51 protein-coding genes, 4 tRNA genes, 1 other RNA gene and 1 riboswitch (1 of these 57 running past the window's edge) are annotated in these 57671 nt (G+C 40.6%); of the genes, 13 read left to right on the forward strand and 43 right to left on the reverse strand.

What is annotated here, in order from left to right; all coding sequences use genetic code 11:
• The first annotated feature begins 552 nt into the window (after nt 1-552).
• Nucleotides 553-810: a helix-turn-helix transcriptional regulator gene (locus Q4567_RS03815; RefSeq protein WP_216050134.1), complete on the forward strand. Its 258-nt coding sequence runs from the start codon at nt 553-555 to the stop codon at nt 808-810.
• Between the two features lie 12 nt (nt 811-822).
• On the opposite strand, the gene rimI is transcribed toward Q4567_RS03815, so the two are convergent.
• From rimI to Q4567_RS03850, 7 genes are all read right to left on the reverse strand, one after another.
• Nucleotides 823-1272, reverse strand: a complete 450-nt coding sequence (rimI, locus tag Q4567_RS03820; protein WP_303499429.1) for a ribosomal protein S18-alanine N-acetyltransferase — start codon at nt 1270-1272, stop codon at nt 823-825.
• Between the two features lie 6 nt (nt 1273-1278).
• On the reverse strand, nt 1279-1776 hold the full coding sequence (locus Q4567_RS03825; protein ID WP_216050132.1) for a hypothetical protein: 498 nt from the start codon (nt 1774-1776) through the stop codon (nt 1279-1281).
• 22 nt (nt 1777-1798) lie between these two features.
• Nucleotides 1799-1875 (reverse strand) — tRNA-Trp (locus Q4567_RS03830).
• Between the two features lie 88 nt (nt 1876-1963).
• Entirely contained in the window at nt 1964-2767 is an 804-nt protein-coding gene (locus Q4567_RS03835) for a phosphotransferase (RefSeq protein ID WP_303499430.1), read from the reverse strand.
• A gap of 56 nt (nt 2768-2823) precedes the next feature.
• Nucleotides 2824-3453, reverse strand: coding sequence for a nicotinamide riboside transporter PnuC (pnuC, locus tag Q4567_RS03840; protein WP_303499431.1), 630 nt, complete (start codon nt 3451-3453; stop codon nt 2824-2826).
• Nucleotides 3453-3710, reverse strand: coding sequence for a YkoF family thiamine/hydroxymethylpyrimidine-binding protein (locus Q4567_RS03845; protein ID WP_216050129.1), 258 nt, complete (start codon nt 3708-3710; stop codon nt 3453-3455). The genes pnuC and Q4567_RS03845 overlap by 1 nt, the downstream gene beginning before the upstream one ends.
• A gap of 18 nt (nt 3711-3728) precedes the next feature.
• Complete coding sequence (locus Q4567_RS03850; protein ID WP_216050128.1) at nt 3729-5792, reverse strand: TonB-dependent receptor; 2064 nt, start codon at nt 5790-5792, stop codon at nt 3729-3731.
• Nucleotides 5793-5852: 60 nt separating this feature from the next.
• Nucleotides 5853-5951, reverse strand: a riboswitch (TPP riboswitch).
• 314 nt (nt 5952-6265) lie between these two features.
• Here Q4567_RS03850 and Q4567_RS03855 point away from each other — a divergent pair.
• Nucleotides 6266-7414: an iron-containing alcohol dehydrogenase gene (locus tag Q4567_RS03855; RefSeq protein ID WP_303499435.1), complete on the forward strand. Its 1149-nt coding sequence runs from the start codon at nt 6266-6268 to the stop codon at nt 7412-7414.
• Nucleotides 7415-7494: 80 nt separating this feature from the next.
• On the opposite strand, the gene Q4567_RS03860 is transcribed toward Q4567_RS03855, so the two are convergent.
• Nucleotides 7495-7911: an acyl-CoA thioesterase gene (locus Q4567_RS03860; protein WP_216050126.1), complete on the reverse strand. Its 417-nt coding sequence runs from the start codon at nt 7909-7911 to the stop codon at nt 7495-7497.
• 69 nt (nt 7912-7980) lie between these two features.
• On the opposite strand from Q4567_RS03860, the gene Q4567_RS03865 reads away from it, so the two are divergent.
• Nucleotides 7981-10152 (forward strand): GNAT family N-acetyltransferase, encoded by a 2172-nt coding sequence (locus Q4567_RS03865; protein ID WP_303499437.1) that lies wholly within the window; start codon nt 7981-7983, stop codon nt 10150-10152.
• Nucleotides 10153-10471: 319 nt separating this feature from the next.
• Here Q4567_RS03865 and Q4567_RS03870 read toward each other — a convergent pair whose 3' ends face one another.
• The 7 genes from Q4567_RS03870 to Q4567_RS03900 form a co-directional block, all read right to left on the reverse strand.
• A complete protein-coding gene (locus Q4567_RS03870; RefSeq protein WP_216050124.1) occupies nt 10472-11731 on the reverse strand; it encodes a lipopolysaccharide assembly protein LapB in 1260 nt (419 codons plus the stop codon).
• A complete protein-coding gene (locus tag Q4567_RS03875; protein ID WP_216050427.1) occupies nt 11731-12345 on the reverse strand; it encodes an energy transducer TonB in 615 nt (204 codons plus the stop codon). The genes Q4567_RS03870 and Q4567_RS03875 overlap by 1 nt, the downstream gene beginning before the upstream one ends.
• Complete coding sequence (locus tag Q4567_RS03880) at nt 12345-12749, reverse strand: biopolymer transporter ExbD (RefSeq protein ID WP_216050123.1); 405 nt, start codon at nt 12747-12749, stop codon at nt 12345-12347. Before Q4567_RS03880 ends, Q4567_RS03875 begins: the two co-directional genes overlap by 1 nt.
• An 11-nt stretch (nt 12750-12760) precedes the next feature.
• On the reverse strand, nt 12761-13285 hold the full coding sequence (locus Q4567_RS03885) for a MotA/TolQ/ExbB proton channel family protein (protein WP_216050122.1): 525 nt from the start codon (nt 13283-13285) through the stop codon (nt 12761-12763).
• A 1-nt stretch (nt 13286) separates the two neighbouring features.
• Nucleotides 13287-14639, reverse strand: coding sequence for a MotA/TolQ/ExbB proton channel family protein (locus Q4567_RS03890; protein WP_216050121.1), 1353 nt, complete (start codon nt 14637-14639; stop codon nt 13287-13289).
• Between the two features lie 6 nt (nt 14640-14645).
• Nucleotides 14646-15407, reverse strand: coding sequence for a DUF3450 domain-containing protein (locus Q4567_RS03895; protein WP_216050120.1), 762 nt, complete (start codon nt 15405-15407; stop codon nt 14646-14648).
• Nucleotides 15408-15836: 429 nt separating this feature from the next.
• Nucleotides 15837-17663, reverse strand: coding sequence for a tetratricopeptide repeat protein (locus tag Q4567_RS03900; RefSeq protein WP_303499441.1), 1827 nt, complete (start codon nt 17661-17663; stop codon nt 15837-15839).
• 72 nt (nt 17664-17735) lie between these two features.
• Between Q4567_RS03900 and Q4567_RS03905 the strand changes: the two genes are divergently transcribed.
• Nucleotides 17736-19355, forward strand: a complete 1620-nt coding sequence (locus Q4567_RS03905; protein WP_303499442.1) for a tetratricopeptide repeat-containing sulfotransferase family protein — start codon at nt 17736-17738, stop codon at nt 19353-19355.
• Between the two features lie 50 nt (nt 19356-19405).
• On the opposite strand, the gene Q4567_RS03910 is transcribed toward Q4567_RS03905, so the two are convergent.
• From Q4567_RS03910 to Q4567_RS03925, 4 genes are all read right to left on the reverse strand, one after another.
• The gene (locus Q4567_RS03910; RefSeq protein WP_303499444.1) at nt 19406-20569 is read right to left on the reverse strand and encodes an aspartyl/asparaginyl beta-hydroxylase domain-containing protein; all 1164 of its coding nucleotides are present in this window, start codon (nt 20567-20569) and stop codon (nt 19406-19408) included.
• A 47-nt stretch (nt 20570-20616) separates the two neighbouring features.
• Nucleotides 20617-21636, reverse strand: coding sequence for a sulfotransferase (locus Q4567_RS03915; RefSeq protein WP_303499446.1), 1020 nt, complete (start codon nt 21634-21636; stop codon nt 20617-20619).
• Complete coding sequence (locus Q4567_RS03920; RefSeq protein WP_303499447.1) at nt 21617-22522, reverse strand: class I SAM-dependent methyltransferase; 906 nt, start codon at nt 22520-22522, stop codon at nt 21617-21619. Before Q4567_RS03920 ends, Q4567_RS03915 begins: the two co-directional genes overlap by 20 nt.
• Nucleotides 22523-22617: 95 nt before the next feature.
• Complete coding sequence (locus tag Q4567_RS03925; protein WP_303499448.1) at nt 22618-25230, reverse strand: TonB-dependent receptor; 2613 nt, start codon at nt 25228-25230, stop codon at nt 22618-22620.
• A 664-nt stretch (nt 25231-25894) separates the two neighbouring features.
• Between Q4567_RS03925 and Q4567_RS03930 the strand changes: the two genes are divergently transcribed.
• Nucleotides 25895-26167: a late competence development ComFB family protein gene (locus Q4567_RS03930; RefSeq protein ID WP_216050114.1), complete on the forward strand. Its 273-nt coding sequence runs from the start codon at nt 25895-25897 to the stop codon at nt 26165-26167.
• 40 nt (nt 26168-26207) lie between these two features.
• Here the strand turns inward: Q4567_RS03930 and ffs are convergent.
• Together ffs and Q4567_RS03940 are read right to left on the reverse strand one after the other, a co-directional pair.
• An RNA gene (gene ffs, locus Q4567_RS03935) (signal recognition particle sRNA small type) lies at nt 26208-26304 on the reverse strand.
• A gap of 176 nt (nt 26305-26480) precedes the next feature.
• Nucleotides 26481-27533, reverse strand: a complete 1053-nt coding sequence (locus tag Q4567_RS03940; RefSeq protein WP_216050113.1) for a Glu/Leu/Phe/Val dehydrogenase dimerization domain-containing protein — start codon at nt 27531-27533, stop codon at nt 26481-26483.
• A 222-nt stretch (nt 27534-27755) separates the two neighbouring features.
• On the opposite strand from Q4567_RS03940, the gene Q4567_RS03945 reads away from it, so the two are divergent.
• Nucleotides 27756-28223: an Lrp/AsnC family transcriptional regulator gene (locus Q4567_RS03945; RefSeq protein ID WP_216050112.1), complete on the forward strand. Its 468-nt coding sequence runs from the start codon at nt 27756-27758 to the stop codon at nt 28221-28223.
• Nucleotides 28224-28230: 7 nt separating this feature from the next.
• Here the strand turns inward: Q4567_RS03945 and maiA are convergent, their stop codons facing one another.
• From maiA to pspA, 11 genes are all read right to left on the reverse strand, one after another.
• Entirely contained in the window at nt 28231-28884 is a 654-nt protein-coding gene (maiA, locus tag Q4567_RS03950) for a maleylacetoacetate isomerase (protein WP_216050111.1), read from the reverse strand.
• Nucleotides 28885-28933: 49 nt separating this feature from the next.
• Nucleotides 28934-29953 (reverse strand): fumarylacetoacetate hydrolase family protein, encoded by a 1020-nt coding sequence (locus tag Q4567_RS03955; protein ID WP_303499449.1) that lies wholly within the window; start codon nt 29951-29953, stop codon nt 28934-28936.
• Nucleotides 29954-29972: 19 nt separating this feature from the next.
• Nucleotides 29973-31115: a homogentisate 1,2-dioxygenase gene (locus Q4567_RS03960; protein ID WP_303499451.1), complete on the reverse strand. Its 1143-nt coding sequence runs from the start codon at nt 31113-31115 to the stop codon at nt 29973-29975.
• Nucleotides 31108-32205, reverse strand: a complete 1098-nt coding sequence (gene hppD / locus Q4567_RS03965) for a 4-hydroxyphenylpyruvate dioxygenase (protein WP_216050108.1) — start codon at nt 32203-32205, stop codon at nt 31108-31110. The genes Q4567_RS03960 and hppD overlap by 8 nt, the downstream gene beginning before the upstream one ends.
• A 206-nt stretch (nt 32206-32411) precedes the next feature.
• Nucleotides 32412-33968, reverse strand: a complete 1557-nt coding sequence (tyrR, locus tag Q4567_RS03970; protein ID WP_216050107.1) for a transcriptional regulator TyrR — start codon at nt 33966-33968, stop codon at nt 32412-32414.
• A gap of 204 nt (nt 33969-34172) precedes the next feature.
• On the reverse strand, nt 34173-34973 hold the full coding sequence (phhA, locus tag Q4567_RS03975; protein WP_303499452.1) for a phenylalanine 4-monooxygenase: 801 nt from the start codon (nt 34971-34973) through the stop codon (nt 34173-34175).
• A 213-nt stretch (nt 34974-35186) separates the two neighbouring features.
• The gene (locus Q4567_RS03980; protein WP_303499453.1) at nt 35187-36239 is read right to left on the reverse strand and encodes a YcjF family protein; all 1053 of its coding nucleotides are present in this window, start codon (nt 36237-36239) and stop codon (nt 35187-35189) included.
• Nucleotides 36240-36243: 4 nt separating this feature from the next.
• On the reverse strand, nt 36244-37677 hold the full coding sequence (locus tag Q4567_RS03985; protein ID WP_303499454.1) for a YcjX family protein: 1434 nt from the start codon (nt 37675-37677) through the stop codon (nt 36244-36246).
• A 259-nt stretch (nt 37678-37936) separates the two neighbouring features.
• Entirely contained in the window at nt 37937-38389 is a 453-nt protein-coding gene (gene pspC, locus Q4567_RS03990; RefSeq protein WP_216050103.1) for an envelope stress response membrane protein PspC, read from the reverse strand.
• Nucleotides 38386-38625 carry an envelope stress response membrane protein PspB gene (gene pspB, locus Q4567_RS03995; RefSeq protein WP_216050102.1) on the reverse strand — a complete coding sequence of 80 codons (240 nt, stop codon included), beginning with the start codon at nt 38623-38625 and terminating at the stop codon, nt 38386-38388. The genes pspC and pspB overlap by 4 nt, the downstream gene beginning before the upstream one ends.
• A 27-nt stretch (nt 38626-38652) precedes the next feature.
• On the reverse strand, nt 38653-39330 hold the full coding sequence (gene pspA, locus Q4567_RS04000; RefSeq protein WP_303499456.1) for a phage shock protein PspA: 678 nt from the start codon (nt 39328-39330) through the stop codon (nt 38653-38655).
• A gap of 316 nt (nt 39331-39646) precedes the next feature.
• Here pspA and pspF point away from each other — a divergent pair, with 316 nt between their 5' ends.
• From pspF to Q4567_RS04030, 6 genes are read left to right on the forward strand one after another with little or no spacing between them, the layout of a single operon-like run.
• Complete coding sequence (gene pspF, locus Q4567_RS04005) at nt 39647-40750, forward strand: phage shock protein operon transcriptional activator (protein WP_216050100.1); 1104 nt, start codon at nt 39647-39649, stop codon at nt 40748-40750.
• A 4-nt stretch (nt 40751-40754) separates the two neighbouring features.
• A complete protein-coding gene (gene sapA, locus Q4567_RS04010) occupies nt 40755-42383 on the forward strand; it encodes an ABC transporter substrate-binding protein SapA (protein WP_303499633.1) in 1629 nt (542 codons plus the stop codon).
• Entirely contained in the window at nt 42383-43414 is a 1032-nt protein-coding gene (locus Q4567_RS04015) for an ABC transporter permease (protein WP_303499634.1), read from the forward strand. The genes sapA and Q4567_RS04015 overlap by 1 nt, the downstream gene beginning before the upstream one ends.
• On the forward strand, nt 43401-44294 hold the full coding sequence (locus tag Q4567_RS04020) for an ABC transporter permease subunit (protein WP_303499457.1): 894 nt from the start codon (nt 43401-43403) through the stop codon (nt 44292-44294). The genes Q4567_RS04015 and Q4567_RS04020 overlap by 14 nt, the downstream gene beginning before the upstream one ends.
• Nucleotides 44294-45289 (forward strand): oligopeptide/dipeptide ABC transporter ATP-binding protein, encoded by a 996-nt coding sequence (locus tag Q4567_RS04025; RefSeq protein WP_216050098.1) that lies wholly within the window; start codon nt 44294-44296, stop codon nt 45287-45289. Before Q4567_RS04020 ends, Q4567_RS04025 begins: the two co-directional genes overlap by 1 nt.
• Nucleotides 45286-46068 (forward strand): ATP-binding cassette domain-containing protein, encoded by a 783-nt coding sequence (locus Q4567_RS04030; protein ID WP_216050097.1) that lies wholly within the window; start codon nt 45286-45288, stop codon nt 46066-46068. Before Q4567_RS04025 ends, Q4567_RS04030 begins: the two co-directional genes overlap by 4 nt.
• 79 nt (nt 46069-46147) lie before the next feature.
• Here the strand turns inward: Q4567_RS04030 and Q4567_RS04035 are convergent, their stop codons facing one another.
• The 9 genes from Q4567_RS04035 to Q4567_RS04075 all read right to left on the reverse strand — a co-directional run bounded on the left by Q4567_RS04035 (nt 46148) and on the right by Q4567_RS04075 (nt 54212).
• The gene (locus Q4567_RS04035; protein ID WP_216050096.1) at nt 46148-47278 is read right to left on the reverse strand and encodes a sodium ion-translocating decarboxylase subunit beta; all 1131 of its coding nucleotides are present in this window, start codon (nt 47276-47278) and stop codon (nt 46148-46150) included.
• 4 nt (nt 47279-47282) lie between these two features.
• A complete protein-coding gene (gene oadA / locus Q4567_RS04040) occupies nt 47283-49067 on the reverse strand; it encodes a sodium-extruding oxaloacetate decarboxylase subunit alpha (protein WP_216050095.1) in 1785 nt (594 codons plus the stop codon).
• A gap of 30 nt (nt 49068-49097) precedes the next feature.
• Entirely contained in the window at nt 49098-49355 is a 258-nt protein-coding gene (locus tag Q4567_RS04045) for an OadG family protein (RefSeq protein WP_303499460.1), read from the reverse strand.
• A gap of 600 nt (nt 49356-49955) precedes the next feature.
• Nucleotides 49956-50032: transfer RNA gene (locus Q4567_RS04050), tRNA-Arg, on the reverse strand.
• A gap of 215 nt (nt 50033-50247) precedes the next feature.
• Nucleotides 50248-50324: transfer RNA gene (locus Q4567_RS04055), tRNA-Arg, on the reverse strand.
• 36 nt (nt 50325-50360) lie between these two features.
• Nucleotides 50361-50453: transfer RNA gene (locus tag Q4567_RS04060), tRNA-Ser, on the reverse strand.
• 226 nt (nt 50454-50679) lie between these two features.
• Nucleotides 50680-50895 carry a carbon storage regulator CsrA gene (gene csrA / locus Q4567_RS04065; protein WP_216050093.1) on the reverse strand — a complete coding sequence of 72 codons (216 nt, stop codon included), beginning with the start codon at nt 50893-50895 and terminating at the stop codon, nt 50680-50682.
• Nucleotides 50896-51028: 133 nt separating this feature from the next.
• The gene (gene alaS, locus Q4567_RS04070) at nt 51029-53626 is read right to left on the reverse strand and encodes an alanine--tRNA ligase (RefSeq protein ID WP_303499463.1); all 2598 of its coding nucleotides are present in this window, start codon (nt 53624-53626) and stop codon (nt 51029-51031) included.
• Between the two features lie 127 nt (nt 53627-53753).
• The gene (locus tag Q4567_RS04075; protein ID WP_216050091.1) at nt 53754-54212 is read right to left on the reverse strand and encodes a regulatory protein RecX; all 459 of its coding nucleotides are present in this window, start codon (nt 54210-54212) and stop codon (nt 53754-53756) included.
• A gap of 39 nt (nt 54213-54251) precedes the next feature.
• Between Q4567_RS04075 and Q4567_RS04080 the strand changes: the two genes are divergently transcribed.
• Nucleotides 54252-55394: a GNAT family N-acetyltransferase gene (locus Q4567_RS04080; protein ID WP_303499466.1), complete on the forward strand. Its 1143-nt coding sequence runs from the start codon at nt 54252-54254 to the stop codon at nt 55392-55394.
• 8 nt (nt 55395-55402) lie between these two features.
• Here the strand turns inward: Q4567_RS04080 and Q4567_RS04085 are convergent, their stop codons facing one another.
• Complete coding sequence (locus Q4567_RS04085; RefSeq protein ID WP_303499468.1) at nt 55403-55990, reverse strand: DUF938 domain-containing protein; 588 nt, start codon at nt 55988-55990, stop codon at nt 55403-55405.
• A 22-nt stretch (nt 55991-56012) separates the two neighbouring features.
• Nucleotides 56013-57671, reverse strand: partial view of a methionine synthase gene (metH, locus tag Q4567_RS04090; protein ID WP_303499470.1) — the 3' portion only. It continues 978 nt past the right edge of the window; 1659 of the gene's 2637 nt are visible here — the last part of the coding sequence; its start codon lies off the right edge, out of view; it ends in the stop codon at nt 56013-56015.

A 57671-nucleotide genomic window follows, 5' to 3' on the forward strand; every position in this document is an offset into this window, starting at 1 on the left:
ACCACCTCTGTTGCTGCCACTAGTGCACACGCTGGCTCTAAACAGAAGCCACCTATTGCTGAAACAACTCAAGCAAGTTCTTGGTACGACAGCATTTTGAGCTTATTAAAAGTCTAAAAATCAGTGATCTAGTTAGATATATGCAAACTTAAGAATACATGTTTAGAAATAGGTAAGTTTTTAAAGTAGTAACTTAGTTCCCATTATCGGTAGTGAATAGTAATGAATAATTTCGTGTTTGAATTATTCGAACAAAGTGAAATCCTGTTGCTTTGATGCTCAATTCGTTTCAGAAAGGTGCTTGTTTGTCATGACAAAAGTACCTTCTTCCCCGTTTCAACCTGCATTTCAGCTAAAATTTGTTTAACGGTAAATTATTTACCTTTAAAAAACAAACAGTTATATATTTAGGATGTTTTTTTACACCATGTGGAATTCAATCCACAAAACGTTGCTTACAATATGTTGAAAATTAAGGCAGACAATAATTATTAATACGCCAATTCAATTGTTGTTTGCTACATATATAATAATAAATGGAGTAGGAACCTTATGTATATAACAGGTAGTGATTTGCGGAAAATGCGTTTAGAAGCTGGTTTAACAACTGTTCAAATGGCTAAACTTGCAAATGTTAAAACTAGAAAAACTTATGAAAATTGGGAAAAGAATATTGGTAGCCCAAGCATGAATCAATTCATCGCAATGTGTAATGGGTGTCAATTCAACTCATCAGCAATTGTTCAAATGGCAATGGATCGTTCAGATGCCAGCCAACAAATGAATTTAGAAAGTGCTGCAGTAAGATAAATTAAGATAAATTTATTTTACTAAAGTCGTTTTCATGATCAGGCCGTTTTCACGGCCTGTTTTAGTTGGGTAATAGTCTTTTCGAATTTCGATAAAACTAAAATTATTTTTTGAATAGAGTTGCACAGCCGTTTGATTGGACTCTCGCACTTCCAGCCATATCTCGTCACAGTTGCGTAGCTTACACTGTAGAATAAAATGCGAAAGTAACTGCTGACCTAAACCTTTTCCGCGGTAATCGCCACTCACCCCCAGATCCATCAATGTAGCTTCACCAGCCACATTAAGACCAATGTAATACCCTATTACTTGCTCATCAACTACCAGCTGATAAGCAAAATAAGGTTTTGTTAGACTGTCTAAAAAGACCGACTCAGACCAAGGATTAAGATGACAGGATTGTTGGACGCGAAAAGCCGCAAAATGATTAGCTTTGTCTATTTGTTGAATTTGACTATTCATAACAAATTAAAATACTTGATGTAAAATTCGCCACAGTTGTCTTTTATCTTGGCTAGAATTTATTTTGTCCGGAGTTGGCGCCGTCAATACCAAGCCATTAAGAGATAGTTTATCACCTACTTGCCAAGCTAACTTAAAATCAACGTAATCGTTAGGATCAGCATTTTCTTCGAATATACAATGAGTGATAGATAAATCTGCATACAACAGCAAATCTGCTAACAGTTGGTTATTCGCGGTCTCAGGCATACACAACAACAGACCGTTATTAGCAGATTTACGCTTTGATTCAATTTGTTGTCTTAGTCTTTGCAAGCCTGCTTGCTTTTGCTCTTGGCTAGGTAATTGAAGTGCCGAACTTGAAACATTGCTTTGAGTCGTTACTTCACTGTCTAACTGAGCCACATCTTGACTATTAGTTTTTAGTTGCCACGGTACAATTCCCATGTGAGTGAGCATGGCTGCTTGATATTTGCTGAGTGGTTTTGGGGTAGGCTCGTTCATTCTTCAAGACTAACAGAAAAATTGGCAGGGGTGGAGAGATTCGAACTCCCAACCGTCGGTTTTGGAGACCGCTGTTCTACCAATTGGAACTACACCCCTGCAGAAGAAGCAGCATTATACTCATGGAAAAAAAAAGGTAAAGTAGTTTGAAGTGCTAATTAGCAGAAATTCTTCACTTTACTCGAACTTAGCTATTCCCATCGTCTAATAAAACCGTTTTTGCCGCTTCTTTCCAAAGGTCATAAGTTAATTGCACAATAGGAAATTGTTTTTGAAACTGCTCGAATACATAATCTTCACTAAGATCACAAAATTTTGCATAACTGTGTTGTAAAATTGACATTTCGTGAAGCTCCATATTGTTAATCAATGCACATGAAGCTAGATCAAAATACCGATTTCCTAAAGAAGCGTACTCCCAATCAAACACTAAAGAAGACTCTCCTATTGCAACATGTTCCATGGCTAAGTCATTGTGACATAAGACTTGGTCGCATTTATGGGTCTCAATCCAATCCGGTTTACATTGGTCAATCCGATTCTGCCAATAATCGAGATCTGAAACGCTCGCCGCATTTAAATACAATATCCAGTCTTTGGGCAAATCGATCGAAGTCGCGACTGTCGGTAAGTGGTGGATATCACTCAATACTTTAGCTAATAACTGAATTTTCTCGGATTTTGGTTTGTTGATATTGAATAGTGAAACGTGCTCTACCCAAGACTCAACCTGAAAATCATGGGCTTTAGACAGGTAAATAGGTGTTGAGGTTATGCCAAGTTCACTCAGTTGTTGTTGCTGCATAAACAAGGCTTGCCGATCGGTTGGTGTAATATGATTTAATTCAAAGGTTTTTAAAAAGTAAACTGCAGATGATGTAGTGAGGCGATAACTTAAGTTTACCACCCCACCCTTTATAGGCTCCAAAGACAAGTGTTGTCCAAACAGTTGACTGGCTATTAACTCATCGATGATTCGGGCCTTTTTCATCTTCTTTCCTTTAATCTGACATTCTGAGCATACTCTTGCTATGCTGCCGACTCAAGTTAGATTTTTTGGTAGGCTTCCTCTGGCAAAGATTCGACTTTATAGGCTTTTTTCCATTTAATATATCCATAAATTGCTAAGCCAAAATACCAAATAAACATTACGCCAGTCAGTAACAATCCGTTGATGAAATATAGATATGCTGCGAATGTATTGATGACAATCCAAAATAGCCAATTTTCAAGCACCTTGTTAGCCATTAAATAGGTGGCATAGACACTGAAAACTGTCACAAAAGCATCTAGATACAAATCACTTCCTTGCCATGAAAGTGTTACAAGATGAGGCAATGCCAACCCCATAACAACTAACAAAGAGACCATCCATAAATGCACGACCAGCGGAACCACGGACACTTTAAGCACATCATTCTGAGTTGTTTTTTGCCATCTCAACCAACCATAAATTGCCATCACTAAATAATACATATTAAGCAGGCTATTGAAGGGCAAACTGACTTCCCAAAAAATATAAACGTAAAGAGTGGTACTAATCAGAGCAGCCGGCCAACACAATATATTTTGGCGCGCCGCTAACCAAGGGTAGAGCAGTGAAAAAGTCACTGCTACTACTTCTAGTACCGATTGTTGTCTAACCTGTTCGACTAGCACAACATACAGGTCTTCCATTACTTAGACTCACCCATAGCATCGCCATTTAAGAATTTACAAACAAATATCGCTTGACCAACTTGTTCATAGGTTTTTTGCATTTCGGTATTCAAGATGCCCATTAACTCAGTCATATCTCCGCGCACTATGGTGCTGGTATCACTCGTTGATGTCGTCAACTGCGAATAACTATTGAGTCGGTCAATAAAGTCTTGGATTGGTGCTAAGTATTTTTGGTTAAGTGGATATAACGAGATTTCAACTACTGATTTCATAATTAGTGTCCAATTTGATTAATAACGTAAGCTTGCGGTAAGTCCGAATTGACGACCATCGCCAAGTTGCAGGTAAGGTTGAGGCGTCGCATATCCGTCTCGCGGATCATTACTAAAACCACCGAACCCTCTAACGTAATGTTCGCGGTCCAGTATGTTTTTGCCCCATAGAGAAAACGTCCAATCCTGCCAATCTAAACGTAATTGCGCATTTACTAAAACAGTGAAAGGTGATTCCACATCGTGCCCATCGGAAAAACGATAGTTGTCTTTGCCATCCGCTTCTAAGCGCACACTTACAGTTTGAGATAAATACCCGACAGCAGCTAAGTTAAATGAATTTTTTGGCGCTTGGGCTTGCCATTGTTTATCAATATAGGTGCCGTCGGCCTGGGTATAACTTCCAAAATAAGCGTCTAGATAACCATAATTAGCAGTCAGGTTTAACAACTCGGATACTTGCCAATCAAGTTCTACTTCTAAACCTTTGTTGGTTCCCACATCTGCGTTGCCGATGATATCAATAAAACTCGGAATACCTTCTTCGCTGATTTGCACGTCATAGTCACTAACTTGGGTGTCTTCTCTATCCATGTAGAAAAGTGCAACTCGCATAAAGAGTTGATCGTCAAAGGCTTGTCCTTTAATGCCAACTTCGTAGTTCCAGTTGTACTCAGGAGAAAATAAACGACTTGCTTCGCTTACCCGTTGGTCAGGGTTGAATCCACCTGCTTTATACCCTCGCGAAACACTCGTATACACAGATGCTTGATTTATTGAATATTTAAGAACAACTTTACCACCTAGCATGGTATCCGTTTGCTGCTCGATATAACCGTCATTGTTGATATAATCCATCTCAAAACGATCCGCTCTAAGACCAACGCTTAAATTTAGATTTGACGTAAGCTGGGTGTCGGTTTGACCATATACCCCCAAATTTTGAGGTTCATATTGACTGGTGAAGTCTTGCTCTGCATAGGTATAATTTCTGCGCGTATTTTCATCAATATCACGAGCAAAAAAACCAATTAGCCACTGCGTGCTATCATCAAAAATCAATCCGTTGTCATTTGAAACAACTCTCAAATCAACACTGGTTAAATCCCTCTCACGATAATAGTAATCAGTCGAGCTGTATTCCCAAGGGTGAAAGCCCACATAAGTCCAGTCTTCATCATAGCCGTACACTGAATCTGATGTAGTGTGGTTCAATGAACCAATAAGTGTAGATTTTGCAAATTCAATCTTCGCTTTTATGCCAAAAGCATGGGTTTCTTGAGTATCAACACCAGGCTCATCTGAGCGAGTAACCCCATCATTATCAAGTGAAAACGCATCATAGCCATTATCAATATCAAAATACTGATAATTAAAATCGATGGTTGTGTTATCGGTTGCTAGAAACTTGAGCTTCAAACGCGCAGTCAACTCATCTAAGTTATCGGTATCATCTCTATCTAAAAATTGATTGTAGATAAAACCGTCACTTTTAAACTGGTTGATGGCAACACGATAGAAAAGTTTATCAGTAATTTGATTACCGTAAGCTGCACCAATATTCCAAGTATTTTGCTGAGCAACAGTGGCAAGAAATTTTGTTTGTTGCTGCTCATTTGCCTCGGCGGTTTTGATTTTAATTGTTCCGGCCATACCCGCAGCGCCAAACTCAGTAGCCTGCGGTCCACGCAAAATTTCTACTTGTTCAACATCGAACAGGGTGCCGATGCCGGCAAATCCAGAAAAATCAAAATCATCTACTAACAATCCTACTGAGGGATTATTAGGTTCAGAATATTGACTACGTTCACCAATTCCACGTATTTGTATAAAACGTCCTCGGGAAGCGCCACTGCTAAAGTTAATATTGGCACCTACCCCTAAAATATCCTCAAGATGAAAGCCATTGCGTTGTTCAATCACCTCTTCAGATATCACACTGACACTGGCAGTGACGTTCTGAATATCGTTTTCTCTGAAGTCTGAGGTAACAGTAATCACTTCTAGATTTTCACTTGCTAACGCGTATGCAGGAATTGCACTTAATAAGGTTGTGTAAAGTAAAGGAAATTTTAATTTCATTTGGATCTCTTCTAATTAATGAAAAGATCCGGTATTTCGGCAGTAAATGGAGAGCTTTAAGAAGTTCTTGATGACCATTCCTACGCCGGTATTATCCGGATCAGGTATAAGGGTTTCCAATAAATTAGATCTCAGCAAAGAGCACCCCTTGGTGTAACAAGTTAGTGTTTAACTTGAACGGCGAGATGATAGCAAGGGCGTAATGGAATCGCCATGAATATATTGCTGTTTTTTGAAATTGGTATGGATTGCGCATGCAAAATTAATAAAGTCGAAAGCTTCGGACTCCCCAATTAAAAACGCAAGTTAACTTATTGAATATTTTGAATTTGTAAAACTACGCTGCCAATTAGGCAAATCATAGAACTGATGAATGACGGTTAATTCATACATTCAACTTGAATTTCTCACTTAGTGGTTCAATATAGTTAATCGACACTTTTCAGCTTCTTTACATAATTTCGGATTTGAAAATGCAAAATTTTATCTACTACAATCCCACTAAAGTTGTTTTTGGAAAAGACAGTATTAGTAAATTATCCACTTTACTACCCAGTGCCAAAATCATGTTGATATACGGCGGTGGAAGTATCAAAAACAACGGTATCTATCAACAAGTTATTGAACAACTTGAGGGGCACGATTGGTGTGAATTTTCCGGGGTGGAGCCTAACCCCGAATTTGAAACATTGATGAAAGCCGTATCAATGGTGAAATCAGAAGACGTAGAATTTATTCTCGCAGTTGGAGGTGGCTCAGTCATCGACGGAGCTAAATTTGTCGCCGCAGCCACAGATTTCGAAGGCGAACCTTGGGACATTTTAGCTAAGGGTGCAAAAGTTAAAAGTGCTAAAAGTCTTGGCTGCATATTAACACTCCCAGCGACAGGTACTGAAACCAATACCAGCTCAGTGGTAACTCGTCGAGAATATAATCTTAAATTACCCTTCATGTCGGAACATGTTAGACCTCAATTCGCGGTACTAGACCCAGAAGTCACCTACTCTTTACCGGAACGCCAACTGGCAAATGGTGTGGTAGATGCATTTGTACATGTTATTGAGCAATATCTAACCTACCCCGTAAATGCGAGTGTTCAAGACCGATTTGCGGAATCGATCTTAAGCAACTTAATTGATATCGGGCCGCAGGTGCTCACGTCTAAAGATTATGAATTGCGTGCGAATCTAATGTGGAATGCGACACAAGCGTTAAGTGGACTGATTGGCGCTGGAGTACCTCAAGATTGGTCTACCCATATGATAGGACATGAGTTAACAGCCCTTTATAATTTAGATCATGCCGTTACCCTTGCAATTATTTTACCCCGTGTAATGCAACATCAGCGTGAACACAAACGGGAAAAACTGCTTCAATATGCAGAGCGAGTTTGGGGATTAAGCCGCTATGATGAAGAAGGGGCAATCAATTTAGTTATTGAAAAAACTGAACAATTTTTCCGAGATATGGGAATCAAGACCACCCTATCTGAATATGACATTGATAGTGATGTAGCCGATAAGGTTGCTTCGAGACTCGAAAAAGCGGGCAAAACTAAAATAGGTGAAAGGCAAAACATTACGCCTGAAGATGTTAGAAAAATAGTTACCGCAAGTTTATAGAATAAAAAATGCCGCTAACTTCAAAACGTCAGCGGCATTTTTATCTCAAACAAATTGAGTTTGGATAACGTTACAAGAAACTAATCACTTAAATTCAATGATCTTAATTCTTGCTGGGTTTGTTGTTCCAAATCTTTAATCGTTTTGCCATGAGGCACAGGCTCTCTGGTAGTTGGATCTAAACTGACAAATACAATATCATCCGCCACGCATATGGTTTTTTTGGTCACCTTATTGCGAACCATGCAGGTTATAGTTATCGAAGTACGCCCAACTTTTTTAGTCGCCAGACCAAATTCTACTACATCTCCTTTTAACGCTGGAGATTCAAATGTAATTTCACCAATATGCTTTGTTACCAACACATTCGTTTCTAACTGACAAATAGCATAGATAGCAGCTTCTTCATCAATCCATTCCAATGCTCGACCACCAAATAACGCGTCAGCATAATTTAAATCTCCTGGCATCACTAACCTTCGAGATAGAAAGCGCATTCGTATTCCTTAAATTTATTCAATACACTAGGGAGTTGAACTATATCAAGAATTCAACTAAAAAAGCATATGACATTAGAAGTATTAACTTGGCTTGAGAAACGCAGACGCAATATCGGTCACCGACAGTTGTTGGTTATATCCGGATCGCAGGAGTGGGTTAAAGAATCGATAACAAATATACTTACTGCACATGCTCCAACATCGAGTATTTGTGTCGGTGATATTGATTCTGTAAAAAATATTGAATCAAAGCAATATAGGAGCGTTTTAGGTCAAGAATTCGAATGGGTGGTATATGATGGCTTTGCTGATATTAGAGGCAATGCCCTACTCGCTTTGAGCGGCTGTGTGAGTAAAGGCGGCTTGATGATATTACTTTGCCCAGAACTAGATACTTGGTCACAAAATGGCAATACGCAAAGTACAGTTCAAGGATTAGTGCCTAATACAAGCCGTCCTCACTCGCCATTTATAGAATGGTTAGTGGAGCATATTAAAACCTTCCCTGGCGTTTCAATCTGGCAACAACAACAATTGCAACTAACTCAAGCAGAAACAACCGAATTGAGAAAAAGCCATTTTCAAGATGAAGTATGTATGACTGCTGATCAGTTTCAGTTGGTGGAATATATCAAGTTTGCATATTCTAAAGATAACAATCAGATAGTCGTTCTTGCAGACAGAGGCAGAGGAAAATCATCTGCTTTAGGAATTGCAGCTGGACAATTAATCATGTCAACGAATACCACATTTTTAGTGACGTCAGCCCATCGTCCCATGACTCAAAAAATATTTGAACAAGCTTCGAAAATTTTAAAAACAAATGACCCTAGCCGAGATATTAAACAAATTTTAGCGAATCACTTGGCGTATGTTCCTTTCGATAAAATTATTCAAACCCAACCAAAAGCCGATTGGTTATTCGTCGATGAAGCCGCCTCATTGCCCTCAGAAGTGTTAGAAAAATTAGTTCAGCTTTATCCAAACGTAGTTCTCAGTACAACAGTTCATGGTTATGAAGGCAGCGGCAGAGGCTTTGAGTTACGCTTTAAACCTTTTTTAAGAACCTATTTTGCACACTTTCGTGAATTCATGTTGCACACACCTATTCGCTGGTTCGAAAATGATCCTCTTGAAGCCTTTTGGCATAAGGTCATGGCGCTAAAAACCACAACCCAGAGTTCGGTATCCAAGCGGTTGACTGAATACCAGAGTATTTCCAACTCTTCCAATGAATTGGTTTACGAGGTTTATAATGGAGCACAATTAATCAAGCAGCCATCGCTGTTACAAGGGGTATTTGAATTGTTAGTTGATGCCCATTATCAAACTTCACCAGACGATTTGGTTAGAATGTTGGATGGAGATCAACACATTCACGTGTTTAGTAATCAATATGCAGAGCCAATAGGAGTCGCCCTCACCGCCTTAGAGGGAGGGGAAGATCTAACTCCAATTGCAATAGACATTGCCCAAGGCAGTAGACGCATCCTTGGCCACTTAATTCCGCAACGGTTAGCATTTGATAATAATAATCCAGAGTACTTGTTAAAGCGCTATATACGCGTGATTAGAATAGCAGTCAAACAAGAATATAGGCATAAAAAAGTGGGCTCGCAGCTGTTAGCCCATATACAAAGATCTGCAGAAGAACATAAGGTAGATTTTTTAGGTAGTTCGTTTGGATTAACAAAAGAGCTCGCGCTATTTTGGTACAACAATGATTTTCAGTTGGTAAAACTTGGTATTAAACAAGACGCTTCAAGTGGAGAATTCAGTGCAATTATGCTCAAACCATTGTCTTGTAATGCTAACCAGATTAGCAAATTTTTAAACCTAATTTGCACTCAGCAAATACACTATCAAAAAGATTACCGCCTAAAAACGCTTTCCCCTGCTTTAGTTGAACTAATATTCAACAACCTTAAATTAAAAAAATCTGCACAGCCATATGACAGTCATAAAATGAAAATGTATTGGCATAATTTAATGACCCAATTTATTGCAGGTAATCGCCCTCTGTTTGCAGTTGAGTTTGCTGTATTCAATTGGATAAAAAGTCTTTCTATAAATTTGCAGACTCTAGATGAAGAGGCCATCCATGGGTGGAAATTTATTAATGATGTGATAGTCGCTAAAAACAGCTATCCTCAGCTATGTACTAACTACAAGTTAGCAGGTAAAAAACAAATTGAAAGTTACTTTCGAGAACAATTAAAAAAACTCATTAAAAATTAAGCTCTACTTCCATTAAATATCGCTAAGATAAACACGGTTCTTTCAGCATCATCCGCTAACTTGATTTCAACAATCCGAATTAAACAACAATAAATTAGAGTAAACGACAGGCCGATGAAGTGACCAAAAAAAAACAGAGATGAAAAAAATTAGATAAGATTGAGGACATTTAAAAACCATCAGCTATCAACAATAAACCTAAAAAACCTAAAAAAATCTTTTAATTAGGCTTACATTTATGAATAGTGAGAGAGCAATAAAAAAGGCTTCTATTAAGAAGCCTTTTAAAGGTAACAATATTGCTATCGAGATCTTAAAGTTAAACTTTAATACCGCGATTTTTCGCTTTTTCTTTAATATACGGTTCCCAAGCTCTAGCAGTACGTTCAACGTTTTTGTCTTTCTTCGCTTCACGAACATGAACCATAGCTTGACGGAAGTTACCGGTATAAATATTTGCTTCCATCATCGCGATATGAATTCGACCAGTTTGGTCTGCTCCATTATCAAGCGCTTTTTGTAAAGCATTTATTGAACCTTTGTAATCTTCTGCCGCAAGTAACAATATACCTTGCTTGCGATATAAATCAGCGTCGTTTTCTATCTTAGCTGCCTTTTCATAATAGCTAGCTGCCGTTTTATACTCTCTTGCTTGATGGTAAGAGTTAGCAAGACTCGATAAAGTCTGTTCACTCTCTTCTATCAAACCTGACTTCATATACTTTTCCAAAAGCACAGCTGCTTTATATGGAATTTCATTAGTCGCGTATAATTGTGACAATGCTTTTATTTCAGACTTTTTAGCCAAGTAACCCTGATTGTATGCAATTTCAAATGTAGAAAGGGCTTTTTTATAGTCCTCAACTAACATGTAGAAAAAGCCTAATTGTGACCACCACTGTTTGCTTTCAGGAAAGGTACGCACTAGCTCTTCAGCAACGGCGACAGTTTCCGGATACATTTTACGTTCGTAAAATGATTGCAACTTTAAAACATAAGGGTTTTTGTTAGGTTTTTCATACAAAGCAATCGCTTTATCAGCAGGTGGAACCATCTTAGGAAGATCTTTTAGCTCATAATAAGCTTGAGACATACGTGTATAGATGTCTGGATCTTCTTTACAAGTGAAGGTCATCCACTGCTCATAATACTTAACAGCTTTAGCATATTCCTTCTCTTGCATACTAAGGTCTGCAACAAGTCTCACAGTGTTAGCATGCTCAGAGTCGTTGAGTGCTTTTGGGTTAACAGATCCTTCAAGATACTCAAGAGCCTTAGCTCCTTTACCATCCTGACCTGCCAACATTTTGCCGATAAAATTATCAGTAAACGCTTTGTCGTATCCGTCTTTAGCATCAACTTCATAAAGAATAGCTAAAGCTCCATCGATATTATCGTTATTATACTCTTCAAGCGCTTTCTGAATCTTTTTACCAACGCGCTCACCAACGATATTGGTTGTGCCACGCTTGTAATCTGCACAAGCTACCGGTGCCGACTGAGCTGCTGCTGTGTTTGATAGCAATGTAGCGGCACCTAGAGTTGCTATCGCAGTAACATTTATTACAAACTTTTTCATTAGCCTTGATCCAATTTAAAGTCCAATTGCACTTTCATATTGAACTGTTTTTCAGGTTTCCCATCGACGATTTTTGGCTTGTATTTCCACTTACGCAATGCACGTTTAGCTTCACGGTCGAAGATACGTTTAGGATCTGCATCCAAAACATCAACATCGTCCACGCCGCCTACTTCGTTGATAGTGAAAGATAAAATAACCCATCCTTCTTTACCATCTCGAGCGGCTTGCACTGGGTACTTAGGCTCAATACGAACAATCGGAGTTGCTTCACCATCGCGTTGCATATTACCAACGCCACCGATATCAATTGATGCGCCACCAACATCTACAGCTGGCATGTTAAAGCTTACGCCATCAGCATTTGCGTCTTCCACATCAGGTTCAACCGGCTGAATTTTAGGCGGTTGCTGAGGAGGAGGAGGAGGTGGTGGTGGAACACGTTGACGAGTTTGTGTTGCTTCGTCTGGGTCCGACATTACAATATCAATAACAGGTGACTCAGGTACTTCACTTGCTGGTTGCGAAGAATTTGCAACCAACTTAGCCATTACCACAAAAAGGGCAAAAGCAACGACGGCACCAAGCAATATAGAGAAAATTACTCGCATGATTATGATGCTCCTCTAGCTGCTACTGAGATTTGGTCGATACCTGCGGCTTTGATTTGATCCATCACTTTCACCACAATACCATGTTCAGCTTTTTCATCTGCTTGAATAATCACAACATCTGAAGGCTGTTCGGCCAAAAGCTTTTCAAGGTTCGCTTGAATAGATTCAACCTTAACTTCGCGCTTATCCATCCAAATTACACCGTCTTCCGTGACAGCAATAAAGATATTAGCGTTTTTAGATAAAAACGCCTGGCTAGCGCCGGGTTTATTCACCTGTATCCCTGCTTCTTTAACGAAAACAGTGGTTACAATGAAGAAGATAAGCATGATAAACACGATATCGAGCATCGGTGTCATATCAATCGCTGCATCTTCCTCTGGTACACGTTCTTTACGAGCCATAAACTTCTCTCTTAATGGTGAGGAAGGCTGTCAATCAGCTTCTCTTTGGCGATTTTAACTTTTGATTCCAAACGAGAACTAAAGAAAACGCCAGACAAAGCTGCAACCATACCTGCCATAGTAGGAATTGTTGCCATTGAAATACCAGCTGCCATCAATCGAGCATTACCGGTTCCTTGCGTCGCCATAGTTTCAAATACGTTAATCATGCCCCAAACTGTTCCTAGCAAACCAATTAGAGGACACATTGCCACTAAGGTTTTAATCAGTAACATGTTACTGCCTAGTTTGTCTGAAGCCTGTGAAATCCAAGCATCACGGATTCTATGCGCATACCAGGAGGTGGTATCAGTTCTAGCATCCCAATCTTTGATGATATTTTTTCTCATCTTAGGATACACAGAATTTAAAAACCAAAAGCGCTCTATCATTAACACCCACATGAGAAAGAGCGCTAAAGCGACGAGGTATAACACCCCGCCTCCTGTCGCGATAAACTCCCTGACAGAATCCCATAATCCAATCAGGTCAGCCATATTATGCTTTCTCCGACTCTGCGTGAGCAGCTACTATGCCCGCAGTTTGTTCGTCAAGGATATGCACGATTGATTTACTACGACCAGCAACGATGCTGTGCATAAGGATTAGCGGAAGAGCCGCGATAATACCTTGAGCTGTAGTTACCAATGCCATTGAAATACTTCCAGCCATCAATCTTGGGTCACCAGTACCGAACAACGTAATTTGTTGGAAGGTAGCGATCATACCAAGTACCGTACCTAGTAGACCTAGTAACGGAGCGATAGCAGCAAAAATCTTAATGATGTTAATACCACTTTCAATAGAAGGAAGTTCTTTAAGGATAGCTTCATCCAACTTCATTTCTAAGTTTTCAGTGTCAGCAGTTTTGTTTTCGTTGTAAACCTTTAATACACGTCCAAGTGGGTTGGATGATGAAGGAGAACCAGGATTATTTAACTGTGAACGCATTTTGCCACTGATAAGTGTAAGTGTGATGATTTTGTAGAAACCAATCAACAAACCAATCACCAACATTACAGTGATTGTATATCCAACTGGACCACCTGCATGGTAACGCTCTTCCCATGTTGCTTTCTGTTTCAATAGGCCAAGAATCGCACCGCTTGAAGGGTCAACAAAAGTAGGAATAATTCCTGAAGTAGAAGCGTATAGTTCGCGAGCTGTTTCAGCTTGGAACTCGTCTGGTTGACGACCTAAAGGTTGAACTTTTTCTTCTTGATCATCATATACCAAGTAACCTACTTCACCGACCAAGTTAAATGCACCAACGCGCACGACTTCTTGTTGTGAAGAACCACCTTCAAGGTTGATTACTTCAGTATTGAAACGAGCAATTTTACCTGACTCAGTCATTTCAGTTTGAAGAGCAATCCACATATCTTCTAATTCGCGGATATTTGGAAGACCTTCAGACTCTTCTGACATTCTTTTTAGGAATGCAGCACGACCAGGGAACTGAGCACTAACAATTGATGTAGCGATACGTCCATAAGACTCAGATGCAGCTTGGCGAACAACACCAAACATTTCACCAAGGTCACCAGTTGCCATGTCTAGTTCTGTGCTTTTTTCTGTTAACGTCACTTCGTTATCAGAAAATTGCTTAGCGAGACGATCACCACGAGCTTCTTCGGCTTTCAATGCTGCTTGAGCACTTCTTAATAGAGCTTGTTTGTCTGCACGAGCTGATTGGAACTCAGCTTCACGTTTTTTATCAAGTCTGGCTTCAGAAACACGATTCTGCTTCACTTCATCTAGTAATTGATCAAGTGTTGACTGAGCGTGCGCACCAGATGCTAAAAGTGTTACTGCTGTTGCAGCGAATACGGATTTAAATGTTAATTTCATTTCTTATTACTCCGCAGCTGGAATGGGTAGTTTAACTAGATTAACTGGCAATTGTTTTCTTGCCATACGAACTGCTGCGATACTAGATTCTAAGTACTCGCTGCCTAGCTCGACCCAAGTGCGTTCTGCAGTGTCCCACATCCATGCATTCTTTTGGTCTAGAGATAAAGCGATTAATGCGGTGCGACCTAGGTTAAAGAAATCAACCGTAATGTCAGTACCGTTATAAGTCATGTTGCCTTGGTAAGCTGAAATCTTCGAACCGTAATCCAATTCAATTTGGTAAGCTTCGATAACTTGGCGGAAACGCTCTGAAACAGTAACGTTAGAGTTACCCATAACATCACGTAAACGTTCTACACGCGCTCTGCGCTCTGCCATTTTAATTGGAACATCAGCTTCAATGAATTTTTCAAGACTGTCGATCATTCTGAAAAGTAAAGGAACGATACCGCGCTTAGTTTCATCAATTTGGTCGATTTGTCTTTGCAAAGAATCGATACCGCGTTGTTGGTCAGCAACTAGAGTTGCAACATAATCATTGTAAACTTTCAGATTTTCTGTTTCGTCTACAACTGCACGATAATCTACTAAAAGTTCTTGTGATTGTTGAAAGAGATTATCAATTTTCTCTTGAGATTTTGCTGCAGCAACATGGATTTTAGCTTCTTCTTTATGAAGATCATTCAATGTATCTGCAGAGACTGCACTACTACCAAGTACAAATGCACCCATAACGGTAGAGGCAATAAGGGTTCTCTTGCTCATTTTGGACATAGTTCCCAACCAATTTTCTTGTTATGAATCCCAGTCTAGGTGAAAAGTTCACTGACAAGGGGCTATATAATTATTTTTAGGATTATAGTGTTATTCCTAAACAGATTTAACACTATTGCACTCGAATGGTCACACGGAAGTTATCGAGTTGTCAAGATATCGTATGCCACACTTTAGCATTTAGTGACTAACGGTAGTTTTTATAATCAAAGAAGCATAAAAAAAACCGCATTACCACAGTATATAGGACTTCGAGCAGCATTTTCATATTACACTTTCTATAAAAAATTCAACTATTTTGTGAATAAAAATAATGTAATTACGACAATTTATTCAAAAATAGCGATAAAGAGCTGGTAAGACCATTTATACGAAAGTCTATAAACTTAGTTTAGGTCAGTTTTTCATCTAACGCATAATTCATTTTGCTGAATTATTGGGCAATAAATCAAACGCCACAGACATTCTTTCTTGCGTATCATGAAAAGGTTCTGTGCCATGCCAAAAATAGGATGGGAATAAAACTAACTGGCCCACTTCAGGTTTTACCCATTTCTGAGCTTCAAGTGCATTCGCTAATTTAATACCAGGTTTGCCAAAATGCAACCAGCCTTGTTTACTAGAATCATTGACAACCGGAGGGATATGTACATAAAAAGCACTACTGAGCCAGCCTTTTGGATGCACATGAGAAACATGAAAGCCTTTATCGGTTAACTTAACCGACCAATTTGCCGAAAACTCAATACTTTTGCCAGCATGTTTATAAAATGGATGATTGGGATCTAAAACCAGATTAACCAATAAAGCATCTATCGTTCGTTTCAAAGCCGCCCGGAGTTCTTGAATAACCGGGACTTGATGTCCAAACAGATTGCCCATGGTTTGTGTTCCATGCCGCAGAGATTGATCCAGAGGATTCCGCTGGCTTACATGAATTTCATCTAACGCAACACGTAAGCGCTGACTAAATTGTTCAATACTCTCATTATGATCCGCAAGCATTAAAGGGTGTTTGAATACCATATTTTGATAATCACAAAGACGCTCATATTCAGGACTTTTTAACTGTCTTAATGCCGTGGTTTTAAGCGCCCAAAGCAATTGGTCATCAGGCGCTGATAGGAGCATCTTATCCAGCAATTTGTTTGCCTGCTGATTTTCATCTAAAGCCAGATAGGCCTTAACCAATATTTCATTTTCAGTCATCGACAACGCTGTTTTCGATGACTGTATAGCGTTTAAATAGCTAACAATAGATTCGTGTTTGTTTTCTTTTTCCCATAATATTAATTGCAGACTATTAGCTACATGCTTTTTATCTGAATTAAGTTGTAGCTTATCAACAAGCTGATTAGCTAGCGCAAGTTCATCGACTTTCACTAAACCAACTATATAATCGACAATTAATCCGTCCGGCATTGTTTCGATTGGCTGTCGGCTATAGTGAGATAGATGATTATCATCATTCATTTCATATTTTAAGGAACTAAATACTTGGTTCAGTTTACGATTATCTGGCGATTTTTCGATACCTTGTTGAAGAATATTCAATGCTTTTTCCGGCAAGTTTAAATCTAAGTATGCCAGTGCCAAGTCTTCATAAGATTCAGGATTTTCAGGGGCGATAGTAAGCCTTTTATAGAATAACTCCGCTGCTTGTTGATAGTGTCCTTGGTGTTTCTTCAACCAAGCTAACTCAGATACAACCAGTAAATTATTAGGCTCTGTTTGTAAAAGAGAATGTAATAGTTTTTCGGCAGTAGCGTGTTCATTGCGCTGTTGTAAAATACGACTTCGCCCGAGCTTTGCGTCAACACAATCCCTTTGCATATCCTCACATTTTAAAAATGCCTGCTCTGCTAATTCCAGCTCATGCAAATAGAAATAAGTCTGTCCTAACTTTAGCCAAACTTGCGGACTTTTATTATCCAATGACAAACACTGTTTGAAGTGATTCAGGGCTTGCTTAAATTGGTTAGCGCGAAAAGCGATTTTGCCTAGCGCATAGTACAAATCCACTTGTTTCGGGTTGCCCAGCAAAGACTCGGAAAAATATCGCTTAGCGTCAGTGTCTCTGCCTAAACGCTCATATGCAGACCCCATGGCTCTGAATAATCGAAAGTCTTTAATGCCCAGATCTTTTAAAATCAAGAAATGAGTTAGAGCTTGTTCAAATTGGCCTTTATGCATTAACTGCATGGCCATGTTCAAACGTTGTTGCGCGCCTAAATTTGGATTTTGCATAAGAATCAGGTAATAAAATCAGGTTACAAGTGGCTATCAACCGAGTTGCGAATCAAGGTAAGATACCATTTAATGAAATCCAACCCAAGATTAAATCCAGAGTCTATTTTGTCGCAAAGAACCCTACAACTATTACATGACGCACAGCAATTATTAGCCAACGGCAAACTTACTTCGAGCCGGTTAGCAGTGAATAAGATTTTGCGTAAAGAGCCAAAACAAACAGATGCATTGATAATCAGATATCAAATTGAGGCTGCAGAAGGCCAATTTGACACTGCTTTGGATCTGCTAATAGGGTTAGTGGATGAACATGATTTAAGTGAACGCCAATTAATGACTTTGGCTGGGCACTTAAATAAGTTGGAGTTGTATTTTTTACTGAATAAAGTCCTGGATAAACTCATTGCGTTGCATCCACAAGATATGAAAATCAAATACAATCAGAGTTTATGCTTAAGTAAAATAGGACAGATACAAGCTGCTATTGAGCTTGCTTTAGTTTGCGAGCAAAACAATTTTGCAGATCCACTATTACTGCTAAATCTTGGGCATAATTACAAAGCCTTTGGTGACCCCCCAAAAGCAGCTGAATATTATCGAAAGTATATTAACCAAGATCCAGCTAACAGTGGCTATGGTTATTGGGGTTTAGCGGACCTTAAAAATTATGTTTTCAGGTCACAAGAAATTGAGGATATGCAGGACAAGCTGGCAAAAATCGCACAAGGACAGCCAGAAAATAAGCCAGAATTAATCGAGTTTGCGTTAAGTCATGCTATGGCCCAACAGAAGTCGTACTCACAAGCTTTACAGTTTATGACAGCCGCCAACGCTAAACTGTCGCAACTACGTCCTTTTAAACAACATGGCTACCTCCAGTTAATAAACGAATTGAGTCACTATACTCCGGTATCACAAAATATAGAGGTGTTAACTAGAGAGTCTGTGACTCCCATTTTTATAGTCGGTATGCCTCGCTCTGGTACGACTTTAACGGAACAAATTTTGGCTAGCCATTCTCAAGTAGCGGCAACCGATGAACTCCCCTACATTGAAAGAATCGCCATGCAACTGAGTCGCAAACAAGGCTATTCACAAAGCCTGTTGAACATGACGGATGAGCAACGTTTACGCTATTCTGGATTTTACCTAAAGCAAGCTAAAGCTTATTTAACTGAAGAACATCCGTACATTATTGATAAAAATCCCACTAACTATTTACACATTGCCTTAATTTTAGCTTTGTTTCCAAATGCAAAAATCATCAATTTAATTCGAGATCCTTTCGATAATGCGATGAGCGTCTACCGTCAGCATTTTAGCCATGGAAATGACTTCAGTTTCAATTTAGCAGCAATTGAAAGTTATGTATCTGGGTACGTCAAGATAATGGGACATTGGTCTAAGCAATTCCCCGAAAAAATATATCATTTAGATTACGCTAAGTTGGTATCCGAGCCGCAAAAGAATATTACAGAACTGCTCGAATTCTGTGGTTTGCCAGTAGAGAATGCATGTTTTGAATTTTTCAAATCGGATAAGCCAGTGTTAACGCCAAGCGCTAGCCAAGTTCGCCAACCAATTCATAAAAACGCCCTTGGAAGTGCTGATGTTTATGCTCAATATTTACCGCAATTTAAACAACAAATGGACTCGTTGAAAGCACTCATTCAATCAACGTTGAGATAGAATACTGCCAAAGTAATCAAGCACTTGAGCACAGATAATCACATTAAAGGCTAAGTAAGTTTACCGTGGCAGTGTTTGAATTTGCGCCCAGAGCCGCAATGACAGATATCATTCCTACCTAACTTTGATTTTTCAGGAAGGTCATTTTTTTTATTTTCATTGTGAGCATAAGCCTCTGCAGACCTGCCCTGTTGTGACGTATTTTGGCCAACATTTATGTTGGGATTGTCATCGGCTGGGCTGCCTAGATAACTGTCTTTTACTTCCACATTTAACGCCGGATCAATCATACAATGCAAAAACATGCGCGTCGCCTGAGTGCCGTTACTAAGCTCTAAGCTGCTTTCAAGATGCATAACACCTTCATAGGCCTGCTGACGTAATTTGTGATATGAAGGCCAGCCTTGTTCTGTCAAACCATACAGGCCCCACAGTTCTCGCCATTGATAGCAAAATGCTTGGACTCTATGAATCATCTCATCTCGTTGCTGACGGGGATTAGTTTCCACACAGCGCAAATCTGAAATAAGATCATTAGCCAAGCCTTCCATTTCACCGGGAGAAAGGACTAATGGCGTGTTAAAACGTTCGCTTCTAAAATTCCCGTCACTGTGCGGATTAAATGCCACATGCTTAATCTGCTCTTGGGTAAAAGCATCATTCAGCCAGGGTACATGACCATTTTCAACCATATTCCAAAAATTACTCGAACCACAGATATCAATAACAAGATGTACCCTAAATAAGTCACTTTGATTATCAACTCTGTGGTACTTCCACGAATCAAAAATCCACGCTTCGCCGGCTTTCATATGCACTTGTTTATCACCGCAATAAAAGACCACATTAGGATCAGTCACAATGGGAATGTGAATACGGACGCGTTTATACCAATGGTAGTTAATATCTGAATGCAAAGGCACTTCGCAACCACTTTCCAACCCCATCAGACGCGAGCGACCTATCACTTCTCCAAAACTGGCGATAACCTGCTTTAAATAAGGAGTCTCAGCCAATACAGACGTAGCGGCCATAGGTCCCTTAAACAGATTATTAAACTGACCGTTCAACGACACTAGAGGGATAGAGAGGTTACCTTTAAACCCTTCGTGATGAGGCGCCCACAAACTGCGATCAAGCTGATTGATTTCCGTTTGTAAACGCTTTTCGTCAAAGTGCAAAGGAAGCTGAATGAATTCGTGTTTAAGTTTCAAAGCTGTCTTTCCATTAGTGTTATCTTACTGCTTAGCTAGCTGACGGTTTATTTTACAATAATACCGTGACATTGCTTATATCTTTTCCCTGAACCACAAAGGCACAAAGCATTGCGAGATACTTTGGGGAATTCTGGACTGTTTTGTATTGCTGCGCTCGGTCTTTGGACTACAACAGCATCAAAATTCGTATCAATTAGATCAAGTTGACTTAATCCCCTACATTTCAGCAAGCTGTTAATTTTAGTCAATGTATTCTGTAGATGTGGTAATTGCTGTTGGACTTCAATTTGATTGCGCTTCCACTTATTTTTGTTAGGCGGCGATAATGTGTAACGAGATAAAGGTAAGCGTTGCAAACTTTGGGAAAACGGTGATAAATGAGAAAATTCGGTCAATCTAGCAATTACTTCCATTGGCTGTGTAACTAAATCTTGATAGGACACGACTTCAAACTGATTTGTTGGTAGCTGCAATAAATTGTTGAGGATGGCATCATTAGCGGCTTGCCACTGAAACCGCGCTACTTCGGCTTTACTGGCTGCTTTATAATCTTGCCAACCATCGGGCAACAAAAATGACCATCTAGAATCCGTAGCTGTAATCTCGGGATAGGTCACAAATCGACCGGAGCGCCAGCCATCCATGATGCTACTAATATTTTCACGCGGATCTCTTACTAGATAAATGAATTTAGCATCAGGGAATACCGAAAGTAAAAACGGAATACGCAGCGCATTTTTTGGGGTTTTTTCAAGTAAGCGAATTTGCTGCTCAGAACCTGCGTTAGTCTGTCCATTTGCTTTTCTTGCTGCTTGGTAAAACCTTGTTTGTAGGGTTTGAATCGTATCATCATCCGCATCATCACTATCTAGTCTATTCGATACATATCCTCTAGCAACCGTACTCAGCGCTGGTATATGTTCGATAATTTGATGACTCTCTCCGCCAACAGTCCAAAGATCGGGATGCTTAGCCAAAGTTTCAAATAATAAAGTGCTGCCAGCTCGAGGCGCCGACAAAATAATAATGGGTTCAATAAGTTTATTAGTTTGCTTTAGTGCCACTGATGTATCGCCCTATCATTTTTCCATTTTCTACGATGTATTCATCGTTCACTACCTGCAAACCGTATTCAGCCAAAAGTTGAATGAACTCTTGATGCTTTGTTTTGTCCAGTGCGGCATTAACTAAATCTGAAAGTCGTTCAATTTGACCTTCCAATTCACGCAAAAATATTTTTAAATCGCTTTTCCGTTGCTTGATATCTAACTTGGTGTTCATCACATGTTTAAGAAACGCTGGAAAGTTTGTACCTTGTAAGCCTGTCGCATGTTGTGTTGCAATGGTGCCGATATCGGCGTTTAATTTATGTCTAAGTTGCTCGGTTAATGGCGATTGTTGACCATATTTCGCCAGCCCATTAAACAGTTTTCGAAGACTATCAATAACCTCACTGTTTAAAAGTGCTTTACCCGCTTCAAGCATCTGTATATTGGGTTTAACAATGGTTGATTCACTATCATGGAGAACAAATTCAAATCGACCAGTTGATTTTAAAACCCGCGCTACTTCCTCTATGCTTTTCGATAAACATGAATATTCAATGCCAAATTGGGACACGACACAGCCATAACTATCATTTTCAAACGGCAGCTTTTCAGCTGAGGTTTCTTCAACAAAGTGAACATTTTGTTTAGTTTGTAATGTCGCTGGTATATTTAGTTTGGCGCTGTCTAATCCAGTAAAAACAAGTTCAGAATTAACATTATTTCCTAAAGCGATAATAGAACCGTTGCCAGTACCAATATCCAACACTTTAGTTTGACTTTGTACTGTTGTGAACACTTTCTCCCAATGGGACTTTAATACTCCGGTATAATTTTCTGTAAAATCATTACCGAAAGACGTCAAATGACCTTGCTGCCAATACTGGCTCCAATAACTTTCCAAGGATTGCCTCACTATAAAAGTTCAATAAAAAAGGCCGATATAAATCGGCCTTTTGCTATTAACGTTGTTTAACTAACGTATTGTTAATTATCGTATTAGAAACTAATTGTGTAGTTTATACGGTAATCACGACCAAAGTTGTTATACAAGTCTTGGTCATCCCAAGTACCAGTAGAAGACAACACTGGATCTTCGTCAGTTAGGTTGTTAACAGTTAAAGTAAGAGCACCGTACTTACCAGCATTATAGGTATAAGTAAGGTTATGGATTAACCAGCTATCTAGCTTACCAGACTGAACCCAAACACCGTCAGTCAATACTTCATTTTCTGAAGTGCTGTCAGTGTAGGTCATGTTCCAAGCCACTAGGTGGTCAGACAATGCCCAAGATAATGTAGCAACTGATTTAAACTCAGGCTGACCAGACCAACCTGAAGTATCAACAATCGCGCCACCTTCTTCTTCGTCATAAGACAAGATGAAGCTGTTAGTGTTAGATAGGCGGAAGTCACCCACTTCAGTTTCAAGCATTCCGGTAAAGGTTAAATCGATACCTTCAATTTCGAAACCAATACCGTTGAAGTAACCAGTACCTGCTTCTAGCAATGTGCCAGATGAAGCACGAATTAGGTAGAATGTATCATCTGATACATCAGAACCAGGAGCTTTAGCTGTGATGATACCAGCAGCTTCGTCAGACAATAGAGATTGTACTGTTTTAGTTTGGATTACGTTATCGATAGAAAGTTTGAAGTAATCAACTTTAATACCAAACTCGTCAGTCACATCCCAAACTACACCTAAGTTAGTGTAATCAGATTCTTCTGGACCTAAGTTAGGGTTTGATTTGTAGTAAGTGTCATACTGTCTTTCGTTCGTAGAACCAGAAGCATAATCGATTGCGCCTTCAGCAGAGAAAGTAGTCGCTGCATTCAATTCATCCAAACCTGGAGCACGGAACGATTCTGAGTATGATGCACGAAGTACAACACCGTCAGCCACTTCCCAACGAGCTTTAACAGCTGGAGAAACGTTGTCACCGAAGTCTGAGTAATCATCGTAACGAACAGCAATGTTCACTTCTAAGTCATCAGTAACAGGTAGAGAAGATTCGAAGAAGAATGCTGTAACATCACGCATACCTTCCGCGCTGTTACCAGCAGAACCACCGATTAAGCCAGTTTCTGACTGACCGTCATAGATATCTTCGTAAGTTTGCTCGAAGTATTCAGCACCAAAATAGTGTGCAGCCATACCGCCACCTAACTCGAACATTTCGAAGCCGATACCAGCGAAGTATTGGTCTAAGGTTGAGCCAGAGTTTTGAAGAGTAGTTGCTTTCATATTTGCAATACCTTCATCAGAACCTAGGTCAATGCCATTGGCTTCGTTATAGGCTAAACCACCGTAACTTAAGTAGTATTCACCCACTGATTTGTTATCAGCGATGTTAGTATGGTAGTAAACTTCCCAAGAAGCATCGTTCCAATCTAAATTACCACGGAAACCAGTAGTATAATCTTGGTTGTAGTCGTCTACGTTACCGTCACGAGTACCAATACCAACCCAACGGAAGAAACCGTATGCACCGTCAACACCGTAAGGGTTATTTTCGTTATCCGCACTCATGTTAACCCAAGGAGCAGCAGGAGGAGCATAACGACCAAATGAACTGTTTTGAACAAACATTGCTTGACCAAACCATTCTACGTCTTCAGCAACTTCATAGTTAGCATTTACGTATAATGTATTACGGTCAACTGATGCTGTGTTGTATGAAACGTTAGCGAATGCATACATACAGTACGTTGAACCTGGGTTACCCCAGTCATTGTCAGCTGCAACTGTTTGGAAAGTATCTGAACCATATTCAGCTTCCAAGTCACCACACAAAGGAGAAGCTTGTGCGTCGGTGAAAGTTGGATCAGCAACAGTTGCACCATAGATAGACCAACCAGAGGTTTCGTCATATGCTTGGATTTCGCCGTCGCCGTTAAAATCAGTCATGCTTGCAGCAGTATAGTCACGAGCACCGTCAGAAATACCTTTACGCTCTTGGTGATCGAATGCAAAGGTGATGTTACCTTTATCGTTAGACACACCGCCTACGATTGAGAATTCTTTAGAAGTTGTACCTTCGTCGTTATCACGGTGACCTAAACCACCAGAGAAAGTCAAACCTTCGTAGTTATCTTTAAGGATAACGTTAACAACACCAGCCATCGCATCAGAACCATAAACAGAAGAACCACCTTCAGTCATGATATCAATACGCTCTACAGCAGCAAAAGGAATGGCGTTAAGGTTAGCAGAAGCACCACCTAGCGTAGGTGAACCTGGGAAACGACGACCGTTCAATAGAACGAGTGTACGTTGAGAACCAGCACCACGAAGGTTAATCGTTGCTTGAGACTGTGCAGAACTACCTGAACGCTCCGAGAAAGAACCGAACGAGTTCAAAGAACTGCTACGAAGTGCATCAGCAACTGAGAAATCACCTTCTAATTTAATATCAGCTGCGCTGATAGAAATTACTGGAGATGCGCCTTCAAGGTCAGAACGTTGGATACGTGAACCGGTTACAGAGATTTTCTCTACGCCAGCTGAATCTTGTGCAACAGCTGTTGCAGGAGCCAATACTGCAGTAGAAGCAGCACCGACAGCTAGAGCTAGACGAATTGACTTCGTTAACTTTGAATTTGTATACATGTATGTCTCCCTGGACCACTATTATATAGTGTTAGTTTTGTCGCTTATGCGACTTTTTATTAGTAAGGTAGTGAACCTCGCATTGAATAATAAACACATCATAGTGCTGTGGTCAACTCGTTGTATTAGCCTATTACATAAAAGTTCAATATATTTCATAAGGGAATAAGTAACTAAAAGTTTACGCTTTCAATAGTGGTTAATTTGAAAATATTTACTTGATTTAATAACAACCAAGTATTTCAAATAGAATTCTATTCAATTTATTAAGTACCTACCTATATAACCAAGCCACCACCCCAATAGTAAAAGCCGACAACTGAACAACGTAAACCCTTGATATTATATAAAATAATTTTATTTCCAGATTTTGCAAGCGGGGCTTTTTTAAGTGTTTTTTAATTTGAAATAGGTCAATTTCAATACTCAGATATTATTAATCGCCCCTTATTTATATAAGATTAAACGGGTGTTAAAAGCGTGTTAACAGCAGGTTTGCTCATCAAAATTTATTTTTTACTGATTTGGACAGGCTAATTCAGCTGATTATTGATATTGATTATTATTTGTTCACACCACTGTGTTAGAAGAAAAGCGGTTGGTAATATTAATTGATTCAACTAAGCTAGAGCTTCATAGGATATTTAGGTGAGAACAAGCAATAATGAAACTAGATGATGACATCCATAATTATTATGAACATCTTATTTTAGAAAGAATCGAATCAATGGATCTAACGTCCAACAAATCCTCAGACTATATAGCTGACTTATGTTGCCTAGCGCTGAATCAACTTCCACCAAGATACATACGTTTCGACGTAGACATGTCTTTTTATCTTCCACAAAATGAACGTCAGCAAATGGAAATGAATGTAGTTAATGCGGTATCTAAAGCAATGAGCTACTTAGATAATCCTAAACCAGAAAAGTCTTAATGCTTGGACTAAATAAAAGAAGGGGGAAAGTTGGGTGGCGGCCCCTCAGCCACATTCCGGCACATGAGTCGTCTGCTACGGCTGCTCCCTTCCGGGCCTGACCGATTTCACAGAGTATCATTGCGGAAGGACCAAAAGGCCACCATAGAAACTCGAATTCAGTAACCTTAATAAGAATTAAGAGTCATTGAATCGGCGCGCATTATGACCAAAGCCGTATTAATATGCAAGGTTGAATTCACCTACTTACAACTAGTTGCTGAATTTTCATCCTACAAGTTAGCAAAAGCCACATTGCGCACTGTGCAATTGATTATTCTGATAGAAAGCGTTCTTCAGCCATCCGATTAGAAATCACATTGGTTGGTTGCTGTTCTGCTTCCGCGCGTTCATATATTTGCGTTAACGTATCAGCTATACCTTCAATGTGGCTGCGCATCGCTTCTGCAGTGCTGAGCATACGTTGGTGGTAAATGTCGATAACACCACCAGCATTAATAACGTAATCAGGGGCATAGAGCACGCCTTTTTCACGCAATAGCTCCCCCATCGACTCCCGCGCCAATTGATTATTTGCCGCACCAGCAATGACTTTCGCTTTTATTCTGTTCAAGGTTTGTTGATTGACAGATGCTCCCATGGCACAAGGCGCATAAACATCCACATCAAGATCAAAAATGTCATCCGGACTAACCGCTGTTGCTGCAAACTTTTCAACGGCCAAATTAACATTATCAGGATAGATATCCGTCACATAGAGTTCTGCGCCATGCTGATATAGATGCTCAGCTAAACGAAAACCCACATGTCCCATCCCCTGAACTGCTACTTTTACCCCTTTTAAATCCGAACCTAACGCATATTTAACTGACGCTTCCAAACCTTTAAACACACCGTAAGCTGTAGAAGGCGCTGGGTTACCATCGGCTTCACCACCGTCAACACGGTACTTTGCTTGAATTCCAGACACATGAGCCGTATTTTCAGCCATGATCTTAATGTCAGATACCGCAATACCAGAATCTTCAGCAGTGATGTAACGTCCGCCCATTTGCTCAACAAAGGTTCCCATAGCCGCCATCAGCTCGGGACTTTTTTGTTTTCGGGGATCACCTATGATGACCGCTTTGCCACCGCCCAACTTTAATTGCGCCATGGCTGCCTTATAGGTCATCCCTTTTGATAATCTCAGTACATCATTGAGTGCTTCTTCACTGCTTGCATAAGGCCACATTCTGCAACCACCTAGAGACGGACCAAGGTTTGTATTATGCACCGCAATAATTGCCTGCAAACCGGTTTTTTTGTCTTTAAAAAACGCCACTTGTTCATGGCCATCAAATTCTAAGTGATCGAACACTGACATTGTGAAACCCTATAAATAGATTGTTATTTTTCAGTATAGTAGCGCAACGTGCTGAGGATATGTTTTGCTAAGATTTTTACACTGACAGAAAAGACGCAATCCTGTAACGATTGGATTCCAACATTTAGGATAATTATCCTAGTATCTTCTCTTGAAAAAGATAGAGATTTTGCGCATGCTCCACTATTAAATAAAATAATCCACTTTTGACAAGACCACCTTATGAAGTTTGATAAATTTGACCGTGAAATTCTACGAGTTTTACAAAAAGACGCCACTGTATCTATGGCCGAATTGAGCCAAAAAGTAGGCCTGTCTCACACGCCTTGTTGGCGTCGCGTAAAACGCATGGAAGCCGATGGTATTATCAAGCAGAAAGTTACTATCTTAGATAACAAAAAACTCAACCTTGGGGTATCCGTATTTATTTATGTGACCTTGAAAAATCACGATGGTGAGTCCCTCAACGAATTTGAAGCTTCAGTGCAAAGCATCGATGAAATTGTTGAATGTCACACCACCAGTGGTGACAAAGATTATTTATTAAAAGTCATTGTTGAGAGTATTGAAGAATATGAACATTTACTCAAAAGTAAGCTCACTAACTTGCCTTTAGTTGATCATCTTAGCTCTACGTTTGCCCTCAAACAGGTTAAGAACACCACAGAGCTACCAATTAAAAACATATAAGTTCAACTTACATAGCATCAACCTGGTTTTCAGGTTTGGCATCGATAAATGCCTGTAGTTGGTTACAATTGTTAGCGACACGCTGAATCAAAGGGAACTGATTCATGTCTACACCATATCGTTCAGCGTTGTAAACCTGAGGAATTAAAAATACATCAGCCATGCTCAGATCGAATCCAAAACAATAATCAGCAACGGTATTCGTCAGTCTTTTTTCAATTCCTTTGAAACCCGTTTCAATCCAATGTTTACACCATTTTGCCGTGTCTTTATCATTAGCTTGAAAAGTTGTTTTCAGGTGGCGCAATATTCGCAGGTTAGTAACCGGTTGCACATCACAAGCAATATCCTGAGCAAATGCGCGCACTCTCGCCCTGTCTAAACGATGAATAGGTACTAATTTTACCGGCTCTTCATAACGTTCATCGATATATTCAATAATCGCCATCGATTGATTGAGAAAAATATCTTCATCGTCGTCTACAAAAGTTGGAACCAACTGGGCTGGATTGAGAGCTGTGTATTGCTCACTAAATTGCGAACCACCATCTTTTGCTAAGTTAACCGGCACATAAGTATATTCTAGTTGTTTTATATTAAGTGCAATTCGAGCTCTATATGAAGCAGATGAACGCCAATAACCATGTAAATATAAACTCACTTGTTTCTCCTCGAAGCAACGATATATGCAAATGTCATAGATTCAGGTATTAACATAACTCAGCCTCAACAATTTGTTGTTCGATGCTGCCGAATATATTGTTTCCATGCTCGTCTTTCATTTCAATTTTGATGTGATCACCAAACTTCATAAATTCAGTGCTAGGCTCGCCATCTCGAATGGTTTCGATCATCCGCACTTCTGCAATACAAGAATAGCCCACACCACCTTCAGCAATGCTAGTCCCGTATTCGGTGCCTTGCTTGTTAGAGACTGTGCCCGAACCAATTATAGTCCCAGCACTCAAATTACGACTTTTGGCTGCATGGGCAACTAACTGGGAAAAGTCGAAAGTCATATCAACACCGGCTTGAGGGCAGCCAAATAGTTCGTGGTTATATTCAGAGATCAGTGGCAAATGTACTTTATTATCAACCCATTTATCAGCCAATTCATCAGGCGTAACGGCCACAGGCGAAAAAGCAGAAGCAGGTTTGGATTGAAAGAAGCCAAAACCTTTGGCTAACTCGCCAGGAATTAACCCACGCAGAGAAACATCATTAACTAACATAATTAATTTAATATGTTGCCCCGCGTTTTCAGGAAGTGTTCCCATGGGCACATCATCAGTGACTATTGCCACCTCAGCTTCAAAGTCTATTCCCCATTTATCACTGGGTAATGGAACATCGTCGGTTGGGCCAATAAAGTCGTCAGAGCCACCTTGATACATTAGCGGATCATTCCAAAAACTCTCTGGAATCTCAGCACCTCTGGCTTTTCGAACTAACTCCACATGATTAACATAAGCGCTTCCATCTGCCCATTGGTAAGCTCTAGGAAGAGGAGACTCACATTTTTTACTGTCAAAGGGCAAGGTATCTGTGAGCTTTGAGGCATTTAATTGTTGATATACTGATTCGAGTTTAGCGCTTGTCTGCGCCCAATCATCCAAAGCCTGTTGCATAGTGCTAGCAATTTCAGTCACTAAAACACATTGGGTTAGCGTTTTATTTACCACCACTAGTTGACCGTCGCGGCTGGCATTTTTATAACTTGCTAATTTCATGGCAATCCTTTTTAAATAATTATTTCACTTGCCAACTATTTACATAGTCGGGGTTTTCAACCAATGAAGATATTTCCGAAACTTCCAAAGCGTCCCTCGTATCTAACATCACAGCCACTTCATCAGTGAAGGTTTTTTTATGCGCTTTGCCAGCAGCAAATGCTTTGGGATGCGGTCCGTGAGTAAAACCAGCAGGGTGAAAAGTCACCATACCTTTTTCGATATTGTCACGGGAGAAAAAGTCACCTTGGTGATAAAACAAGACTTCATCGTAGTCGTCATTGTTATGGTAGAACGGCACTTTCAATGCACCTGGATCACTTTCTATTGGTCTTGGAACGAAGGTACAAATAACAAACCTACTTGCAACAAAGGTGGTGTGGGCCGAAGGCGGTAAATGATATCGATGGCTCATTAATGGTCGAATATCTCGCCAGTTAATGCGCACTACGCTCAAATCACCGTGCCAGCCTACCGCATCGAGGGGGTTAAATGGGTAAGTCACTTCGGATATTTGATTGTGGCGCTTTATTTCCACTTGCCATCTTTGTTCGCTGTATTGCGCTTTGAATTTTTGGTTTATCGCAGGGACATCTAACATCCCAGCGTCAAAAATAGCATGGGGACCAACCAAGCCTTTTTCAGGCAATTGATAGCTATCGTTGGTCGCTTCAATCATCAGAATCTGCATATCTGAATCAGGTTCAATACGCCACAAAGTTGCACGAGGAATGACCACGTAATCGCCCTGAGTTATACTCAAATGTCCATAATCACAATATAATTGCCCTGCTCCTTGATGAATAAATAACAATTCATCACCGTCGGCATTTCTGGCTAATTTTTGCATTGCTGTGTGACAATGCCACATACGATATCGACAATGGGCATTGAATAATATTTCAGCAGCGCTCCACGGAGAATTTCCGTTCATCTCAACATTTTTGTGTTGCAACAAATTTAAATCAAACGCCCTTGGCCGCAATGGACCCTGCCAATCAATCCAACCGGTCGGTGCATGGGTGTGATGCAAATGTGTGGCAGGTCCAAAAAATCCGTTGCGGCCAATTTCCCGTTCAAAAATAGCTTGTTCGGGAAAATCAGCATGGGCTTGGCGCGAGCAAGTTCCCTCTTGCCGAGGAAAATGAATCCATTTACGCATCAGATTTTTCACCGTTATTTTCGATCACACCTCGTCTAATTTGATCTTGTTCAATTGATTCAAACAACGCTTTGAAATTGCCTTCCCCGAAACCTTCATTACCTTTGCGTTGAATAATTTCAAAAAATACGGGACCAATCACAGTATCAGTAAAAATCTGTAACAAAATCCCATCTTTCATTGGCGCACCATCGATCAGTATTTTCAGCTCTTGCAAGGTCGCGAGATCTTCACCGTGCCCCTCTACTCTGTTATTTACATTCTCATAATAGGTATCAGGAGTATCCATAAATTTAAGACCGCGGGCTTTCAAGGTTCGCACGGTTTCATAAATATCTTCGGTAGACAAAGCGATATGCTGGATCCCTTCGCCATTGTATTCGCGGATGAACTCTTCAATTTGAGATTTATCATCTGATGATTCGTTAATAGGGATACGTATTTTGCCGCAAGGAGACGTCATGGCTTTGCTGACTAATCCGGTCAATTTGCCTTCAATATCAAAATAACGAATTTCTCTAAAGTTACCTATACGCTCATAAAAATTCGCCCAAACCGCCATATTCCCGCGTTTAACGTTGTGGGTAAGATGGTCAAGTACAGCTAGACCAGCATTGGCACTTTGCATACGCTCTTGCCAATCCGGATAGAACTTGAAATCAATGTTATAAATTGACTCATCACCGTAGCGATCGACAAAGTACAGAGTACTTTCGCCAATCCCATAAACTGCAGGGATATTTAATTCCATTGCCCCCAAATTACCAACAAATTGCTTAGCACCATTTTTCACGGCATGCTGCAATGCTTTGCCTGCATCTTTGACGCGAAATGCCATGCCACAAACACTAGGACCACGTAACCGAGCAAATTCCTCTGCTTGCGACGCGGGCTCTGCATTGACAATAAAATTGATATCACCTTGTTTGAACAACCAAACACGTTTGGAACGATGCTGTGCAACTTCTGCAAAACCCAGCGATAGGAATAAATCTTTAAGATCCTGAATGCCCTTATCATCAGCTGCGGTGTATTCCACAAATTCGAAGCCGTCACAATGCAAAGGGTTATAATGAATGTCTGTTGTCATAGGTATTTCTCGCAAAAGTTAAACAAGTAGATGTCTATACTTAAGCCTATTATTTAGCAGAACAGAAGTATCTGCTTTACAATAGTTTTTTACTGAAAACCTCAAAATTTGTAACGTAATTTTTACATTTACCTGCAGGCATTAAAAAGCCGCTAAAAAGCGGCTGTTTATGTCAACAAAAATGAACAGTACAAAAATAACTGTACCTAAATTTTTACAGTCTTCTTATTGATGCCATATTCGCGTAATTTGTTTGCAATTGCGGTATGGCTCAAACCTAACTTTTTAGCAAGTTGACGAGTGCTGGGATAAAATGGATAGAGCCGTCGTAACAAGCTTTTCTCGTATCGCTTCACTTCTTCTTCCAACGAGCCTTCGAACTCTTCAGGGATAAAGTTTAGGTTTGTTGAACTGCTCGGCAGTTGAATATGCTCCTTGCACATTTCATTACCTTCCAGCAAAGACAATGCGCGATAAAGGGCGTTTTCAAGTTGCCTAACGTTACCTGGCCAAGAGTAAGATTGTAAATAATCGACACATGACTTACTTAATTTAGGCGCTCGACGACCCAATTTCATGCAATGTTGCTTAATGAAGCGATCAGCTAAGGGAATGATATCGGATTTTCGTTCACGCAACGAAGGCACGGTTAAACTCAACACATTGAGACGATAATAGAGGTCTTCTCTAAACTGCCCTTCTTCAACTAACTTAGCCAAATCTTTTTGAGTTGTACAAACGATTCTGACGTCAACTGTCACCTCGTTGCTATCTCCAACCCTGCGAAATGTTCCATTTTGCAGTACTCGCAGTAACTTAGACTGTAAGTGATCTGACATATCCCCCACTTCATCTAAGAAAAGAGTTCCACCTTTGGCTTGTTCCAAAATCCCCGCTTTACCTTCGGTTTGACCAAATTCTCCTGGGGCATAGCCAAATAACTCTGTTTCAGCCACATTATCCGGTAATGATGCACAATTGAGCGGCAGAAATTGCCCACTGGCTCGACGACTTGCCTCATGGCAGGCTCTTGCTAGCATTTCTTTGCCCGTTCCTGTTTCGCCGAAAATCAAAATAGGCCCATCTAATTCGGCCATCCGAGTGGCTTCTTTGACGACCTTTTTCATTACATTGCTGCTGGCCTGCACAGAGGCGAAACTATCATTGCTGATTTGGTGGAATACGGTAAGTTGTTGCTCCAATCTAAATTCAGATTTAAGCATTAGCAAAGCGCCGGCTAAAATAGACGAGCCACCAGCATCCGGTATCATGACAGGCAATATATCAGCTAAAAAATCTTGTTCTAAAAAACTAACTTTCTGGGTCTGTGCGGTAGCAGGATTCCCTTCAAACCATTTTTGAAAAGTAAAACCACGCACAAATTCGCCAATCTCTTCACCCAATAAACTTTCAGAGCTTTGTTCGACACTTGCGGTTACGGCTTCGTTAACCAGCAAAATACGCCCTCTAGTATCTAAAGAAAATATGGGATCGGGTAGAGTTTGCAGCAATGCGCGAAGCTGATTTTGCTCCCTTTCTATTGGCATGAAAGGCGTTGTTTTAACGTCTTCAATGCCTTTAATACGCCGGATTTCTGGCATAAACTGCTGAAAATCCTCAAACTTAATATTCGGGAAGTTTAAGAAAATTTTTCCCGCAATATCAATTTCAATGCCACGTAAATCAATTTCGTAATTAACTAATATGTCTAATACATCTTGCGCTATGCCCAATCTGTCCTGACAAATAATTTCCAATCGCATGGGGTCACGATCCATAATAAAAGGTGTAAAGATATTATTACAAATTATAGGGGTTGTCTTCAAATTCAGTGAGGTGGGTAACCTAAATTTAAGACAAAAGGTGAAAAACGCTCCAGTTTTAACATGAAGCGTTATTTTTAATAGAAAGTATCGTTATCAACCAATCGAACAATTCTTAGGTGTATATCTGACACTATTCGAGAGTTAACTAACTAACTTATCTTTGCTTTCAAAAAGCGGCGCTTTCAAACCTAATTTTTTCGCCGTATTCACCAATGCCATAATATCGAGCTGGGTTAATTCAAACAATTGATCAAAGTGATTTAATGTGAAATAAACCGGTTGCATGATGTCAATGCGATAGGGAGTGCGCAGTGCCTCTAGTGGCACCATCTCTTGTCTTATTGGTTTCTCACTTTCTAAGGCATAAATTGTTTCACCAGGTGAAGATAAAATCCCTCCCCCATAAATTCGCGTCCCGTCTGCTGTGTGCAACAAACCAAACTCAACGGTGAACCAATATAATCTAGCTAAGTATGCTCTATCCTGTTTATTCGCTGCCAACCCCAACTTTCCATATGTATGGGTGAAATGTGCAAAAGATGGATTGGTTAATAATGGGCAATGGCCAAATATTTCGTGAAAAATATCCGGTTCCTGAAGATAATCAAAATCCTCACGATTGCGAATAAATGTGGCGACCGGAAACTTTTTATTGGCTAATAAAGTGAAAAACGCATCAAAGTTAATCAGTGACGGAACCTGTTCCACCTGCCAACCTGTGGTGGCTGCTAGAACCTGATTCACTTCGCCTAATTGCGGAACTCTATCGGTAGGCAAGTCGAGTAAACTAAGTCCTTGCATAAACTCATCACATGCCCTATTTTGAATAATCGCAATCTGTCGTTGGTATAAGTCTCTCCAAACCAAATTCTCACTTTGTGACCAGTCAACAAGGCCATTTTGATCCATACTTCGAGAAGAATATTTAGTTGTTTTTGGCATTTGTATTCCTCGACTTCCCATCTTGCAAAAGTCTTATTCTGTTCGTTTTTCTTTCAATCTAGATGAAAGAAAAACGTGCAATTTGCTAAATCTCAATGTCTTTAAGTCTACTTAATTAAGATTAAAGGAACAGAAATCGAGGTATATAGAGTTTTTCAAAAAATGTAACATTAATTTTACATAAGAACAGAGTTTTCCATTAAATACAAAAACTTATGATGTTACCTTTTTCAAGTCAGCAAGTAATTGTTGGGTAAGTTTTGACAACCCAGGAGGTTTACTTGCAATCCAAGGCAAGGGACGACATGCATGCATTGCCTTTATTCCAATTCGTGTGGTTAACACGCCCGCGCCTAAACCTTGAGCGACTCTTGATGATAGTTTCCCCGTTACCCCAGCGCCAAGTGCATAATTTCCTGCGTCACTTATAATCTCCGCAGCGCCAGCGATTAGCATTGATTTAAACACTCGTTTAACCAAACTAATTCGTCCCCAGTATCCCAACTGAATCCCGTAACATTGGCTCACTTGTTTAAGCATGACTAAATTGCGCCACAAAACCACTGCCATGTCTAATAACGCAAAGGGACTCACGGCAATCATAGCGGCCGAAGCAGAAGCATGTTTAGTCACGCAAGCTAAGGCTTTTTGGTCTACTTTTTGGAGCACTTTTTGATCAAATAATTGCAAAACTTCACTATCAACATGATGTGCCTGTACGGTACTTTTCCATTGACCAATTTCCGCTTCATATTCATTTGCAGGCAAATTCGCGATCAGCTTTTCACAAAATCCTTCTGACTGTCCTATGGTTGGTGCCGCGAGCAATTGCAGTGCTTGTTGTTTAAATTCATCATGCCGTTTGAGGTGCGCCAGTCCGCGCCATTGGGAAAATAACTCTTTTGCTGCCATCACTACAATCAACGAAAACAAAATAAGCCAAATAGCCGACAAAAAATCTTCAGTTAAATAAACTTCGCGAATGAACAAAGCGAGTTCGGCGCAGCCAAGCCCTAAGGCCAACAGCAGTAACCAGAATAATTTAGAACTCTTTGCTGTTTTTAGGTTTTGAGGATCATCAAAATCATCGGTTTGCTCTATTTCGGGGCTGCTTTGCTCCCAAACCACATCAGCTTGCAAAAGCGTGGCAGGCTTAATTTTATGGGACGACTCAACTGTTGCTTGCTCTGCCCCGTCATTTTGCTCTTCTGTCAGTATTAAACTAGATTGAATACTGTCCTTAGCAGGTTGTTCTGATTGACTCATAACTTCACTCCAGTTTGTCACCTAACACAAATTCCAATACATGGTCTAACCGTATATGTGGAAAGGCACTTTTGTTGTCGCCTTTTGGCATCGGACGAAAATTCGGAAAAGCAAAACCTTGATGCTGCCAAAATGACTGTGCAGGGCATTCTTTAGGCACTTCTCCTGGAAACAAAGTAATTGCTTTACCTTCAATAGTGGTGCCTTTAAGCACTTGAACAGCCTCTCCATTTAGTATGCTACTGCCTACTTGTGAGGTACGTATGGCGCTAAAAGCAGTGGATTCGGTTGCGACTCCTTCATATTGAATATGCTGTCTAGCCTCATGGATCATCGATTCTAAAAGCATCACCAAATTAGGTTGTTGCTCTGGGGTTATATGGTCTGATTTACTCGCAGCAAACATCAGTTTGTCGATGTTAGGTGAGAATATTCGTTGTAAAATATTACTGGTACCATAGTGAAAACTGCTTAATAACCAATTGATGGCTTTGCGTAAATCATTAAAACTATGGGCTCCCATATTCAAAGCAGATAAACAATCGACCAAAATAATTTGTCGATCAAAACGTTTAAAATGCTTTTTGTAAAACGGTCGAATGACTTTTTTCTGATATTGTTCAAAACGGCTGCTCAGCAAATCCAATAATTCAGAGTTCTCACCGTTAGCTTGATTGTCAGACGCTAACTTCAGTTGCGCTGGATTTAACGGAAAGAACTGCAACACAGGCGCCCCCACTAACTCGCCCGGTAGCACAAAACGACCAGGTTGAATAAGTTGATAACCTTGAGCCTTACACTCATGAAGAAACTGGGTAAACAGGTTGGAAATATGTTGAATTTGCATCTCATCTGCAGTCCCAGTCAAATCTAAGTTATTCAATTCAGATTTAAAATCCTCAGCCAGTGAACTCTTAGTTGGATCGTGCAAGTCGTCCCAAAAATTCTGGCACCACTGCACATAATCCAATTCTAATAACGGTAAATCGAGAAGCCATTCTCCGGGATAGTCAGTAATATCCAATGTTAAGGTACTGTATTCGGATACTAATCTGCGCAGTCGTGACTGATTGCGATATTTAATTAGCAGCCGCACCTGAGACACTCCATTGGTAGATTCTGGCCACTTTGGTGGTTCACTGTTTAGGCTTTCTAGCCCCTGTTCATAGGCAAAACGGGCAACGGTTACATCTGGCTGAACGTCGCGCTTAACACCAATTAGTCGATTCTCAGATACCACCGAGAAAAACGGCAAATCAGATGACTCTCGAGCATTCAGTAATTGATTTACCAAAGAAGTGATAAACGCGGTTTTACCACTTTTACTCAGGCCCGTCACCGCTAGGCTCACGTGATGATCCATCAGCCGGTTCCCCAACACTTTGGCTTGATCTTGAAAACGTTGCACTGAAGAGTTTTGGGTTATTTTAGATAGCAATCAAATGACTCCTGAGATGACAAAACAGGTTAGCGAGCGAAGTACAATAAAAGGATATTACCTGTGTTTAATTTACAAGCAAAATCTGACTGATAAGTTAATCACGATGTATGCAAGGGTTTTTAATGGGATGATCAACTACCAGACTCTGGTTATTTGCCAAACAGTAAGCAAACCAACCTACATAAAACTGCACCAAGCATTGGTTTAAACAAGGTGCAGTTTGAAAAAACGACTAGCTTAATTGCTCATTAAACCGCTAGAGTTTGTTAATTTCGCGATTCAACTGAAATTCAGATGAAGTAACATAGGTTTCAATCTTTCTCAAACGCGCTTCCGTTCGTAAATATTGCTGTTTGATATCATAAAAAGCTTGCTTTGGAGGCTCTCCAGCCTGCCAAACCTTTGACTTAACCGCTACTTTTTTATCTGCATCATCAATATCGTTATGCCAACCTTTTACACCAGACTTGCCATGAAAGTGATGTTGGCCTTGTGAACTATGTTTAGATTCAGGTGTTTTTTTATCTAAAATGAACCAAGCAGCGATGTAAAATACTGGAATAAATGGCCCAGCGAGTAACAACATGGCGGCGACTGCAGCAATTCGAACTAGCCAAGTCTCTATTCCAAAGTACTCAGCAATCCCTGCACAGACACCGGCAATTTTTCCATTTTCCGAATCGCGCTGTAATTGCTTGCGTGGTGTCATGATTTATTTCTCCAATCTGGTGATTCCGCATCCAAAATGGCTTCTAAAGTCTGGATACGATCTGCCATCATTTCAGCCTTGTTGGATAATTCCTGTAATGACTTATATTCATCTTCAGATAACCCTTGGCTGACCTGCTTTTTACTTCGGTAATGCAGAATCAACCAAATAGGTGCGACAATTATCATGAAAATAATAGTAGGTACGCCTACCGTCACAATCAATATATCTTCCACGGTGTTACTCCTTCCTGGCCACTACTTTTATTTTTTAGCTTTACTATTTTTAGTCTGTACTTTTTTCTTAAGCGCTGCCAGTTCATCGTCAATCACATCATCAGATGCTAAATCAGCAAATTCATCAGCTAAAGTTTTCTTACCTAAATCATAGGCATCAACCTGTGATTCCAAATCATCAATTTTACGCTCGTATTGTTCGAAACGTCCCATCGCTGCATCAACTTTGCTGCTATCTAAGGTGCGTTTCACTTCAAGACGAGAGCTCACTGTCTTCTGACGCATGATAATCGTTTTTTGACGAGCTTTTGCATCGGCTAACTTATCTTGCAATTGGCCAATTTCGCCCTGTAGCTTGCTGATTTGTTCATCAATAAGCGCTAATTCCTTAGCTAAAGAATCACTGTGTTCAACACACTTTTTCTTTTCTTGTAATGCAGCTCTGGCAAGATCTTCACGATCTTTACTCAATGCCAGTTCAGCTTTAGATTGCCAATCTTCAGCTTCATTGGTTAATTTTGTTATCTGTGAGCTAATATCTTTTTTATTAGCCAAGGTCTTAGCTGAGGCAGAACGCACCTCGACTAATGTATCTTCCATTTCTTGGATAATGAGGCGAACCATTTTTTCTGGATCTTCAGCCTTATCAAGTAATGAATTAATATTTGAGTTCACGATGTCTGTAAAACGCGAGAAGATACCCATAATCTTTTCCTCTACTTCAAGTTATCGAATAAATAAATGCTTTTGGCATTTGCTGTAATTGATTATTCAATATACGGGCCAACTAATTAAATCAGTTTAACCTTATGATTTTTAAATAAAAACAATTTTATTCCTTAACTTTATGATTTTAGCGTATTATGATTATCAACCACATATTAGCGAATTCGACCACTTTTTACTTTGATGAACAAATACGTGAGCTAAAACTAACTATTTAGTAAAGGTTTAAACGTTAATTGCATCGTCGAATATAGTAGTCTAACAGCTACAATTTTCAAATAGAGGAAATGTGTCAATGAGCCGATTTCGTCAACAAGACAATCTGCTAGGACAGTCCAATAGCTTCCTTGAAGTGCTTGAACAAATATCTCAAATTGCGCCTTTGAACAAACCTGTTCTAATCATTGGTGAAAGAGGGACTGGTAAGGAACTAGTGGCAGCTCGTCTGCATTATTTGTCTAAGCGTTGGGAACAAAATTATTTAAAGCTCAATTGCGCAGCGCTAAGTGAAAGCTTATTAGAAACTGAACTCTTCGGATACGAAGCTGGCGCGTTCACTGGTGCTCAAAAACGACGAGAAGGTCGTTTTGAGGTCGCTAACAATGGCACCCTTTTCTTAGACGAGCTGGCCAACACTTCAGGTCTGATTCAAGAGAAACTGCTAAGAGTTATCGAATATGGTGAATTTGAACGGGTTGGTGGTTCTCGCTCCGTAAAGGTGGATGTGCGAATTGTAGCGGCAACCAATGAAGATTTACCCTCATTAGCCGCCTCAGGTGAGTTTAGACCGGATTTACTAGACCGACTCGCATTCGATGTTATTACCCTCCCTCCATTACGTGAACGCCTAGAAGATATTATGATGCTGGCCGAACATTTCGCGATTAATATGGCGCGAGAATTAGAAATGGAGTTATTTAGTGGCTTTACTGAGAAAGCCAAACGCACTTTGCTCGAATATGAATGGCCGGGCAACATTCGTGAACTGAAAAACGTTGTGGAACGAGCAGTCTATCGAAGCAATAACCCACATGTGCCAGTTCATCAAATCGTGTTAGATCCCTTTGAGTCTGTTTTTCGACCAAAAGGCAGAATTAAAACCCAAGACCGGATTACCGCAGTGGTGCCACCAGCAGCAGTAACGCCATCAGCTCCGACAGAAAGCGCAACAAATACGGACGAACCTGTTAAAGCAAAACAGAAAGCCTTTCAGTTTCCTGTTGATTTGAAAACACTGTCACAAGAATTTGAGGTCGACTTAATTAAACAGGCATTATCTGATAGTCAATTTAATCAAAAAAAGACCGCAGAGAAGTTATCTTTGACCTATCATCAATTACGCGGTTATCTAAAAAAATATAATTTATTGGACAGTTCCCCAGAAGACATAGAAGATTAAGGTGATGCATCCTAAAACTCCCAATCGATTGTTTCGCTTCACCTTAGCAGTGCTGCTTGCGCTGAGTATTAGTGGTTGTTTTGATGGCACAACAGCAACTTCCTCTGTGACTGGTGTCATTTATTGTTCGGAAGGCAACCCAACAAGCTTTAATCCACAACTTGACACCTCAGGCACCACATCTGATGCATCCTCTCACCAAATATATGACCGCTTACTCAATTTTGACCCACAATCTGGAAAAATTGTGCCCGCATTGGCCAGTAGTTGGCTAATTAGCCAAGATGGATTGACATATACTTTCCAACTACGCAGAGGCGTAAAGTTTCATAACACCGATTATTTTACGCCTACTCGAACCTTTAACGCCGATGACGTTATTTTCAGTATTGACCGCTGGCGTCTAGACAGCCATCCGTATCATTACGTATCGGGTGGCAACTATCCTTATTTCACGAGTATTGGACTCATCGACTTAATTTCAAATGTGAAACGAATAAATGGTTACCGAGTAGAAATTACCTTAGCCCGCCCTGACAGTTCTTTTTTAGCCAACTTAGCCACTGATTTCGCGGTTATTCTGTCAGCTGAATACGCACAAAAGTTAACCTTAAGTAAACAACAAGAACGGATTGATAATTATCCGATTGGCACAGGGCCATTCAGATTTAAAGAGTATAAAAAAGACCATTACATACGTTATAGCAAGCATGAAGACTATTGGCAGCATAAAAACGCACCGAACAAACTTATCTTTGACATTACAACAACGAGCTCGCTCAGGTTAGCTAAACTCATGACAGGTGAATGTGATGCCATCGCATTTCCTGCGCACAGCGAGTTGGATACCATTCGTGAAAGACCAGACCTTACCCTTGATGGCAGGCCTGGCCTCAATGTGGGGTTTTGGGCGTTCAATACGTCGAAATATCCTTTTGATAACCCAAAAGTAAGACGTGCCTTAGCCATGGCGATTGATAAAAATACCTTACTTGAAGCGGTTTATTACGGTAGCGCCGTAAGTGCAAAAAGTCTGTTACCTGAATCATCTTGGGCGTATCAGTCTGATGTGAGTGAAACCAACTATAATCCTGTAATGGCCCGTAAGCTATTACGAGAAAGCGGCATAGACGAAGGGTTTACCATGAATATATGGGCAATGCCCGTTGAAAGAGCGTACAACCCAAATGCCCGTAAAATGGCTGAATTGATGCAAAATTACCTCAATCAAGTAGGCATTCAAGTGAATATTGTTAGTTATGAGTGGACAACATTTCGTGAAAAACTAAAAGAAGGGCAGCACGACTCTGTGCTTATTGGCTGGTCAGCAGATAATGGCGACCCTGATAACTTTTACCGTCCTCTGTTAACCTGTTCGGCCATTGAATCTGGCACAAACCGAGCGATGTGGTGTTCTGAGGAATATGATTCCTTGATAAATCAAGCGTTACGATACTCGGAAATAGCACAACGTATCGAATATTATAAATTGGCCAATAAATTGATTGCTGAACAATTACCTTTAGTTCCTTTAGCTCATGCGTATCGTTATCGTGCTCACCGCCGCGAGCTTAACGGATTAGTGATTAATCCGTTTGGTGCAATTCGATTTGGGGACGTAGAGAAACAATGATGTTGATGCAAATCATTCGAAAATTTAATTTGCTTATTCTCACCTTGTTTGTGCTAAGCGTATTATCCTTTGCGTTAGTTTATTTATTTCCTGGCGACCCAATCGTAAACTTAACAGGGTTAAAACATTCTTCTCCTGAAAACCATCAATATCTCATAGAGCTTCATGGTTTTGACCGTTCATATGTCTATCAATATTGGCTTTATTTAAATAATCTATTAGAAGGTCAATGGGGGCTAAGTTTTAGCTCTGGTAATCCACTTTGGATGGAAATATCACAAACTTTACCCGCGAGTATGGAACTAAGCGCTTACGCTTTGTTGCTCTCTTTACTAATCGGTGTGCCTTTGGGTTTTCTGGCAGGCTTTCAGCATTACAAGCTATCGGATTACAGCTTATTAGCCGCAAGTGTTATTGGCTACTCGACCCCAGTCTTTTGGCTGTCACTCATCATGATCTTGGTGTTTTCATTGCAACTTGGCTGGTTTCCACTGTCCGGCAGAATTAGTTTACTTTTCGACATCCCTCATCAAACTGGTTTTATGTTTATCGATATTTTATTAAGTGATTTTGAATTCAAAAATGCCGCCGTTAACAGTGCTCTACAACATCTTATTTTACCAACCTTGTCTCTGACAATTGTAACCGCATCAATTATATTTCGAATTACACGCCGTTCGGTTATCGATGTGATGGCGAGCCAATATATATTAACCGCCTACACTAGAGGACTAAGTGGATGGCAGGTGGTATTCCGACACGGCGTCAGAAATGCGCTACTGCCGATTATCCCACTGTTTGGTATGCAATTCGCTGTGCTGCTGACAAATGCCATGATAGTCGAAGTTATTTTTTCCTGGCCAGGGATTGGAAACTGGCTAATTCAGGCAATTTTTCAACGGGATTACCCTGCGATTCGTGCGGGTATGTTAGCCGTATCTACAATGGTTATCATTTTAACAGTCTGCACCGACTTGTTAGCCAAGCTGATTAACCCAGCACTAACGGGAGAACGTCGTGCCCAAATTTGATATTTATCAGGAAGAATTCCATCCTTCACCATTGATACATACTTGGTGGGAATTTCGCAAAAGCCATATTGCCGTCTTGGGCTTATGGATATTGGGATTTTTTATATTCCTCGTAGTGTTCGGCCCGCTCATCGCGCCATTTGATCCTTTGCTACAAAACCCCAATGCCTTTCTGGTTAAACCATCGTGGGATGTAAACGGTTCAATTCGACATTTATTTGGAACCGATAGCATAGGACGGGATCTACTCTCGCGGTTAATCTATGGTTGTAGAATGACCCTTGGGATAAGCTTATTATTGGTTCTATTGGCTATGCTAGTTGGCGTAGCATTAGGGGCATTTGCGGGCATAACTCACGGCGTACGGTCTAGCGTATTAAATCATTTATTGGACTCAATTTTAGCAATACCAACCTTGCTTATTGCCATCGTCATTGTTGGTATTTTAGGTGTTGGTTTGGTCAACAGTATGTGGGCAATAAGTTTGGCACTCATCCCCCAGTTTGTGCATAACACGCGAGAAGTCGTCAGAACCGAAATGGCCAAAGAATATATATTGGCTTCTAAATTAGACGGTGCTAAAAATACCTACCTGTTTTTCTATTGTATTTTGCCGAATATGTACGAAATGTTAGTTGTACAAGGCACAATGGCATTGTCTATCGCAATTTTGGATATTAGCGCCTTAGGATTTTTAGGGTTGGGGGCGCAAGCGCCAGCCCCTGAGCTAGGCACTATGCTCTCTGAAGGGCTGCGAGTTGCTTACAAATCGCCATGGAGCATCGCACTACCAGGAAGTGCAATATTTTTAATGGTGTTGTCAGTAAATGTGGTGGGTGACGGTCTTCGCTCAGCACTTCGAAATAGGCTGCAACGTTAATGGCATTGCTAGATATTAAAAATCTAACCCTTGAAATCAACGGTTCAACGGGCTGGATGAAAGCCTTGGATAAAGTGAACTTACGCATTGAAGAAGGCGAGATACGCGCTTTAGTGGGTGAGTCCGGCTCAGGTAAGAGTTTAATCGTCAGAGCCGTTGTTGGGGCGATTCCTGAAAACTGGCGATTAACCGCAGATAGGCTCACTTGGAAAGGTCGAGATTTATTAAAAATTAGCCAAGCCGAACGACGCAAAATAATGCGCAGTGAAATTGCCGTTATTTTTCAAAATCCGATTGCATCATTAGACCCCTCATCCACCCTTGGTGAGCAGTTAATGGAAAGTATTCCTGGACATATTTTGAAAGGGAAATGGTTTTGGCAAAGGAGCAAACAACGACTTCAGATAGCCATCAAACTATTACACAAAGTCGGTATTAAAGATCATAAAAAGTATTTACAAGCCTACCCCAATCAAATTGCCGATGATATTGGTCAGAAATTTTTAATCGCATGTGCTTTGGTCTCTTCACCGCAACTGTTGATTGCCGACGATCCTACCCGTGGCATGGAGATTACGACCAAAATACAGATATTAAAACTGTTGTCGCAACTTAATAAGACACGTAATTTGAGCATTTTATTTGTTAGCCACGATTTGATCGCAATATCGAGTATGGCAAACAAGATGACCGTTTTATATTGTGGTCAAACGGTAGAGGATGGAAAAATGGCGCAACTACGCAAACGCCCGTTGCATCCTTATACCAAAGCGCTATTAGACAGTGCCCCTAGTTTCAGGAAGGATTTGCCGCCTAAATCGCCGCTATCCACCCTCGATGGCACCATTCCCACATTGCAACATTTACCCATAGGCTGTCGACTAGGTCCTCGCTGCCCTCGTGCACAAAGGGAATGTGTTAAGGTGCCTGAACTTAGATATGTACAAGATCATTTCTATAGTTGCCACTTTCCCTTAATACGAGAAAAAGAATGACGGCTTTATTAAAGGTTGAAAACCTCGAGTACACCCAAAAACCGACTAGGAGTCTGTTTAAGAAGCGCTCTGGATTCACGCTAAGTAAAGTGAGTTTCGAATTGAACAGTGGCGAAACCTTAGCAATTTTGGGGGAAAATGGCTCCGGAAAATCCTTGTTAGGAAAACTTTTGGTTGGCGCTGAGATACCAACTGGAGGCAATATATTTTTAAATGGTCAAAAGTTATCGCCACATAATTTACGACAACGCTGTCTTAATATTCGAATGATTTTTCAACACAGTAATGAGTCGCTAAATCCTGGTATTAATATCGCCAAAATTTTGGAAGGCCCTTTAATCCTTAACACCCAATTAAGTTCAACTGAACGGTTAAAGAAAATAGAGCAAACCTTAAAATTAGTAGGGTTGTTGCCCGATCACATGTTTTTTTATCGACACATGTTATCTGATGGTCAACGACAACGTTTAGCCTTAGCCAAAGCGCTTATTCTCGATCCACAAGTTATTGTTGCTGATGAACCTTTTGCTGCATTAGATCCCTCGGTTCGCTCGCAGACCATAAACTTGATTATGAAACTACAAAAGGACCTTGGTTTAGGATTTATATTTATTTCTCATAATTTAGGGATTATCAGGCACATCAGTGATCGGGTATTAATTCTGCAAAACGGAAACTTAGTGGAGACAGGTAAAACTGACGTGGTATTCAATTGGCCAAAAAGTGAGTACACCGAAAAGTTAGTTAAATCCCACCTATCACTTATTACCCCAAATTAATTTGAACATAAAAAAACCCGGAGAGAGTGAACCTCAACGGGTTTGTTTTAACTTTTTACTTTCTCGCTGAAGCGATAATCTAACCCACTAAGGCTAACAAGATACCGGCCGCTACTGCTGAGCCCAATACTCCTGCCACATTAGGTCCCATTGCATGCATCAGTAAGAAGTTATGGGGGTTGGCTTGCAACCCAACTTTGTTTACTACCCTTGCGGCCATAGGAACGGCTGACACGCCGGCTGCGCCGATTAAAGGATTGATATCTGCTTTGCTATACTTATTCATCAGTTTCGCCATTAGAACGCCTGTGGCTGTTCCTATAGCAAATGCCACAGCACCCAATGCAAGTATACCCAATGTTTCTGCTTTCAAAAATTTATCAGCAGACAACTTCGAACCAACAGCCAAACCTAAGAAGATAGTGACGATATTAATAAGCTCGTTTTGCGCAGTATTGCTCAAACGATCCACCACACCACACTCTTTCATTAAGTTACCCAAACAAAACATACCTACTAGCGGCGTTGCCGTCGGCAAAAACAGGATAGTCATCAGCAACACAGCTAATGGAAAAACGATTTTTTCTCGTTTAGACACTATACGCAACTGACCCATTTGAATTTTTCGTTCTTCAGGGGTCGTTAACGCTTTCATTATTGGTGGCTGAATAATAGGTACCAATGCCATGTAAGAATAAGCAGCAACAGCGATAGTGCCTAATAATTCAGGGGCTAATTTCGATGCTAAGAAAATTGCCGTTGGGCCATCCGCGCCACCGATTATGGCAATCGCTGCAGCATCTTTTAAGGTAAATTCAAGACCTGGAACAAAATTTAGTAAAATCGCCCCTAACAAGGTGGCAAATATACCGAACTGTGCAGCGGCGCCAAGCAACAACATCCGTGGGTTAGCAATAAGCGCGCTGAAATCAGTCATTGCACCTACTCCCATGAAAATGAGCAGAGGGAACACCCCTGTATCAATTCCAACGGCATAAATGTAATGCAGTAAACCACCCATTTCGCTAAAACCAGCCAATGGAATATTGGTCAATAACGCACCAAAACCAATGGGCAACAATAATAGCGGTTCAAATTTCTTAACGATGGCCAAATATAGTAACAACAGGCCAACAACCATCATGATCACTTGACCAGCCTGGAAGTGTGCCAGCGCGGTGCTTTGCCATAGGATTTCTAACTTCTCCATGAAATTATCCTAAACTCAATAAAGCTTGACCTGATTGGACTGCATCGCCTTCTGATACAAGTACATCAGTCACGATACCGCTTTCGATAGCACGTATTTCTGTTTCCATTTTCATCGCTTCCATGATGATGACGACATCACCTTCGCTCACTTCGTCTCCTTCGCGAACTAAGATTTTGAATATATTACCCGCCAATGGTGCGTTTAATTCAACACCTTCGTCAGAAGATGGGGTGGCAGTTGGCGTCGCCGCTTCAGTGCTTTTAACTGAAGAAAGTTGACCACTTGGGGCAACCTCCACTTCATAAGACTTGCCATCAACACGCACAGAATAACTTTCTGCTTTACCTTGGGCTGGCGAAGATGCAGCTGACGAAGTTGCAGGTTTTGCTTCAGTCTCGCCTGTAGGAGCAGGTTCAAATGCGTCAGGATTCCCTCTATTTTGCAAAAACTTCAAGCCGATTTGCGGGAATAATGCATAGGTTAATACGTCATCCACTTTTTCCTCAGCCAACTTAATATTTTGCTGTTGCGCAATTTCAGTCAATTCTGTGGTTAAGGCAGCTAATTCAGGTTCAATCAGATCAGCGGGTCGACAAGTAATAGGTTCTTGGCCATCTAATACTCTAGCTTGTAATTCTGCATTCACTGGCGCTGCGGTTGCGCCATACTCACCTTTAAGAACACCTGCAGTTTCCTTAGTGATGCTCTTATATCGTTCTCCGGTCAGCACATTTAATACAGATTGAGAACCAACGATTTGCGAAGTTGGAGTCACTAATGGAATAAAACCAAGATCTTCCCTTACTTTAGGAATTTCTTTGAGTACTTCATCCATTTTATCTTCAGCACCTTGTTCACGAAGTTGGTTTTCCATATTCGTCAACATTCCACCAGGCACTTGAGCAATTAATATTCGTGCATCAACGCCCTTCAAGCTACCTTCAAATTTAGCGTATTTTTTACGCACTTCTCTGAAGTAACTCGCGATTTCAGCCATCAGATGCAAATCTAAGCCGGTATCTCGGTCAGTACCTTCCACAATCGACATAATGGTTTCAGTTGCACTGTGCCCGTACGTCATACTCATAGATGATACCGCGCAATCAACCATATCAATACCCGCATCAATGGCTTTTTGATAAGTTGCGGTGCTTAGTCCAGTGGTTGCATGACATTGCATGGCAATAGGCACACTTATAATTTCTTTCAAGCGAGTAATTAGTTCTTCACATTCGTAAGGTTTCAACAACCCTGCCATATCTTTGATACACAAAGAATGTATGCCCATATCCTCTAAGGACTTAGCCATGTCTAGCCAACGCTCTAGGGTATGCACTGGACTTACTGTATAGGAAATCGTGCCTTGGGCATGTGCGCCTACAGAAACCACAGATTTAATCGCTGTTTCCAGATTTCGAGTGTCATTCATTGCATCGAAAATACGAAACACATCAACGCCATTGGTATGCGCTCTTTCTACAAACTTTTCAACTACATCATCTGCGTAGTGACGATACCCCAAAAGATTCTGCCCTCTTAGCAACATCTGCTGAGGTGTATTAGGCATGGCCTTTTTTAATTCACGGATACGATCCCAAGGATCTTCGCCAAGATAACGAATGCAAGAGTCGAATGTAGCGCCTCCCCAAGATTCCATTGACCAAAAGCCAACTTTATCTAATTTCGCTGCGATGGGTAACATATCATCCAATCGCATTCTAGTGGCTAATAAAGATTGGTGCGCATCACGCAGTACCAATTCAGTTATTTTAAGGGGGTTGCTCATGGAAACTCCTAAAAAATCGATTTATTTAGACTATCTATTTTTTCGATATTGGTGAACTGCGGCGGTTATTGCCGCAATAGGCACGGAAGAATTTGATTTGTCATTAGACACTTTCCTTTGTGTCCTAGCAGGATGCGCAGGGACAACTTCTTCAGGAAATCTTCGGTTAATTGCAGCAATTAAGTTTACTGCGCCGATTAGTAGTGTAAGGAAAACAAACACCACAACCATACCCACTACCATTAGGTTGGCAGCTTCAATTAGTAATTCAGAAATGGACGTTTGCATATAATTCACACTGTTATTAGTTTAGGTATCGATAAGTATCACTTAAGCATTGAAAACTCAACCAAAATCCACAAAGCAAACTGTATTTTTAGGGTACTTATTCAACTATTTTGAATTTTTACCCACTCAAGTCGCTGATTAGGCGTCTCCACCAATCATTTAGCCACTTTATACTGTAAATCTGTTCGAATACTTTTAGCGTTAGCTATAAAGTTAATTTAATGCAAAGCAGCGCTATCATACCAATCGTCACGTTTAGATTAATATTACTTATTGGTAATTACTTATAAATATTTAATTTAACTTCGGACATAAAAAAACCGCTTATAAAAGCGGTTTTTTTATTGCTTATACTTCAAATCATCTACGTCGATTTTATATTTCTAACTTCTCGAGATACGTTCTTTAGCAAAATGCTATTCAAGCACAAAATCGTAGTTTTGATTTTCGAACCTCCTGCGGAGCTTCGATTCAAATATGGCGCGTGTGGAAGGATGATTTCAGGCATCCTGCCTTACACCCCTTCGGGGCCGTGCTGCGCACGTTCAAAATCGTTCCTGACGATTTTGTCGAACCTCCTGCGGAGCTTCGATTCAAATATGGCGCGTGTGGAAGGATTCGAACCTCCGACCGCCTGGTTCGTAGCCAGGTACTCTATCCAGCTGAGCTACACACGCGTGGTATTTAACTTACTCTGTACTTACAACTGTCAAATTCTACTTCTAGTCTTTAACAGTTTTATCGAATTTCCTGCGGAGCTTCGATTCAATATGGCGCGTGTGGAAGGATGATTTCAGGCATCCTGCCTTCCACCCCTTCGGGGCCGCGCTTCGCACGTTCAAAATCGTTCCTGACGATTTTGTCGAACCTCCTGCGGAGCTTCGATTCAATATGGCGCGTGTGGAAGGATTCGAACCTCCGACCGCCTGGTTCGTAGCCAGGTACTCTATCCAGCTGAGCTACACACGCGTAAAAGACATTTGTTCCATTCCCGATAAAAAGGAATGGCGGAGAAGGAGGGATTCGAACCCTCGATAGGGCTACAAACCCTATACTCCCTTAGCAGGGGAGCGCCTTCAGCCACTCGGCCACCTCTCCAAATGTGGGAGCGAAGTTTACTGAATCACAAAAGGAAGTCAAACCTTTTTTTACACTTTACTACCTGTATGCTGGGATTTTAGACGATCAGCGTAAAACTGCAATAATATGATGGTATTTTGTACGAATTGATATGCTTATATTTTCGAGATAGTTAAAACAATTATTAAAAATAAAATAAAAAAAAAGGCTGGTTAACCAGCCTTCTTAGGTTTTTCACTTTACTTTATTCTACATCTTCGCTCGAATTGCCGGAACGTTCACTCGCAGTTCCATTTTTTTCTGCTTGAATGCGCATATAAATTTCTTCTCGATGCACAGATACTTCTTTGGGGGCGTTAACCCCTATTCTTACCTGATTCCCTTTAACACCCAATACAGTTACGGTGACTTCATCACCTACCATCAAGGTCTCACCTACACGACGGGTTAAAATTAGCATTCTATTGCTCCTTTTGCGTTATTCCACAATATTCCCTAATTAAAATTAGCGTATTTACCAGTTAACTCCAGAAAAATACACAATTAGCATTCCATGTTTTTGTCGTCACTTACAAAAACTCACTAATTAACACTTATAAGCGCTCTTCTAACCAACTATGTACAGAGTTAATAGCGGCATCAAGGTTTTCAGGTTGACTCCCTCCGGCTTGCGCCATATCGGGTCTCCCGCCGCCTTTACCGCCTACTTGACTGGCTACATAATTAACTAATTCACCGGCTTTAACTTTGCCAACTAGATCTTTAGTCACACCAACAATAACACTCACTTTGTTATCTGCTGGTAAACCTAAAACAATGACACCACTGCCGATTTGGTTCTTTAAGTCATCGACCATTGTACGTAAAGTTTTAGATTCTACACCTTCAACTTTAGTCGAAAGTACTTTCACCCCCTTTACATCAGTAGTCTTAGACGCCAAATCAGTTCCAGCTTGAGCAGCCATTTTCTGCTTAAGCTTAGATAATTCCTTCTCCAACTCTTTGGTGTGATCAACTACAGCAACGATTCTATTTTCTAAATTCGCAGGCTCTGACTTTAATAGACCAGAGATGCTGCTAATTAATTTCGATTGATCTTGCACATATTGTAATGCTGCTTGACCAGTAATCGCTTCTATTCGTCGTACGCCAGATGCAATGCCACTTTCGCTGACTATTTTAAATAATCCAATGTCGCCTGTTTGGTTGACATGAGTACCACCACAAAGTTCCAATGAAAACGGTCCCATCGATACTACGCGCACGTTTTCGTCGTATTTTTCACCAAACAACGCCATAGCACCGGCATTTTTAGCTTCTTCTAAGCCCATTAGTTTAGTATCTAGACGATGATTCAAACGAATGTGCTGATTGACGAGTGACTCGATTTCCAAAATTTGCTGAGGCGTAACCGCTTCAAAATGAGAAAAATCGAAACGTAAACGCTCTGCGTCCACCAATGAACCTTTCTGGTTAACATGCTCACCTAAGATAGTTTTTAACGCCGCATGCATTAAGTGAGTAGCACTGTGGTTTAACTTAATTGCTGAGCGACGTTGAGCTTCAACTTGAGCATCAACAACATCGCCAATTTTAATATCTTTATTCGCGATACCTTTGTGAGCAACAGCATCATTTAGCTTAACGGTGTCTAACACGTTAAATTCTGCAGAGTCACCTTTGAGTAATCCAGTATCCCCGACCTGACCACCAGATTCCGCGTAGAATGGCGTTTTTGAAAGCACTACAATACCAGAATCACCAGCTTTGATTTCAGTGACAGCGCCTTTGTCATTGAATAACTCGACAACCTCAGCGCGATCAGCTTCTAATTCGTAACCAACAAATTCACTGCTTGATTTAGCATGAATCGCTTCATTGTAATCTTTACCGAAGTTGCTCGCTTGCTGAGCACGTTCCCGTTGTTGCGCCATCGCTTGATCAAAACCATCTTGATCGATAGTAAAACCTTTTTCACGGGCTACATCATTGGTTAAATCAGCAGGGAACCCATAAGTGTCATAAAGTTTAAATGCCAATTCTCCAGGAACAACTTCTCCCTCTAATTCTGACAATGCTTCATTGAGTATAGTCATACCTCGTTCCAAGGTACGAGAGAATTGCTCTTCTTCAACTCTGAGCACTTTTTCAAGGACCGGTTTTTGATCAATGAGTTCAGGGTAAGCTTCACCCATTTGAACTCCTAACTCGTCAATCAACTTGTAAAAGAAAATATCTTTCGCGCCCAACTTATATCCATGTCTTACGGCACGACGAATAATACGTCGCAATACATAACCGCGACCTTCATTCGATGGCATAACGCCGTCACAAATTAAAAATGCACATGAACGAATGTGGTCTGCAATCACTCGTAAGGATTTGTCTTCTAAGTCCGTTGAGCCCACAATTTTTGCTGCAGCGGCAATAAGCTTCTGAAAGATATCAATTTCATAATTGCTGTGAACGTTCTGCAAAATCGCGGAAATACGCTCAAGCCCCATACCCGTATCAATTGAAGGTTTAGGTAGCGGGTGCATGACGCCATCGGCAGTTCGGTTGAACTGCATAAAAACTAGGTTCCATATTTCAATAAAACGGTCACCGTCTTCTTCAGGCGTACCTGGACGTCCACCCCAAATATGTTCTCCGTGATCGTAAAATATTTCGGAGCACGGTCCGCAGGGGCCAGTATCTCCCATTGACCAAAAGTTATCTGAGGTTGCGATGCGTATAATTTTATCTGCTGGAATACCAATCTCTTTGTTCCATATATCAAAAGCTTCATCGTCTTCATGATAAATGGTGACTAATAGTTTCTCTTTAGGTAGGCCTAATACTTCGGTTAGGAACGTCCAAGCATGGTGAATAGCTTGTTGTTTGAAATAATCCCCAAAGCTGAAATTCCCCAGCATTTCAAAAAATGTATGATGTCGCGCTGTGTAGCCAACATTTTCCAAATCGTTATGCTTTCCACCCGCTCTGACACAACGCTGAGAAGACGTTGCTTTGTTGTAGCGTCGCTTTTCAGTACCAAGAAAAACATCTTTAAATTGGTTCATGCCTGCATTGGTAAATAAAAGCGTAGGGTCATCCGCCGGGACCAATGAAGAACTGGGAACAATTTGATGACCATGATTGGCAAAATAATCCAAAAAGGCGCGTCTAATTTCAGCGGTAGTTTTACTCATTCATTTTCCTGATTTAAAAGTTGTCGGACAAGCACAATGCTTGCTAATTAGGCTATAGGCGGCGAACGATACCACAAATGAGGGAACCTTGTTAAGCCGTGAATTTGTCAAGCTGTATTGATCATTCTCATTCATTAGGTTCGCCTTTTAAAGCAATTCGAATTTGTTCGTGATTAAAACCACGATATTGCAAAAAACGCATGCGCTTTTGTTTGTCTTGCCAATCCCGTATCGGCGTATCACCGTATTTTTTACGATAAGCTTGAATGGCTGTCTCAGCAAAATCTGTTTCACAGTCGGCAAAACTGTTTGATACTATCATTTCGTCAATATTATGTTGTTGTAACTCAACTTGGATACGTTTAAGCCCCTGCCCTTTCAACACTCTATTTCGAATAAATGCTTCGACAAAACGTTTATCACTTTGAATATCTTTTTCTGCAAATAAGGCGATTTGCTGTTTAACTAAACCGCTATCTAAGCCTTTTAATGTGAGCTTTGTGACTAACTCATGTTGACTATGTTCTCGACGAGCTAACAGACGAGTAATAGAATGATTGATGATCTTCACATCATTGTCTGACATATTAATAGCCTATCAACTTGATTCATCGGAACCTTTGTATTGTTTTTTCAATTTATTCATTCAATCGACGAAGTACCTAAACAGATCTGGGATGATTTAAATCAAAATCAAGCGCTGTTTTGTAGTTACCCATTTTTAGCGGCCTTAGAGCAATCCGGTTCTGTTGGCGGTGACACAGGATGGATACCTCATCATTTGGTAGCTTATCAGGATGAGGCGGTTATCGGTATCCTACCAATGTACAAAAAAAGCCATAGTTATGGCGAATATGTGTTTGATTTTGCTTGGGCAGAAGCATATCAGCGTTATCACAAACAGTATTACCCCAAATTAGTCAATGCAATTCCCTTTACACCTGTTACCGGTACGCGTTTGTTAACCAATAATAAAACTGACCCAGTAAAGTTATTGGAAAAAATGTACCTGTATATAAAACAACAATTGCCTGCCCTGGACGCATCTTCTGTACACTTTCTGTTCCCCTTTGAAAAAGTCAGTCAACAGTTGCAAGGCCTTGGTGCAGTGCAACGAAGAAGTGTCCAGTTTCAATGGTTTAACCGTGGCTACCAGCATTTTGATGATTTCATAGCCACCTTTACCGCCCGACGCAGAAAAAGTGTGCGCAAAGAAAGACAAAAAATTGCGCAGCAAGAATTAACCGTCAAACGCTTTCATGGCGAAACCTTAACCTCAGTAGAAATGGATTTCTTTTATCTTTGCTATTGCCAGACCTATTTAAAGCGTAGCGGTCATAGTGGTTACTTAAACAAATCTTTCTTTACAAATATTCTCGAAAATATGCGACAGAACATCTTATTGGTGATTGCTTCGCACAATGACACCCCCGTGGCTGGGGCACTTTATTTATATGATCAAACACAGTTGTGTGGTCGATATTGGGGCGCAATAGAAGACTTTGATGGTCTGCACTTTGAATGTTGTTATTACCAAGGCATTGAATTCTGTATCCAGCAAAACTTAGCCAGCTTTAACCCGGGCACTCAAGGAGAACATAAAATTCTAAGGGGATTTGAGCCGATATTTTGTTATTCAAATCACTGGTTAGATGATCCCTCCTTCCAAGACGCAGTATCACGTTTTGTTAAGCAAGAAGCCCCTGGGATTGAAGCCTATAAAATTAGTGCCGCTGAAGTCTTACCGTTTAAAAAATCACAAGACTAACGAAGTTACTACTTACGCCAGACTAACAGATGATTATTGGCCGGCATCTGAATCATATCGTCTAAGGTTAATGGCGTGGCCCAGTTTTTTAACTCAGCAATGTCACGGATACCGCCAAAACCTCTTTGTTGTAGGCTTTGGTCAAACTGCGCATTACTCTGACTAGTATATTTACCGTCAAATTTAAATGGGCCATACTGACAGAAAACCCCAGTTTCAGGTAAATTTAAAGCGACAGTTTGCATCATCAATTGGGCTTCATGAGGCTGCATAATGTGAGTGGTATTCGCACTAAAAACGCCGTTTACGTCTTGAAAAGACCAGCTATCTTTGCCAATGAAGAATTCTTCAGGAGGCAACACATTTGTGCATTTTGCTTCCTCTAACCACGCATTAATACTGGCGTGGTTGTCAGCAATATCTGTCGGTTGCCAAGTTAGATGTGGCAATGCAGGTGCAAAAAATGCAGCATGCTGCCCTGTGCCAGAACCAATTTCCAATACCTTGGTTTGATTGGCAAAATGCACAAGCAGTTGCTCTAAGATAGGTGCCTTATTATTCTCACAAGGTTGTGAAAAGTTTTTGTTATCGAACATCTGTCACCTACTATTTATAAGGTTAGCCGTTTAGATTCGGAGCAAGCCACTTCTGAGCATACTCCAAGCTCCATCCTTTACGCTGTGCGTAATCCTCAAGTTGATCTTGTTGAATTTGAGCGACTGCAAAATAGCGTGCATCAGGGTGTGAGAAATACCACCCAGATACAGCCGCGCCTGGCCACATCGCGTATGACTCAGTAAGCTGCATACCGGTCGCATTTTCAGCGTCCAATAGATCCCAAATAACTTGTTTTTCAGTATGTTCAGGACAGGCAGCGTAGCCAGGTGCAGGGCGAATACCCTGATACTTTTCGCGAATCAAATCTTCATTAGTTAACTGTTCGTCTGCAGCATAACCCCAGATTTCTTTTCTGACTTTTGCATGCAAATACTCAGCAAAGGCTTCTGCTAAACGATCAGCAATGGCTTTGACCATAATACCGTTGTAGTCATCACCATCATCAATGTAAGCTTGAGCTAATTCATCTTCACCTATGCCAGCAGTAACGGCAAAAGCGCCAATATAGTCGGCTTTTTTACTGGTTTTGGGCGCAATGTAATCGCTTAAACAGTAATTAAACCCTTTTGGCTTTTGGGTTTGTTGACGCAAATGATGAGCTACCTGAATCGTGTTCTGGCGACTATCATCGGCATAAATTTCAACATCATCACCTACACGGTTCGCAGGGAAGATGCCAACCACGCCTTTGGCAGCCAAGCTACCTTCTTCACACAGCTTTTTCAGCATATTAGTGGCATCGTGAAACAGCTTTTTAGCTTCTTCGCCAACCACTTCATCATCTAAAATTCGTGGGTATTTACCCGCAAGTGACCAAGTTAAAAAGAAAGGTGTCCAATCAATGTAATCAACCAATTCCGATAACTCAACATTTACCGTTTGCACACCTAAAGTTTTGGGTACTGGAGGATGATATACCTGCCAATCACAATCAAAACGATTTTCTCTTGCGGCAGCTAAACTTACAGGTTTAGAACGGGGCTTTTTACGTGCATGCTGCTCTCGGACGACGTCGTATTCTTTTTGCAATTGCGCTACGTATTCAGGTCTAAATTCATCCGAAATCAACTTCTGACAAACCCCGACGGCTCGGCTGGCATTAGGCACATAAACCACAGGTCCGTGATAGTTTTGTTCAATTTTTACCGCAGTATGGGCTTTTGATGTGGTGGCACCGCCGATTAATAACGGTAGATCTAATTCTAAGCGTTGCATTTCTTTTGCGACGTGTACCATCTCATCCAAAGAAGGAGTGATTAACCCTGACAGTCCGATCATATCGACGTTTTCGTCTTTGGCCACTTGCATAATTTTAGCAGCCGGCACCATTACGCCTAGATCGATAATTTCATAGTTATTACATTGCAAAACCACACCAACAATATTTTTACCTATGTCGTGCACATCGCCTTTTACTGTTGCCAACAATATTTTACCGTTGCTACTGCTTTGGTCTTTTTCAAGTTCGATGTAAGGTTCAAGGTAGGCCACAGCCTTTTTCATCACTCGGGCAGATTTTACCACTTGAGGTAAAAACATTTTACCTTCGCCAAATAAATCACCTACCACGTTCATGCCGTCCATTAATGGACCTTCGATAACATGCAAAGGTTTCTCAGCTTCTAAACGTGCAGCCTCAGTATCTTCAACGATAAAGTC

Source organism: Aliiglaciecola sp. 2_MG-2023, assembly GCF_030548145.1.
Lineage (GTDB): Bacteria > Pseudomonadota > Gammaproteobacteria > Enterobacterales > Alteromonadaceae > Aliiglaciecola > Aliiglaciecola lipolytica_A.

What these genes read in the sequence shown, in the direction of transcription:
- Q4567_RS04015 (WP_303499634.1), top strand. Translation starts at nt 42,383, where the DNA reads ATGTTGATGCAAATCATTCGAAAATTTAATTTGCTTATTCTCACCTTG.
- Q4567_RS04030 (WP_216050097.1), top strand. Translation starts at nt 45,286, where the DNA reads ATGACGGCTTTATTAAAGGTTGAAAACCTCGAGTACACCCAAAAACCG.
- Q4567_RS03835 (WP_303499430.1), bottom strand. Translation starts at nt 2,767, where the DNA reads ATGAAAAAGGCCCGAATCATCGATGAGTTAATAGCCAGTCAACTGTTT.
- Q4567_RS03850 (WP_216050128.1), bottom strand. Translation starts at nt 5,792, where the DNA reads ATGAAATTAAAATTTCCTTTACTTTACACAACCTTATTAAGTGCAATT.
- oadA (WP_216050095.1), bottom strand. Translation starts at nt 49,067, where the DNA reads ATGAGCAACCCCCTTAAAATAACTGAATTGGTACTGCGTGATGCGCAC.
- Q4567_RS03815 (WP_216050134.1), top strand. Translation starts at nt 553, where the DNA reads ATGTATATAACAGGTAGTGATTTGCGGAAAATGCGTTTAGAAGCTGGT.
- Q4567_RS03895 (WP_216050120.1), bottom strand. Translation starts at nt 15,407, where the DNA reads ATGAGCAAGAGAACCCTTATTGCCTCTACCGTTATGGGTGCATTTGTA.
- hppD (WP_216050108.1), bottom strand. Translation starts at nt 32,205, where the DNA reads ATGACAACAGACATTCATTATAACCCTTTGCATTGTGACGGCTTCGAA.
- Q4567_RS03855 (WP_303499435.1), top strand. Translation starts at nt 6,266, where the DNA reads ATGCAAAATTTTATCTACTACAATCCCACTAAAGTTGTTTTTGGAAAA.
- sapA (WP_303499633.1), top strand. Translation starts at nt 40,755, where the DNA reads ATGCATCCTAAAACTCCCAATCGATTGTTTCGCTTCACCTTAGCAGTG.
- Q4567_RS03885 (WP_216050122.1), bottom strand. Translation starts at nt 13,285, where the DNA reads ATGGCTGACCTGATTGGATTATGGGATTCTGTCAGGGAGTTTATCGCG.
- rimI (WP_303499429.1), bottom strand. Translation starts at nt 1,272, where the DNA reads ATGAATAGTCAAATTCAACAAATAGACAAAGCTAATCATTTTGCGGCT.
- Q4567_RS03945 (WP_216050112.1), top strand. Translation starts at nt 27,756, where the DNA reads ATGAAGTTTGATAAATTTGACCGTGAAATTCTACGAGTTTTACAAAAA.
- Q4567_RS03865 (WP_303499437.1), top strand. Translation starts at nt 7,981, where the DNA reads ATGACATTAGAAGTATTAACTTGGCTTGAGAAACGCAGACGCAATATC.
- Q4567_RS03955 (WP_303499449.1), bottom strand. Translation starts at nt 29,953, where the DNA reads ATGAAATTAGCAAGTTATAAAAATGCCAGCCGCGACGGTCAACTAGTG.
- Q4567_RS03940 (WP_216050113.1), bottom strand. Translation starts at nt 27,533, where the DNA reads ATGTCAGTGTTCGATCACTTAGAATTTGATGGCCATGAACAAGTGGCG.
- Q4567_RS04045 (WP_303499460.1), bottom strand. Translation starts at nt 49,355, where the DNA reads ATGCAAACGTCCATTTCTGAATTACTAATTGAAGCTGCCAACCTAATG.
- pspA (WP_303499456.1), bottom strand. Translation starts at nt 39,330, where the DNA reads ATGGGTATCTTCTCGCGTTTTACAGACATCGTGAACTCAAATATTAAT.
- Q4567_RS04085 (WP_303499468.1), bottom strand. Translation starts at nt 55,990, where the DNA reads ATGTTCGATAACAAAAACTTTTCACAACCTTGTGAGAATAATAAGGCA.
- Q4567_RS04075 (WP_216050091.1), bottom strand. Translation starts at nt 54,212, where the DNA reads ATGTCAGACAATGATGTGAAGATCATCAATCATTCTATTACTCGTCTG.
- alaS (WP_303499463.1), bottom strand. Translation starts at nt 53,626, where the DNA reads ATGAGTAAAACTACCGCTGAAATTAGACGCGCCTTTTTGGATTATTTT.
- Q4567_RS03825 (WP_216050132.1), bottom strand. Translation starts at nt 1,776, where the DNA reads ATGAACGAGCCTACCCCAAAACCACTCAGCAAATATCAAGCAGCCATG.
- pnuC (WP_303499431.1), bottom strand. Translation starts at nt 3,453, where the DNA reads ATGGAAGACCTGTATGTTGTGCTAGTCGAACAGGTTAGACAACAATCG.
- Q4567_RS03890 (WP_216050121.1), bottom strand. Translation starts at nt 14,639, where the DNA reads ATGAAATTAACATTTAAATCCGTATTCGCTGCAACAGCAGTAACACTT.
- Q4567_RS03905 (WP_303499442.1), top strand. Translation starts at nt 17,736, where the DNA reads ATGAAATCCAACCCAAGATTAAATCCAGAGTCTATTTTGTCGCAAAGA.
- Q4567_RS03980 (WP_303499453.1), bottom strand. Translation starts at nt 36,239, where the DNA reads ATGAGTCAATCAGAACAACCTGCTAAGGACAGTATTCAATCTAGTTTA.
- Q4567_RS03870 (WP_216050124.1), bottom strand. Translation starts at nt 11,731, where the DNA reads ATGAAAAAGTTTGTAATAAATGTTACTGCGATAGCAACTCTAGGTGCC.
- Q4567_RS03960 (WP_303499451.1), bottom strand. Translation starts at nt 31,115, where the DNA reads ATGCGTAAATGGATTCATTTTCCTCGGCAAGAGGGAACTTGCTCGCGC.
- Q4567_RS04035 (WP_216050096.1), bottom strand. Translation starts at nt 47,278, where the DNA reads ATGGAGAAGTTAGAAATCCTATGGCAAAGCACCGCGCTGGCACACTTC.
- tyrR (WP_216050107.1), bottom strand. Translation starts at nt 33,968, where the DNA reads ATGCGATTGGAAATTATTTGTCAGGACAGATTGGGCATAGCGCAAGAT.
- phhA (WP_303499452.1), bottom strand. Translation starts at nt 34,973, where the DNA reads ATGCCAAAAACAACTAAATATTCTTCTCGAAGTATGGATCAAAATGGC.
- pspF (WP_216050100.1), top strand. Translation starts at nt 39,647, where the DNA reads ATGAGCCGATTTCGTCAACAAGACAATCTGCTAGGACAGTCCAATAGC.
- Q4567_RS03930 (WP_216050114.1), top strand. Translation starts at nt 25,895, where the DNA reads ATGAAACTAGATGATGACATCCATAATTATTATGAACATCTTATTTTA.
- Q4567_RS03900 (WP_303499441.1), bottom strand. Translation starts at nt 17,663, where the DNA reads ATGCAAAATCCAAATTTAGGCGCGCAACAACGTTTGAACATGGCCATG.
- Q4567_RS03860 (WP_216050126.1), bottom strand. Translation starts at nt 7,911, where the DNA reads ATGCGCTTTCTATCTCGAAGGTTAGTGATGCCAGGAGATTTAAATTAT.
- Q4567_RS03845 (WP_216050129.1), bottom strand. Translation starts at nt 3,710, where the DNA reads ATGAAATCAGTAGTTGAAATCTCGTTATATCCACTTAACCAAAAATAC.
- Q4567_RS04025 (WP_216050098.1), top strand. Translation starts at nt 44,294, where the DNA reads ATGGCATTGCTAGATATTAAAAATCTAACCCTTGAAATCAACGGTTCA.
- csrA (WP_216050093.1), bottom strand. Translation starts at nt 50,895, where the DNA reads ATGCTAATTTTAACCCGTCGTGTAGGTGAGACCTTGATGGTAGGTGAT.
- Q4567_RS03925 (WP_303499448.1), bottom strand. Translation starts at nt 25,230, where the DNA reads ATGTATACAAATTCAAAGTTAACGAAGTCAATTCGTCTAGCTCTAGCT.
- pspC (WP_216050103.1), bottom strand. Translation starts at nt 38,389, where the DNA reads ATGACACCACGCAAGCAATTACAGCGCGATTCGGAAAATGGAAAAATT.
- Q4567_RS03880 (WP_216050123.1), bottom strand. Translation starts at nt 12,749, where the DNA reads ATGGCTCGTAAAGAACGTGTACCAGAGGAAGATGCAGCGATTGATATG.